Source organism: Pseudomonas sp. S3E17 (assembly GCF_024168685.1).
GTDB classification, from domain to species: domain Bacteria; phylum Pseudomonadota; class Gammaproteobacteria; order Pseudomonadales; family Pseudomonadaceae; genus Aquipseudomonas; species Aquipseudomonas marginalis.
Window position 1 is genome coordinate 4,633,491 of the sequence record NZ_JALJWE010000001.1, and the last position, 56,436, is coordinate 4,689,926.

At 62.2% G+C, this 56,436-nt stretch carries 53 protein-coding genes and 1 pseudogene (2 of these 54 running past the window's edge); 31 read left to right on the forward strand and 23 right to left on the reverse strand.

The annotated features are described in order from the left end of the window. Positions 1-2,814, forward strand: partial view of a DUF6543 domain-containing protein gene (locus J3D60_RS20945; protein WP_253492652.1) — the 3' portion only. 1,800 nt of this gene lie to the left of the window's left edge; only the last 2,814 of its 4,614 coding nucleotides appear in the window; its start codon lies beyond the left edge, outside the window; its stop codon occupies positions 2,812-2,814. Positions 2,815-2,817: 3 nt separating this feature from the next. Here J3D60_RS20945 and J3D60_RS20950 read toward each other — a convergent pair whose 3' ends face one another. Further along, a complete protein-coding gene (locus tag J3D60_RS20950; RefSeq protein WP_065938055.1) occupies positions 2,818-4,359 on the reverse strand; it encodes a PLP-dependent aminotransferase family protein in 1,542 nt (513 codons plus the stop codon). Positions 4,360-4,449: 90 nt separating this feature from the next. Here J3D60_RS20950 and J3D60_RS20955 point away from each other — a divergent pair, with 90 nt between their 5' ends. From J3D60_RS20955 to J3D60_RS20965, 3 genes are read left to right on the forward strand one after another with little or no spacing between them, the layout of a single operon-like run. Next, complete coding sequence (locus tag J3D60_RS20955; protein WP_065937949.1) at positions 4,450-5,073, forward strand: FMN-binding negative transcriptional regulator; 624 nt, start codon at positions 4,450-4,452, stop codon at positions 5,071-5,073. An 11-nt stretch (positions 5,074-5,084) separates the two neighbouring features. After that, positions 5,085-5,531 (forward strand): GNAT family N-acetyltransferase, encoded by a 447-nt coding sequence (locus J3D60_RS20960; protein ID WP_027608229.1) that lies wholly within the window; start codon positions 5,085-5,087, stop codon positions 5,529-5,531. Between the two features lie 10 nt (positions 5,532-5,541). Continuing rightward, positions 5,542-6,222 (forward strand): GNAT family N-acetyltransferase, encoded by a 681-nt coding sequence (locus J3D60_RS20965; RefSeq protein ID WP_253492653.1) that lies wholly within the window; start codon positions 5,542-5,544, stop codon positions 6,220-6,222. 3 nt (positions 6,223-6,225) lie between these two features. Here the strand turns inward: J3D60_RS20965 and J3D60_RS20970 are convergent, their stop codons facing one another. Beyond that, the gene (locus J3D60_RS20970) at positions 6,226-7,125 is read right to left on the reverse strand and encodes a homocysteine S-methyltransferase family protein (RefSeq protein WP_065937947.1); all 900 of its coding nucleotides are present in this window, start codon (positions 7,123-7,125) and stop codon (positions 6,226-6,228) included. Between the two features lie 112 nt (positions 7,126-7,237). On the opposite strand from J3D60_RS20970, the gene J3D60_RS20975 reads away from it, so the two are divergent. The 3 genes from J3D60_RS20975 to J3D60_RS20985 all read left to right on the forward strand — a co-directional run bounded on the left by J3D60_RS20975 (position 7,238) and on the right by J3D60_RS20985 (position 10,337). Then, on the forward strand, positions 7,238-8,059 hold the full coding sequence (locus J3D60_RS20975) for an ABC transporter substrate-binding protein (protein ID WP_065937946.1): 822 nt from the start codon (positions 7,238-7,240) through the stop codon (positions 8,057-8,059). 29 nt (positions 8,060-8,088) lie between these two features. After that, entirely contained in the window at positions 8,089-8,859 is a 771-nt protein-coding gene (locus J3D60_RS20980; RefSeq protein WP_141696498.1) for an amino acid ABC transporter permease, read from the forward strand. 167 nt (positions 8,860-9,026) lie between these two features. Beyond that, a complete protein-coding gene (locus J3D60_RS20985; RefSeq protein WP_253492654.1) occupies positions 9,027-10,337 on the forward strand; it encodes an autotransporter domain-containing protein in 1,311 nt (436 codons plus the stop codon). A gap of 83 nt (positions 10,338-10,420) precedes the next feature. Here the strand turns inward: J3D60_RS20985 and oadA are convergent, their stop codons facing one another. After that, positions 10,421-12,229 (reverse strand): sodium-extruding oxaloacetate decarboxylase subunit alpha, encoded by a 1,809-nt coding sequence (gene oadA, locus J3D60_RS20990; RefSeq protein ID WP_027608222.1) that lies wholly within the window; start codon positions 12,227-12,229, stop codon positions 10,421-10,423. Between the two features lie 11 nt (positions 12,230-12,240). Next, entirely contained in the window at positions 12,241-13,656 is a 1,416-nt protein-coding gene (locus J3D60_RS20995; protein WP_027608221.1) for an acetyl-CoA carboxylase biotin carboxylase subunit, read from the reverse strand. A 195-nt stretch (positions 13,657-13,851) separates the two neighbouring features. Between J3D60_RS20995 and J3D60_RS21000 the strand changes: the two genes are divergently transcribed. After that, entirely contained in the window at positions 13,852-14,826 is a 975-nt protein-coding gene (locus J3D60_RS21000; protein WP_027608220.1) for a LysR family transcriptional regulator, read from the forward strand. Here the strand turns inward: J3D60_RS21000 and J3D60_RS21005 are convergent. The 3 genes from J3D60_RS21005 to J3D60_RS21015 form a co-directional block, all read right to left on the reverse strand. Then, a complete protein-coding gene (locus J3D60_RS21005) occupies positions 14,756-14,953 on the reverse strand; it encodes a PA3496 family putative envelope integrity protein (RefSeq protein ID WP_074848013.1) in 198 nt (65 codons plus the stop codon). The genes J3D60_RS21000 and J3D60_RS21005 overlap by 71 nt on opposite strands. Before the next feature lie 224 nt (positions 14,954-15,177). Next, complete coding sequence (gene hexR / locus J3D60_RS21010; RefSeq protein WP_010168370.1) at positions 15,178-16,044, reverse strand: transcriptional regulator HexR; 867 nt, start codon at positions 16,042-16,044, stop codon at positions 15,178-15,180. 161 nt (positions 16,045-16,205) lie between these two features. Further along, positions 16,206-19,079 (reverse strand): EAL domain-containing protein, encoded by a 2,874-nt coding sequence (locus J3D60_RS21015; protein WP_253492655.1) that lies wholly within the window; start codon positions 19,077-19,079, stop codon positions 16,206-16,208. Between the two features lie 279 nt (positions 19,080-19,358). On the opposite strand from J3D60_RS21015, the gene uvrD reads away from it, so the two are divergent. The 3 genes from uvrD to J3D60_RS21030 all read left to right on the forward strand — a co-directional run bounded on the left by uvrD (position 19,359) and on the right by J3D60_RS21030 (position 23,142). Continuing rightward, positions 19,359-21,542 (forward strand): DNA helicase II, encoded by a 2,184-nt coding sequence (uvrD, locus tag J3D60_RS21020; RefSeq protein ID WP_027608218.1) that lies wholly within the window; start codon positions 19,359-19,361, stop codon positions 21,540-21,542. Positions 21,543-21,731: 189 nt separating this feature from the next. Next, positions 21,732-22,601 carry a Tim44 domain-containing protein gene (locus tag J3D60_RS21025; protein WP_065937942.1) on the forward strand — a complete coding sequence of 290 codons (870 nt, stop codon included), beginning with the start codon at positions 21,732-21,734 and terminating at the stop codon, positions 22,599-22,601. 133 nt (positions 22,602-22,734) lie between these two features. Beyond that, the gene (locus J3D60_RS21030; protein ID WP_017739032.1) at positions 22,735-23,142 is read left to right on the forward strand and encodes an SMI1/KNR4 family protein; all 408 of its coding nucleotides are present in this window, start codon (positions 22,735-22,737) and stop codon (positions 23,140-23,142) included. A 75-nt stretch (positions 23,143-23,217) separates the two neighbouring features. Here J3D60_RS21030 and J3D60_RS21035 read toward each other — a convergent pair whose 3' ends face one another. Next, positions 23,218-24,981, reverse strand: coding sequence for a cation:proton antiporter (locus tag J3D60_RS21035; protein ID WP_253492656.1), 1,764 nt, complete (start codon positions 24,979-24,981; stop codon positions 23,218-23,220). Positions 24,982-25,272: 291 nt separating this feature from the next. On the opposite strand from J3D60_RS21035, the gene J3D60_RS21040 reads away from it, so the two are divergent. Further along, complete coding sequence (locus J3D60_RS21040) at positions 25,273-25,758, forward strand: acyl-CoA thioesterase (RefSeq protein WP_003177014.1); 486 nt, start codon at positions 25,273-25,275, stop codon at positions 25,756-25,758. A 55-nt stretch (positions 25,759-25,813) separates the two neighbouring features. On the opposite strand, the gene pdxY is transcribed toward J3D60_RS21040, so the two are convergent. Continuing rightward, positions 25,814-26,686: a pyridoxal kinase PdxY gene (pdxY, locus tag J3D60_RS21045; protein WP_065926771.1), complete on the reverse strand. Its 873-nt coding sequence runs from the start codon at positions 26,684-26,686 to the stop codon at positions 25,814-25,816. A gap of 117 nt (positions 26,687-26,803) precedes the next feature. Here pdxY and J3D60_RS21050 point away from each other — a divergent pair, with 117 nt between their 5' ends. After that, positions 26,804-27,199 (forward strand): DUF3301 domain-containing protein, encoded by a 396-nt coding sequence (locus J3D60_RS21050; protein ID WP_065926772.1) that lies wholly within the window; start codon positions 26,804-26,806, stop codon positions 27,197-27,199. Here the strand turns inward: J3D60_RS21050 and J3D60_RS21055 are convergent. Genes J3D60_RS21055 through dksA form a run of 4 tightly spaced genes read right to left on the reverse strand, consistent with a single transcriptional unit; the run spans position 27,193 to position 30,481 of the window. Beyond that, positions 27,193-28,155 (reverse strand): GTP-binding protein, encoded by a 963-nt coding sequence (locus J3D60_RS21055; RefSeq protein WP_253492657.1) that lies wholly within the window; start codon positions 28,153-28,155, stop codon positions 27,193-27,195. The two genes, J3D60_RS21050 and J3D60_RS21055, sit on opposite strands and share 7 nt — an antisense overlap. Positions 28,156-28,199: 44 nt before the next feature. After that, positions 28,200-28,844: a DUF1826 domain-containing protein gene (locus J3D60_RS21060; protein ID WP_253492659.1), complete on the reverse strand. Its 645-nt coding sequence runs from the start codon at positions 28,842-28,844 to the stop codon at positions 28,200-28,202. Continuing rightward, complete coding sequence (gene zigA, locus J3D60_RS21065) at positions 28,844-30,049, reverse strand: zinc metallochaperone GTPase ZigA (RefSeq protein WP_065926775.1); 1,206 nt, start codon at positions 30,047-30,049, stop codon at positions 28,844-28,846. Before zigA ends, J3D60_RS21060 begins: the two co-directional genes overlap by 1 nt. A 27-nt stretch (positions 30,050-30,076) precedes the next feature. Further along, a complete protein-coding gene (dksA, locus tag J3D60_RS21070; protein WP_065937939.1) occupies positions 30,077-30,481 on the reverse strand; it encodes an RNA polymerase-binding protein DksA in 405 nt (134 codons plus the stop codon). A gap of 127 nt (positions 30,482-30,608) precedes the next feature. Here dksA and J3D60_RS21075 point away from each other — a divergent pair, with 127 nt between their 5' ends. Further along, the gene (locus J3D60_RS21075; RefSeq protein ID WP_253492661.1) at positions 30,609-30,977 is read left to right on the forward strand and encodes a glutamine synthetase; all 369 of its coding nucleotides are present in this window, start codon (positions 30,609-30,611) and stop codon (positions 30,975-30,977) included. On the opposite strand, the gene J3D60_RS21080 is transcribed toward J3D60_RS21075, so the two are convergent. Beyond that, a complete protein-coding gene (locus J3D60_RS21080; RefSeq protein ID WP_253492663.1) occupies positions 30,974-32,185 on the reverse strand; it encodes an N-acetylmuramoyl-L-alanine amidase in 1,212 nt (403 codons plus the stop codon). The genes J3D60_RS21075 and J3D60_RS21080 overlap by 4 nt on opposite strands. A 128-nt stretch (positions 32,186-32,313) precedes the next feature. Here J3D60_RS21080 and folE2 point away from each other — a divergent pair, with 128 nt between their 5' ends. The 8 genes and pseudogenes from folE2 to J3D60_RS21120 form a co-directional block, all read left to right on the forward strand. After that, positions 32,314-33,204 carry a GTP cyclohydrolase FolE2 gene (folE2, locus tag J3D60_RS21085; RefSeq protein ID WP_253492665.1) on the forward strand — a complete coding sequence of 297 codons (891 nt, stop codon included), beginning with the start codon at positions 32,314-32,316 and terminating at the stop codon, positions 33,202-33,204. Continuing rightward, positions 33,201-33,869 carry a metal ABC transporter ATP-binding protein gene (locus tag J3D60_RS21090; RefSeq protein ID WP_253492666.1) on the forward strand — a complete coding sequence of 223 codons (669 nt, stop codon included), beginning with the start codon at positions 33,201-33,203 and terminating at the stop codon, positions 33,867-33,869. The genes folE2 and J3D60_RS21090 overlap by 4 nt, the downstream gene beginning before the upstream one ends. After that, complete coding sequence (locus J3D60_RS21095) at positions 33,869-34,735, forward strand: metal ABC transporter permease (RefSeq protein WP_027608205.1); 867 nt, start codon at positions 33,869-33,871, stop codon at positions 34,733-34,735. Before J3D60_RS21090 ends, J3D60_RS21095 begins: the two co-directional genes overlap by 1 nt. An 11-nt stretch (positions 34,736-34,746) precedes the next feature. Then, positions 34,747-35,625 carry a metal ABC transporter substrate-binding protein gene (locus J3D60_RS21100; protein WP_108573487.1) on the forward strand — a complete coding sequence of 293 codons (879 nt, stop codon included), beginning with the start codon at positions 34,747-34,749 and terminating at the stop codon, positions 35,623-35,625. Next, a complete protein-coding gene (gene hisI, locus J3D60_RS21105; protein WP_146476911.1) occupies positions 35,622-36,035 on the forward strand; it encodes a phosphoribosyl-AMP cyclohydrolase in 414 nt (137 codons plus the stop codon). The genes J3D60_RS21100 and hisI overlap by 4 nt, the downstream gene beginning before the upstream one ends. Continuing rightward, positions 36,032-36,592: a DapH/DapD/GlmU-related protein gene (locus J3D60_RS21110; RefSeq protein WP_253492667.1), complete on the forward strand. Its 561-nt coding sequence runs from the start codon at positions 36,032-36,034 to the stop codon at positions 36,590-36,592. The genes hisI and J3D60_RS21110 overlap by 4 nt, the downstream gene beginning before the upstream one ends. A 3-nt stretch (positions 36,593-36,595) precedes the next feature. Then, positions 36,596-37,933, forward strand: a complete 1,338-nt coding sequence (locus J3D60_RS21115) for a dihydroorotase (protein WP_065937932.1) — start codon at positions 36,596-36,598, stop codon at positions 37,931-37,933. An 8-nt stretch (positions 37,934-37,941) separates the two neighbouring features. Next, positions 37,942-38,028 (forward strand): annotated as a pseudogene (locus J3D60_RS21120) (outer membrane lipoprotein carrier protein LolA); the annotation flags it as partial. Positions 38,029-38,030: 2 nt separating this feature from the next. Here J3D60_RS21120 and J3D60_RS21125 read toward each other — a convergent pair. After that, a complete protein-coding gene (locus J3D60_RS21125; RefSeq protein ID WP_092355965.1) occupies positions 38,031-38,552 on the reverse strand; it encodes a DUF3617 domain-containing protein in 522 nt (173 codons plus the stop codon). Positions 38,553-38,682: 130 nt separating this feature from the next. Between J3D60_RS21125 and cls the strand changes: the two genes are divergently transcribed. Next, the gene (gene cls / locus J3D60_RS21130; protein ID WP_253492668.1) at positions 38,683-40,122 is read left to right on the forward strand and encodes a cardiolipin synthase; all 1,440 of its coding nucleotides are present in this window, start codon (positions 38,683-38,685) and stop codon (positions 40,120-40,122) included. Between the two features lie 77 nt (positions 40,123-40,199). Here the strand turns inward: cls and cfaB are convergent, their stop codons facing one another. From cfaB to hflK (J3D60_RS21170), 8 genes are all read right to left on the reverse strand, one after another. Continuing rightward, the gene (gene cfaB, locus J3D60_RS21135; RefSeq protein WP_253492669.1) at positions 40,200-41,384 is read right to left on the reverse strand and encodes a C17 cyclopropane fatty acid synthase CfaB; all 1,185 of its coding nucleotides are present in this window, start codon (positions 41,382-41,384) and stop codon (positions 40,200-40,202) included. A gap of 87 nt (positions 41,385-41,471) precedes the next feature. After that, on the reverse strand, positions 41,472-42,260 hold the full coding sequence (locus J3D60_RS21140) for a DNA-binding domain-containing protein (RefSeq protein WP_065937928.1): 789 nt from the start codon (positions 42,258-42,260) through the stop codon (positions 41,472-41,474). After that, the gene (locus J3D60_RS21145; protein ID WP_253492670.1) at positions 42,251-43,096 is read right to left on the reverse strand and encodes a DUF692 domain-containing protein; all 846 of its coding nucleotides are present in this window, start codon (positions 43,094-43,096) and stop codon (positions 42,251-42,253) included. Before J3D60_RS21145 ends, J3D60_RS21140 begins: the two co-directional genes overlap by 10 nt. Positions 43,097-43,162: 66 nt before the next feature. Continuing rightward, a complete protein-coding gene (locus tag J3D60_RS21150) occupies positions 43,163-43,414 on the reverse strand; it encodes a membrane protein (RefSeq protein WP_027608195.1) in 252 nt (83 codons plus the stop codon). A 116-nt stretch (positions 43,415-43,530) separates the two neighbouring features. Continuing rightward, a complete protein-coding gene (locus J3D60_RS21155; RefSeq protein ID WP_027608194.1) occupies positions 43,531-45,417 on the reverse strand; it encodes a cation-translocating P-type ATPase in 1,887 nt (628 codons plus the stop codon). Continuing rightward, positions 45,414-46,448: a protease modulator HflK gene (gene hflK / locus J3D60_RS21160; protein WP_253492673.1), complete on the reverse strand. Its 1,035-nt coding sequence runs from the start codon at positions 46,446-46,448 to the stop codon at positions 45,414-45,416. The genes J3D60_RS21155 and hflK (J3D60_RS21160) overlap by 4 nt, the downstream gene beginning before the upstream one ends. Further along, a complete protein-coding gene (gene hflC, locus J3D60_RS21165) occupies positions 46,445-47,431 on the reverse strand; it encodes a protease modulator HflC (protein ID WP_027608192.1) in 987 nt (328 codons plus the stop codon). The genes hflK (J3D60_RS21160) and hflC overlap by 4 nt, the downstream gene beginning before the upstream one ends. A 12-nt stretch (positions 47,432-47,443) precedes the next feature. Next, positions 47,444-49,348 (reverse strand): protease modulator HflK, encoded by a 1,905-nt coding sequence (gene hflK / locus J3D60_RS21170; RefSeq protein WP_253492676.1) that lies wholly within the window; start codon positions 49,346-49,348, stop codon positions 47,444-47,446. 318 nt (positions 49,349-49,666) lie between these two features. Here hflK (J3D60_RS21170) and J3D60_RS21175 point away from each other — a divergent pair, with 318 nt between their 5' ends. The 8 genes from J3D60_RS21175 to J3D60_RS21210 all read left to right on the forward strand — a co-directional run. After that, positions 49,667-50,290, forward strand: coding sequence for a CDP-alcohol phosphatidyltransferase family protein (locus J3D60_RS21175; RefSeq protein ID WP_253492679.1), 624 nt, complete (start codon positions 49,667-49,669; stop codon positions 50,288-50,290). Between the two features lie 10 nt (positions 50,291-50,300). Beyond that, positions 50,301-52,055, forward strand: coding sequence for a bifunctional alpha/beta hydrolase/class I SAM-dependent methyltransferase (locus tag J3D60_RS21180; RefSeq protein ID WP_253492682.1), 1,755 nt, complete (start codon positions 50,301-50,303; stop codon positions 52,053-52,055). 2 nt (positions 52,056-52,057) lie between these two features. Continuing rightward, a complete protein-coding gene (locus J3D60_RS21185; protein ID WP_253492684.1) occupies positions 52,058-53,356 on the forward strand; it encodes a phosphatase PAP2/dual specificity phosphatase family protein in 1,299 nt (432 codons plus the stop codon). Next, entirely contained in the window at positions 53,346-53,789 is a 444-nt protein-coding gene (locus J3D60_RS21190; protein ID WP_027608187.1) for a hypothetical protein, read from the forward strand. Before J3D60_RS21185 ends, J3D60_RS21190 begins: the two co-directional genes overlap by 11 nt. 9 nt (positions 53,790-53,798) lie before the next feature. Next, positions 53,799-54,419 (forward strand): 1-acyl-sn-glycerol-3-phosphate acyltransferase, encoded by a 621-nt coding sequence (locus J3D60_RS21195; RefSeq protein ID WP_027608186.1) that lies wholly within the window; start codon positions 53,799-53,801, stop codon positions 54,417-54,419. Position 54,420: 1 nt separating this feature from the next. Then, positions 54,421-55,353 (forward strand): phosphatidate cytidylyltransferase, encoded by a 933-nt coding sequence (locus J3D60_RS21200; RefSeq protein ID WP_032885177.1) that lies wholly within the window; start codon positions 54,421-54,423, stop codon positions 55,351-55,353. 162 nt (positions 55,354-55,515) lie between these two features. Continuing rightward, entirely contained in the window at positions 55,516-55,980 is a 465-nt protein-coding gene (locus J3D60_RS21205) for a helix-turn-helix domain-containing protein (protein ID WP_027608185.1), read from the forward strand. Then, positions 55,971-56,436, forward strand: partial view of a mobile mystery protein B gene (locus tag J3D60_RS21210; RefSeq protein ID WP_253492685.1) — the 5' portion only. The gene runs 122 nt beyond the window's last position; 466 of the gene's 588 nt are visible here — the first part of the coding sequence; the start codon lies at positions 55,971-55,973; its stop codon lies beyond the right edge, outside the window. Before J3D60_RS21205 ends, J3D60_RS21210 begins: the two co-directional genes overlap by 10 nt.

The following is a 56,436-nucleotide window of genomic DNA, read 5'->3' on the forward strand; positions in this document are numbered from 1 at the left end:
CCGGTGCTGATCCAGTACCCGTCACGGCAAAACCTGTTGTATGCCATCAAGCATCACCGCACCCTGCGCGACTCGGTGCTGGCCTGGCTGGCCGAAGATGTGCGCTTCAACTACGAGCAGTATGTCTTCCCTGCCGCATTACCTTCGCCGTGGACCGTGGTGCGCGGGTTGGTGGAGCCGCAAGTGGTGGTGCAAATGAGCGGCCCCCTGGCCTTGAGCGACGAAGTGGTGGGCAACGACAGCCTGGCGACGCTGTTCAGGGACAACGCCAACGCGATGGTTGAATTGGCGACGCGGCAATCGGTGTCCAACGCTCAGAAACGCTGGGCAAGCTATCGAGAAGCCGGCTGGCTGATTTTCAGCGCGGCGTTGCCATTCATGGGCCGCACCGTGGGCATCGCGGCCTGGATCTGGCAAATCATGGACGACCTGCAGGCGACCGCCCAGGCGGAGCCGGAGCCTGACGGGCAGGTGTCCTGGACAGCCCAGGTGGATCTGCTGCTCAACCTGGGCATGGCTCTGGTGCTGCACGTCGCCCTGCGCCATCCGCCGGTGCGAAAGACGCCCAAGGCCACGTTGCCGAAACAGGAAGCCACCCCGACTCAGGCGCCGGAAACCAGACTGCCGCCGGAGCACCGGATCCCCGTGATGCGCCGCCCCGACTTGCCCGACGCCGAACCGCCCGCTCGCCATCAAGGCCCGCTGTACAACAGCGGCGCACTCCAACGTTCTCCGACAAGCCTGGGGGCCACACTGGACCGCTTCAAAGTGGCCAGGCCCGACGGGCTGGGGGAAGCCGTCAAGGAAACAGGGCCGCACCTGCATCTCTATGCGCTTGCCGATAAATGGTACGCGCCGGTGGGCGCACGCTGGTTCGAGGTGGCGGTGGATGAGCACGACAATGTCATGATCGTCGATCCGGGCCGCCCCACTCACATCGGCCCGCTGCTGGTGAGCAACCTGGCCGGGCAATGGTTTGTCGACACTCGCCTGCGCCTGCGCGGTGCCGGTTTCAGGAATCGCCGGCAATCGGCTCGCGGCAAAGTACCTTCGCGGATCACCGACCTCCGGCAGAAACTCAACCAATTCGATGCTGACGAACGGCGCGGGCAAGCTGAAGTCGCCCAGGCCCACGCCGCGATAGACCCGCTGCCCGGGCCCTCCTCCGATCGCCAGCGCCAGGCGTTCCTCGACAAGGTCGACAGCCGCCTGGCCGACTATGACGTGCCCATTCGCCAGTTGCGCTCGCTGAATGTCATCGATTCGGTACCCAACTACCAGAGTTCGATGATCGACTACCTGAACAAACAACTGCTGCTGACCCGCTCGGCCATCTCGGAACGCTTGCCGGTCTTTCGCGACAAGTTGCTGGTGTCGGTGGAAGACATGGAAGCCGTCACCGCCCTGGACATCAAGCAGCGTAACGAGATCGCACAGACGATGGCGAAGCTGAACCTGGATATGATCAACCGCATGGAGTATGCGCAATCGCGCTATCGCCAATTGGAAAGCCTTGGCATAGAGGGTGCCAAGGTCATCCAGACCAGCGTGCAGGCCCTGCCCGACTTCAAGCTGCACGACCTGAAGGCCATGCAACTCACCCTCAGCCGCTACCTGTGTATTGGCGAAGGCAGCGGGGAGGCCTTCACCGACGCACGGGTACAACTCAATGACATCGTGGATAACGCCGATCTCACGGTGCAAACGTGGATCGAGACCCTGGTGGAAACCAGCATCAGCGACCTGCACGAGCGTATTGAAGTGCTCAACAGCCTGGTCGACCAGTTCGCAATTGTCGACCAACGCCTGCTGGACCTGCACGCCGAACACCCGGAACAGGTGCAGCGAGAACCCCTGGAACACCTGCGCCAACGCATCGATGAATTCAACCAACAGGCGGTGCATGAGCTGGCGCTGTTGATCAGGCAACGAAAAGCCCTGGAGCCCAAGCCTGGCCCATCAAAAGCCCCCCCGACACCCAAGCGCAAAGTCATCAAGACACGCTTCAACGGGGTGGTGGTGGGCGAGCCCCGTGAAGCCGAAAGCGGCCTGGTGGACGTCAAGGCCCCGGTAACGGGCAAGCTCATCGCGACCTTCCACGAAAAAACCCCTGGGGTCTGGGTCGAACGCCAGAGCACACCCTCAAGCCCCCGAGAGCCCCAGGTGATCGACCTGGGCACCAGCATCGACGCCGCCCAGAGCCTGCTGAATGAAGAGCCCGCCGCCACCCTGCGCACCCTGGACCACGCGAAGAAAGCCGGACGTATTCCGGTAGAAATCGAAGAGATGTTCCACCAGTACGCCGCACGCCTGGAACACGCAGTGGCCACGATCGAAGAGGCGCTGACCCGGCTCAACCTCACGGAAAGCGACCGCCCGCCCGCCGCCGCCCTCAACCGTCGCCTCAATGACGCCGCACAACGGCTATACGAACTGGGCACAAGCACTCGCATCAGCATGACCAAACAACAACCACCCACGGCGGCACGGGTGGAGTGGCTGCACAGCCAAGGCCTGGTGAAAATCGCCAAAGTGGTCACGCGGCGGCGGCTCAAGGGCCCCGGCAAAAACTACCTGGACGAATATGAGGTGCGTGATCACCAGACCCATGCGGTGCTCTGGTATGCGCACTTTCACTATGAGTCTCCCCAGGCGGCGCTGGAGCACTACACCGCCGGCCACCTCAAGACCCGCGACCAGCAGAAACTGGGGGGCGCTGTGCACCGCACGGGCTTGAGCGACCGTGACCAGATCGCGATTTATCGCAGTGAAATCAGCCCGATCCTGGCCCGTTCGTTGTTTTTCCAGGCCTGACCGTCAATCGTGCTGCCAGGCCCTGCGCAAGGTTGCCAGGGCCTCGGCAACGGCCGTCTCAGGTACGGCGGCAAACCCCAGCACCAGGCCGGCGCGCTGGTCTGCCGGAGTGGTGGAGTGCGCCAGCCAGTAACTGCTTAAACCATTGACTTCGACACCCACGGCACGGGCCTGCTCAAGCAGCTGTTGCTCGCGGGCCAGGCTGTCCACGCGCACGGTCATGTGCAGCCCTGCGGCGATAACGGGCAACTCGCCCACCCCCGGCAGACCGCGCGGCCACCCGGCGAGCAAGGCATTGCGCCGGCTCAATGCCGCGCGCCGCATCCGGCGGATATGCCGCTGGAAGTGCCCGGCCGCCATAAACTCGGCCATCACCGCCTGGGTACTGACTTCCGAGTGGCGCATATCCACCGCACGGCGCCGTGAGAAGGCATCGACCAGGCCTGGCGGCAACACCAGATAGCCCAGGCGCAAGGCCGGGAATGCGACCTTGCCGAAGGTGCCGACGTACAGCACGCGGCCGCTGCGGTCGAGCGCGGCCAGGGGCGCCAGGGGTGCGCCGCTGTAGCGGTATTCGCCGTCATAGTCGTCCTCCACGATCCAACCGCCGGTGCGCTCGGCCCAGGCCAGCAACTCCAGGCGCCGCGCCAGGCTCATCACCACGCCCAGCGGGTATTGGTGAGAGGGCGTGACATAGGCCAGACGGCAATCACCCAAGGTATTCAGGACCTGGCAATCGATGCCGTCGCTGTCCACCGGCACGCCCTGCAGATTGGCACCGGCCAGTGCGAACGCGTGCCCGGCGGCCCGATAGCCCGGGTTTTCCACCGCCACCCCGTCACCTGGCTCCACCAGCAGCTGTGCACAAAGACTGATTGCCTGTTGTGCACCGCTGGTGATCACTATTTGCTCAGCCGTACATTGCATGCCCCGTGAGCTGCGCAGGTAAGCGGCGATCAAGCCGCGCAGGCGGCTGTCACCCGCCGGGTCGCCATAGCACAGCTGCGCCAGGTCCGGCTTGCGCCAGAACGCCCCGTTGAGCTTGGCCCAGACCTCGAAAGGGAATAGATCGAAGGCTGGCACGCCCACGCGAAATGCCTTGGGCGGCCCCGCCGGCGGCTGTGGCAAATGGTGACTGTGCACGCGCCCCAAGGCCGGCCTGTGGATAACTTCGCCGTCGAGATCGTGCGGCAAATCCAGCCATTTTGTGGATAAGGCTGGGGATAAGCTTGTTGATAAGCCTGTGGATACTTTTGTGGATAGTTTTTTTGCCGTGGGCAACTGGGCGACATAGGTGCCATCACCCACACGGCCTTCGACAAACCCCTCGGCGTACAACTGATCGTAGGCACGCACGACGCTGTTGCGGGAAATCAACAACGCAGCGGCCAGGTCACGGCTGGCGGGAAGGCGCGTACCGCTGGCCAGGCGTCCATCCAGCACGCGCTGACGCAGGGCTTCATAAAGCTGGCGCGTCAGGCCTTGGCGTCGATCCAGCTCGATACCGGCAGGGTTGAAGGACAGCGGCGGCGAAATGGGCGACATCATATTGGACCTATGAAATTGGCCGAAGATGGCTCTTACAACGAACCATTAGCCTGCCTAGGATGCAGGCATTCGCCAAGGAAAATATTCATGTACACACCACGCGCCTTTGCCCTCGACGACTTGCCCGAAATACAGCAACTGATCCAGCACACACGCCTGGCGCAGTTGGTCACCTTTGGCGAGCAAGGCCTGCAGGCCAGCCACCTGCCGCTGCTGCTCAACCCGGATGAAGGCCCCAACGGCACGCTGTACGGGCACCTGGCCAAGGCCAATCGGCAGTGGCAGGACCTGCAAGACGGCAGCGAAGCCCTGGTGATCTTCGCCGGTGCCGAGGCCTATGTCAGCCCAGGGTTTTACCCGGCCAAGGCCGAGCACGGCAAAGTGGTGCCCACCTGGAATTACATCGCGGTGCATGCCTATGGCAAGGCCCAGGTGTTTACCGATGCCGAGCGCCTGCTCGGCGTGGTCAGCGCACTCACTGACCGCCACGAGGGCAATCGCGCCCAGCCGTGGAAGGTCAGCGATGCCCCGGCTGATTACATTGACGGCATGCTCAAGGCCATTGTCGGCTTCAGCCTGCCGATCGAGCGCCTGATCGGCAAACGCAAACTCAGCCAGAACCGCAGCGCGGCGGACATCGCCGGCGTGCGCGACGGCCTGGCCGCCAGCGCCGATATACGCGACCAGACCCTGGCGCGCTTTATTCCCTAAGGAGTTCCAGAATGAGCCAGATCGAGATCCGCCAGGTCACCGCAACCGACCACGCCGCCTGGCTGCCGCTGTGGCAGGCGTACTTGACGTTCTACAACACCGAACTGCCGGACGCCGTCAGCCAAAGCACCTGGCAGCGCCTGATCGATGCCCATGAGCCGACCCACTCCGCGCTGGCCTGGCAGGATGGCAAGGCGGTGGGCATGGTCAACTTCATCTACCATCGCTCCAACTGGAGCATCGAGAACTCCTGCTACCTGCAGGACCTGCTGGTGGACCCGGCCCAGCGCGGTACCGGTGTCGGCCGAAAACTGATCGAGTTCGTCTACGCCACTGCCAAGGCCGACGGCTGCTGCAAGGTGCACTGGCTGACCCACGAGACCAACGCCACCGCAATCCAGCTCTACGAGCGCATCGCCGAACGCCCTGGCTTCATTCAATTTCGCAAAGGTCTTTAAGGAGCGCAGCATGTCCACTTCCCTCGCCGACTGGAAAGGCGCCCCGGCGCCCACCGCGCAACTGCTCGAAGGGCGCTTTATCCGCCTGGAAAAACTCGACCCGGCCCGCCACGCCGATCAATTGTGGCAAGCCCTCGAAGGCCCCGATGCCGACCCCAAGTTGTGGGATTACCTGCCTTACGGCCCGTTTGCCGAGCGCGCCGCGTTTGATGCGTGGTTGAACAACCATGCGGCGAACAGCGACCCGTATTTCTTCAGCGTGGTCGACCGTGCGTCCGGCCAGGTGCAGGGCATCCTCAGCCTGATGTCCATCGTCCCGGCCCAGGGCCGTATCGAAATCGGGCATGTCACCTTCGGCGCGCCGATGCAGCGCTCACCCAAAAGCACCGAGGCGGTGTATCTCTTGGCCAAATACGCGTTCGAACAGGGCTACCGCCGCCTGGAATGGAAGTGCAACAACGGCAACGCCCGCTCCAAATATGCGGCGGAGCGGTTGGGGTTCAGCTTTGAAGGGGTGTTCCGCCAGCATATGGTGGTGAAGGGGCAGAACCGCGATACGGCGTGGTATTCGATTCTGGATTCGGAATGGCCGACGGTGGGTGCGGGGTTTGAGGCGTGGTTGTCGGAGGCGAACCAGGCAGGTTCCGGGCAGTTGAAGGGCCTGGCGGAGTGTCGCCGCCAGGCGCTTTAAGGCTTACCCCAGCTTCTGGGCCAGCACCGCAATGTGCTCCGGCCCGATCCCGCAGCACCCGCCCAAGTGGCTGGCACCCCGCGTTTGCCAGTCCGCAGCCCACTGCAGGTAGCCCGGTGGGTCGAGATCCTCGCGCAAGGGGTCCAGGCCATCATTGGCCGTGGCTTCCTTGGGCTGGGGCGGGAAGGCATTGGCATAGGCGCCGATCCGAATCGCCACGCCCAGCCGCTCGAAGGTTTGGCGTGCGGCATCGATCGCCGCGCCGATCACTTCCGGCTGGCTGCAATTGAACAGCAACACTTGGACGCCCAATTGCGCTGCCGCTTCGGCCGCGTCCGCCACCGGTTCGCCGGAGCGCAGGCGCGGTACTTCGTCGGTGTCTTCGTCTTTCAAGGTGAAGGACAGCCAGAACGGCTTGCCATCCTTCGGCAGGCCCGCATGAATCGCCCGCGCTTCAACGATTGAGCTCTGGGTCTCCGCCAGCCACAGGTCGACATGGGGTGCCAGGCCCTGCACCAGTGGCGTCAGCAACTCAGACACGCGCTGCGGCTCGAAAAGATCAGGCCGATACGAACCAAACAGCGGCGGCAACGAGCCGGCCACACGCACGGCCTTGCCCGAAGCCTGCACCGCCCGTCTGGCCAATTCACCCGCCAGCGCCGCCAGGGCCTGGCCTTCGGCAGCAAAGCGCGCCTCGCCGATATGGAACGGCACCACCGCATAGCTGTTGCTGGTGATCACATTGGCACCACTGTCGATATAGGCCGCATGCACGGCCTCCACCGCTTGCGGTGCTTCGCTCAATGCCAGCGCCGACCACTCCGGCTGCCGGAAAGGCGCACCGCGGCGTTGCAGTTCACGGCCCATGCCGCCGTCCAGAATTACTGTGTTCCCTGCGGCCATATGCTTTTTACTCATAAGCTTATGAAAATAACTCACTATGAGAGTCGTTCTTATAACTATTTAATACGTTCAATTCGGTTCATAACAACTCTTTTTTATTCAGGTGCCCATTTTGAAACTTAAACCGCTATTGGCCCTGGGCCTGACGATACTGGCTGCCTCCACCCAAGCCTTTGGCGGCGCGACCCTTGACCGGGTTGAGAAGAAAAAGGAACTGGTGGGCGTGCTGATGGAAAGCTACCCGCCGTTCTCGTTCCTCAACGACCAAAACCAGCTCGACGGCTTCGATGTCGATGTGGCCAAGGCTGTCGCGCAAAAGCTCGGTGTGAAACTGCGCCTGGAAACGCCGTCGTGGGACGTGATCGCCGCCGGCCGCTGGAGCGGGCGCTATGACATCTGCATTTGCTCCATGACCCCGAGCAAGGCCCGCGCCGAAGTCTTCGACTTCCCGGTGGAGTATTACGCCTCCCCTGCCGTGATCGTGGTCAATGCCAAGGATGACAGCATCCACGGCGCCAAGGACCTGAGCGGCAAGAAAGTCGGCCTCACCAGCGCCTCCAGCTACGAGAGCTACCTGAACAAGAACCTGGTGATCGAAGGCGCCGAGGACACCCAGTTGCAGTACCCGTTCGAGAACGTGCAGATCGCCCCGTACGACACCGATAACGTCGCCTTCCAGGACCTTGGCCTGGGCGCCGGTGTACGCCTGGATGCAATCCTCACCAACCTGGTCACCGCCCAGCCGCGCCTGGACCAGGACAAACGCTTCAAACTCGCCGGCGCAGCGCTGTACGCCGAACCCAACTCGGTGGCCATCGAAAAAGGTGACGCCCAGTGGGACGCCAAGGTGCGTGAGGTGTTTGCCCAGTTGAAACAGGACGGCACCCTGAGCAAACTGTCGCAAAAATGGATCGGTGCCGATATCAGCCAATGAGTGTTCCCCCAAAACCTGCGCGCGCCCTGCTGGGCTTTCGCACGCGGCTTTACCTGACCTGGGCGGCGCTGTTCGCCCTGTTTGCCAGTTTCTTCCTGAGCTTTGACCTGAAGTTCTCGATCATTCTCGACAAGCTGCCCAACCTGGTTGGCCTGCACCTGGCACCCAATGGCTTCCTGCAAGGCGCAGCGCTGACGCTGTTCCTGTGCCTGTGTGCGATTGCCGCCTCGTCGGTGCTGGGCTTTATCACCGCGCTCGGGCGCCTGTCCAAAAGTGCCGTGGCCTTTGGTATCGCCAGCTTCTACGCGTCGTTTTTCCGTGGCACGCCGTTGCTGATCCAGATCCTGCTGATCTATCTGGGCCTGCCACAGCTGGGCCTGGTGCCGGGCGCCATCGTCGCGGGGATCATCGCGCTGTCGCTGAACTACGGCGCGTACCTGAGCGAAATCTTCCGCGCCGGCATCCTGGGCGTCCCTCATGGGCAACGGGAAGCGGCATTGGCCCTGGGCATGCGCGACAGTTCGATCTTCTGGCACGTCACCCTGCCCCAGGCCATGCGCACCATCGTCCCGCCGGCGACCAACCAGTTCATCTCCATGCTCAAGGACTCGTCGCTGATCTCGGTGATGGGCGTGTGGGAAGTGATGTTCCTGGCGCAATCCTACGGGCGCTCCAGTTATCGCTACATCGAGATGCTGAGCACCGCGGCAATCATCTATTGGGTCATGTCCCTCGGGCTGGAACTGATCCAGGCACGGATGGAACGCCATTTTGGCAAGGGGTATGTAAGGCGAGGATGAGGTCAGTCAAGTAACAATCGACCGCCACCTTAGTGCGCCAATCCTGTGGCATTCTTTTCCGCATCAGGCTAGAGACATCTCCCGCAAACGAGCACTGCCTGGCCTGACAGTTATCCCCCGAGTGCCCCGCTAAATTCCCCGCCTCATACATCAAGAGGTGGGTTTACATGCCGCTCATTCAGAAACAACTCGTACTCGCCATCACCCTCGCGCTGGGGGCCACCTGCGCTCAATACGCACAGGCACGGGGCGACATGGAGCCAGACAGCGAATGGTTCGATCCGCTCGCGGAGCACAGCGAGAAAAGCCCTTATGAACCGGCCCTGCCCGCGCCCGATGACTTCTACTTCGCTGACCATGGCACCAGCCGCAATGGCCTGAGCGTCGCCCGTGTGCTCGACGCCGCGATGGATGACCTGCTGGCGTCGGACGAACTGAACGAGTGGGAAAAATACCGACTTGAGCAATACGGCGAGTACCTGGGCAGCCTGGAGCCAGGGCGATTGGGTGCGGTGCTGGAGCAATTGGCGGGTAGCCAGAACGCCAACCTGGGCAGCGCCACCCAAAACAGCATGAAACAATTGAACGCCAGCCTGCTGTCGGCAATACGTCAGCTGGATAACGACACCGATGAGGGCAGCCGTGTATGGCTCCAAGCCTTGGGCGGCGCCGGCACGCTGGATGCTCAACACGCAAGCGTTGGTTTGAAGCAACGCAGCCAAGGCTTGCTGCTGGGCGCCGACTGGTCGGCCGACAACGCGTGGCGGCTCGGCGTAGTGGGCGGAAAGTCGGGCAGTGACCTGAGCGCCAAACGTTTCAAAGGCGAACTGGACAGCTGGCATCTGGGCGCTTATGCGGTGCGCCAGGACGGGCCGCTGGCACTGCGTCTGGGTGCGCTCTACAGCAGGCATAGCGGGCAGAATCAACGCAATGTCGATTTCGACTTCATCAATTACCGCGAACATCTCACGGGCAAGTACAAAGCGCGCAGCCAAAATGCTTTCGCCGAGCTGGGCTATCAGTTCCACACCGGTGGCTTACGCGCCGAGCCCTTTGCCGCGCTGGGTTTCCAGCGTTATCAGCGCGACCGCTTTGTGGAGAAAGGTGGCTATAGCGCACTGGATGTCGGTGCACAGACCCAGCAAAACCTCAGCAGTACCTTCGGCCTGCGTTTGACCCGCGACTTTGCATTGGGCAACCAAATGACGCTCAAACCGCACCTGAGCACCAGCTGGAAACATCTGTATGGCGACATCGGCAGCCGGGTGCGCCAGTCCTTCGCCTGGGAAAAACGCGAGGACTTCGACAGCTCGTTCACCATCGGCGGCACCTCACTGGACCGTAACAGCCTGGCGCTGCGTACCGGCCTGGACATGGCGCTGTCGGACACACACAGCGTGGGCCTGACCTATTCCGCCGAGTTCGGTAGCCACAGCCGCAACCAAGGGGTGATGGGCCAGTGGGCGATAGCGTTCTGAGCCATGAGGTAGCCTGATCATCAGGCAAAAAAAAGGGGAGCACCTGCCCCCCCGAGGATTAAACGGTCGTGTCGAAGGCTGGATCAGCCTTCGATTTCAATCAGGATTTCGCCAGGGTTCACCCGGTCGCCCTTGGCCACATGAACGGCGGTCACCTTGCCGGCAATCGCAGCCTGCACTTCGGTTTCCATTTTCATCGCTTCGGTGATCAGCACGGCCTGGCCGGCCTTGACCACGTCGCCTTCCTTGACCAGCACATCGACGATATTGCCCGGCATCGCCGTGCTGACATGTCCCGGCTCGCTGGCCTGCTTGCGCTTGCTGCTGCCACCGCCGACGAATTCGTTGAGCGGTTCGAACACCACTTCTTCCGGCATGCCGTCGATGGACAGGTAGAAATGGCGCTTGCCTTCGGCTTTCACACCGACACCGGTGATGTCCACGCGGTAGCTTTCGCCGTGCACGTCAATGACGAACTCGGTCGGCACGCCTTCACCACCGGCACGGGCCACACCGCCGGCTTCAGGGATAGGCAGCAGTACCTCAGGTGTCAGGGTGCCGGCGTCGCGTTCTTCGAGGAACTTGCGCCCGATGTCCGGGAACATGGCGTAGGTCAGCACGTCTTCTTCGGACTTGGCCAAGGCGCCGATTTCGCCGCGCAGCTTGGTCATCTCCGGCTTGAGCAGGTCGGCTGGGCGCACGTCGATCACTTCTTCGCTGCCGATGGCCTGGCGACGCAACTTCTCGTTCACCGTGCCCGGCGCCTTGCCGTAGCCGCCTTGCAGGTACAACTTCACTTCGTTGGTGATGGTCTTGTAGCGCTCACCGGCCAGCACGTTGAAGAACGCCTGGGTGCCGACGATCTGCGACGTCGGGGTCACCAGCGGCGGGAAGCCGAGATCTTCGCGCACCCGTGGGATTTCAGCCAGCACTTCGCTCATGCGGTTCAGAGCGCCCTGCTCTTTCAACTGGTTGGCCAGGTTGGAAATCATGCCACCCGGCACCTGGTTGACTTGCACACGGGTGTCGACGGCGGTGAATTCGCTTTCGAACTGGTGGTACTTCTTGCGCACGGCATAGAAGTACAGGCCGATCTCTTGCAGCAGTTCCAGGTCGAGGCCGGTGTCGAATTCGCTGCCCTTGAGGGCGGCGACCATCGACTCGGTGCCCGGGTGGCTGGTGCCCCAGGCGAAGCTGGAGATTGCGGTGTCGATATGGTCGGCCCCGTTTTCGATCGCCTTGAGTTGGCACATCGCGGCCAAGCCGGCGGTGTCGTGGGAGTGGATAAAGATCGGCAGGCTCTGCTCGGCTTTCAGCGCCTTGACCAGTTCACCGGTGGCGTACGGGGTCAGCAGGCCGGCCATGTCCTTGATCGCGATCGAGTCGCACCCCATGGACTCCAGCTGCTTGGCCTGGGCCACGAAGGCCTCGACGGTGTGCACCGGGCTGGTGGTGTAGGCGATGGTGCCCTGGGCATGCTTGCCGGCGGCTTTGACCGCTTCGATGGCCACGCGCAGGTTACGCACGTCGTTCATGGCGTCGAAGATGCGGAATACGTCGATACCGTTGACGGCAGCCTTGGCCACGAAGGCCTTGACCACATCGTCGCTGTAATGGCGGTAGCCCAGCAGGTTCTGGCCGCGCAGGAGCATTTGCAGGCGCGTGTTAGGCAACGCGGCGCGCAGTTTGCGCAGGCGCTCCCACGGGTCTTCCTTGAGGAAGCGTACGCAGGCGTCGAAGGTCGCGCCGCCCCAGACTTCCAGGGACCAGTAGCCGACTTTGTCGAGCTTGTCGCAGATCGGCAGCATGTCGTCGGTGCGCATGCGGGTCGCCAGCAACGATTGGTGGGCGTCGCGCAGGATGGTGTCGGTTACGAAGATTTTTTTAGTCATTGGAATGTTCCTCACAGGCCTGCGTGGGCGGCGATGGCGGCGGCGATGGCCAGGGCCAGCTCTTCGGGTTTGCGCTTGATCGAGTAGTTGGTCAGCTCAGGGTGGCTTTCCACAAAACTGGTGTTGAACTGGCCGCTGCGGAATTCCGGGTTACGCAGGATTTCCTGGTAGTAGGCGGCGGTGGTCTTCACGCCTTGCAGGCGCATGTCGTCCAGGGCACGCAGGCCGCGGTCCATGGCTTCTTCCCAGGTCAACGCCCAGACCACCAGCTTCAGGCACATGGAGTCGTAGAACGGCGGGATGGTGTAGCCGGTGTAGATCGCCGTGTCGGTACGCACGCCGGGGCCGCCGGGCGCGTAGTAACGGGTGATCTTGCCGAAGCTTGGGAGGAAGTTGTTCTTCGGGTCTTCGGCGTTGATGCGGAACTGCAACGCAAAGCCACGGTGCTGGATGTCTTCCTGTTTCACCGACAACGGCAGGCCCGAGGCGATGCGGATCTGCTCGCGGACAATGTCGATCCCGGTGATTTCTTCGGTGATGGTGTGTTCCACCTGCACCCGGGTGTTCATCTCCATGAAGTACACCTCGCCCTCGGCGAGCAGGAACTCCACGGTGCCGGCGTTCTCGTAGCCCACGGCCTTGGCCGCACGCACCGAGAGGTCGCCGATGTAGGCGCGCTGTTCCGGGGTGAGCTGCGGGCTCGGGGCGATTTCGATGAGCTTCTGGTTACGGCGCTGGATCGAACAGTCGCGCTCGAACAGATGCACCACGTTGCCGAAGCTGTCACCGAGGATCTGCGCCTCGATATGCTTGGGATTGACGATGCATTTTTCCAGGAACACTTCCGCCGAACCGAACGCCTTGGTGGCTTCGGAGATCACGCGGGGGAAGGCTTGTTCGAGTTCTTCGCGGCTGTTGCAACGGCGGATACCGCGACCGCCACCACCGGAGGTGGCTTTGAGCATCACCGGGTAACCAATGCGGTCGCCTTCGGTGAGGGCCTCGGTGATGTCGGCGACGTTGCCTTCGGTGCCGGGCGTGACCGGCACACCGGCCTTGATCATGCTGCGGCGGGCTTCGGTCTTGTCGCCCATGCGGCGAATCACTTCAGCCGAAGGGCCGATGAATTTGATTCCACGTTCGGCGCAGATGTCTGCCAGCTCGGCGTTTTCCGACAGGAAGCCGTAGCCGGGGTGCAGCGCATCGCAACCGGTTTCCACCGCCAGGTTCACCAGCTTGCGCGGGTTCAGGTAGCCGGCCAGCGGCTCGGCACCAATGCTGTGGGCTTCGTCGGCACGCTTGACGTGCAACGCGTGGCGGTCGGCGTCCGAGTAAACCGCGACCGAGCGAATGCCCATCTCGGCGCAGGCACGCACGATTCGTACGGCAATTTCACCACGGTTGGCGATCAGGATCTTTTTTATCACTTGGAAATTCCCTTGAGCCGATTGCTGCGTTCTTCGACCCGCTGGAGCCGGGTCGGCGCGTGACTAAATGTTTCAAGCCAGTCGCAGCCACACACTAAGCCCGTGGAGGGATTAACAAAAATCAATAATTATTGGGTCGCTCATAAGTAAAGACTTATAGTTGGCCGGTCGACCTGGGGCGAGAGGATTTAAATAATGCGTAAGTCACTGATGCGTATGACATTGCGTCAATTGCAGATCTTCAATGAAGTGTGCGATTTGCGCTCCTACAGCCGCGCGGCCGAGGAAATGTCTCTCACCCAACCCGCCGTGAGCCTGCAAATTCGCCAGCTCGAAGAGCTGGTCGGCCAGCCGCTGTTCGATTATGTCGGCAAGAAGCTCTACATGACCGAGGCGGCCGAAGCCCTGCAACGGGCCAGCCGGGATATTTTCGGGCGCCTGGAAAACCTCGATATGCAGCTGTCGGACATGCAAGGCTCGTTGCAGGGCCAGCTGAAGCTCGCGATTGAATCCAGCGCCAAGTACTTCGTGCCGCACCTGTTTGCCGCGTTCAAACGCCAGCATCCCGAGGTGCAACTGCACCTGACCGTGGTCAACCGCGCCCAGGTGATCCGCCGCCTCTCCGACAACCGTGACGACCTGGTGATCATGTCCATGGTGCCCCAGGACATGGGCCTGGAATTCCTGCCATTCCTCAACAACCCGATCGTGGCCGTGGCGCCCCCCGATCATCCTTTGAGCCTGCAAGGGCCGCTGCGTTTGCAGGACCTGGAACCCTACACGCTGTTGCTGCGCGAACCAGGCTCCGGCACGCGACTGGCCTGCGAGGAGTATTTCAAGGAGAAACGCGTGCACTTCACCCAGACGGTGGAAGTGGCCTCTGCCGAAGCGCAACGTGAATGCGTGTGTGCCGGGCTGGGCGTGGCCTTGCTGACGCGCCATGCGGTCAATATGGAACTGGCCACCGGCGGGCTCAAGGAGCTGCCGGTGGAAGAACTGCCGCTGTACCGCAGTTGGTGCCTGGTGCAGGCCAAGGCCAAGCGCCTGTCACCGGTGGCCCATGCGTTCCTGGGCTTTATCCGCAGCGAACGGGTGCAGATCAGCGCGTTGGCTGAACGTTTCGCTGGGCAGCCGCGGGTGCCTGCCAGTGGAGTTCCGGGTAGTCACTGATGCTCTGCTGCAGCTGGCGCTGGTCGCAGCGGTCTTCGATTGCGCGACGGAACGCCATGCGGCGCTGGTCTTCCTGTTGACGACGGGTCTTGACGGAGCTGTTGCTGTCTTCGTAGGGCCGGGCCATTTGGAGTCTCCCAATGCGAGTACGGGGAGTACAGGATGGGTTGTAGCGATGACGGTTTAACGGCGCGGGGGTTACAGGACGATGAATCTTCCGGATAGGTAGACAAACCAAATGTGGGAGGAGGCTTGCTCCCGATTACGGTACATCAGCCGATTTCTCTTTGACTGACCCACCGCTATCGGGAGCAAGCCCCCTCCCACATTTGGAACCCCTGCAACCTTGGATCAGTCGTCGAGGGCTTTGACGGACTTGGGCGACAACCGCAGGCTGCGCAAGCTGCGCTTCACGCTCTTGAGGTGGTTGACCAGGCTCGGGCCCCGCGCCATGGCCACGCCCATGGCCAGCACGTCGATCACCACCAGGTGCGCGATACGCGACGTCAGCGGGGTGTAGATCTCGGTGTCTTCGTGCACATCGATCGCCAGGTTGACCGTGGACAGCTCCGCCAACGGCGTCTGGCTCGGGCACAAGGTAATCAATGTCGCGCCGCTTTCACGCACCAGGTTGGCCGTGATCAGCAGGTCTTTGGAGCGGCCCGACTGGGAAATGCAGATCGCCACGTCGGTCGGCTTCAAGGTCACCGCCGACATCGCCTGCATGTGCGGGTCGCTGTAGGCCGCGGCGGTGAGCAGCAGGCGGAAGAACTTGTGCTGGGCATCGGCCGCCACGGCACCGGAAGCACCGAACCCGTAGAACTCGACACGCTGGGCCTGGGACATGGCAGTCACGGCCTTTTGCAGCTCCACCGGGTCAAGCTTCTCGCGCACCTCCATGAGCGTGTGCAGGGTGGTGTCGAAGATTTTCAGGCTGTAGTCGGCGACGGAATCGTCTTCGTGGATCGCAAACTGGCCGAAGCTCGCGCCGGCGGCCAGGCTCTGGGCCAGCTTGAGCTTCAAGTCCTGGAACCCGGAGCAACCGATGGCGCGGCAGAAGCGCACGATGGTCGGCTCGCTGATGCCCACGCTGTGGGCAAGGTCGGCCATGGAACTGTGCATCACGGCCGCAGGGTCAAGCAGCACGTGATCGGCAACCTTGAGTTCCGATTTGCGTAACAGGTGGCGCGACTGGGCGATATGTTGCAACAGGTTCAAAGGGCAGGACTCTTGTTATTGGCAGGGCCAGGGATGTAGCAAGCTTGTAGTTATACTACAAGAATTGCCGTTTTGCCCGCCCGATGCATCACTAAATCGCCCTGATGCCCTTTGAATCAGCGGGCAGCTGCCTTGTAGCCATATGGGCGTGCGGACTGTCTTCAGGGAAAATCTGCATTGTTGCGTAACAAATCTGCCAGCCCTTCGGCCTCCATCGGCCGACTGATCAGGTAGCCCTGCACCTCATCGCATCGTTCTGTACGCAGGAAATCCAGCTGCTGCTGATCTTCCACACCTTCGGCCACCACCTTGAGCGCCAGACCGTGAGCCATCGCAATGATCGCTCGGGTAATGGCGGCGTCTTCCCGTCCCTGGCCGAGGCCGCGGATAAAGGTCTGGTCGATCTTCACGTAGTCCACAGGGATACGCTTGAGGTAACTGAGGGATGAATAGCCGGTGCCAAAGTCGTCGATCGCCAGCTTCACGCCCAGGTCACGCAGCTGCTGGAAGGTCGCAATGATGTGTTCAACACTGTCGAGCAACTGGCTCTCGGTCAGTTCCAGTTCGAGGTATTGCGGGTCCAGGCCGGTTTCTTCCAATACCTGGCGCACCAGGCTGACCAGCTTGCCCTGGCGCAACTGGTGCACCGAGAGGTTCACCGACACGCGGATCGGTGCCAGCCCCTGGCGCTGCCACTCACAGGCCTGCCAGCACGCCTGGCGCAGCACGAATTCGCCCAGCGGTACGATCAGGCCCGTTTCTTCGGCCAGGCCGATAAAGTCGCCTGGCGGCACCATGCCCCATTGTGGGTGCTCCCAGCGGATCAGCGCTTCGGCAGCGTTAAGCTTGCCGGTGGCCAGGCACAGTTTCGGCTGGTAGAACACCGTGAGCTGACGCTCATCGATGGCTTTGCGCAGATGGTTTTCCAGCTGCAAACGCTCCAGGGTGCTGGCTTGCAGGCTGTCGGTGTAGAACTGGAAGTTATTGCCACCCAGGTGCTTGGCGTGCTGCATGGCCATGTTCGATTGACTGACCAGCGCAGAAATTTCCCGCGCGTTATCCGGCAACAGGCTGATGCCCATCGACGCACTCACCACCAACTCATGCCCTTCTACCGTCACCGGAACCCGCAGCTTGGCCAGCAGCCGCGTGGCCACCCGTGCCAGGCTCGACAGGTTGCCGTAGGCGTCGAACAGCACGGCGAACTCATCGCCGGACAAACGCGCGATGGTGTCGGCCTCGGGCAAGGCATTGATCAACCGACGGGCCATCTTTTGCAGCAACTGGTCGGCCACTTCATGGCCCAGGCTGTCATTGAGCAACTTGAAGCGGTCGAGGTTGATATGCAGCAACGCCAGGCTGCGCCCGCCTTGGCGTACACGCTGATGGGCCTCGCGCAGCCGTTCGCGGAACAGCGAGCGGTTGGACAGGCCGGTCAACTCATCGTAGTGGGTGAGGTAGCGCATGCGCTCCTCGGATTCGCGCCGCGCTGACAGATCGGCGAAGAAGCCCACGATATGGCTGACCTTTCCCCGAACATCACGCACTACATTCAGTTGCAGCCACTGCGGGTACAACTCGCCGTTCTTGCGTGTTTCCACCAGCTCGCCCTGCCAGGTGCCATGGCTGAGCAAGGCTTGGCGGATGACCGGGAAGTGGCGCCGGGCATCGCGGCTGCTGGGCAGCTCGACGACATTGCGACCGAGCATATCGTCGATTTCAAACCCGGTGACACGGCTGAAAGCCTGGTTGACCGCGATCAGCGCGTAGTCCGGGTCAAGGATCACGATGCCTTCGCTGGCTGCCTCGAATACGGTCGAGGCCAACCGCTGCTGCTCTTCCAGGGCCTTGCCGGCACTGATGTCGCGGCGGGTGCCGAGCATTCGAATCACTCGCCCGCTGGGTGCACGCTCCACGGCGCGCCCGCGGTCTTCGATCCACACCCAGTGGCCATCGCCATGGCGCACGCGGTATTCCACCTGGTAATCCTCAGTGCGCCCCTTGAGGTGCTCCACCAGTGCCCGCTTGAGCAGCGGCAGGTCGTCGGGGTGCAGGCGCGGCTTGAGGTGGCCGAGCATGGCCGTGACGTACTCGGGCTCGAGGCCGAACAGCTCTTTGAGCTGGGTGTGGTGAACCTCATCGGTTTGCAGGTTCCAGTCCCACAGGCCCAGCTCACTGGCTTGCAGGGCCATGGCCAGGCGCGCCTCGCTTTTATTCAGGGCCAGGCTGGCGGCGTCCAGTTCCTGGCTGCGTTGCGCCACACGGTCCTGCAGGCCGATTTGCGCATCCCGCAACTCCTGCTCGACCTGACGCCGCTGCTCGACTTCGCGCACCAGATCCTGATTCAGTTGCTCGCTGCGTTGCTGCGCCTGCTGCAGATGCTCGATCAATGCCTGGTTCTGGAAGCGCCGCAACAGCCCACGCTGGATCAGGCGGTTGACCTGCCACGCCACCACGCTCAGGGAGGCCAGCAGGATCAGGCCGAGCACACCCCAGCCCTGTTGCTGCGGCGCCCCATTCCAGAACAGATAGGCAATGGCCGGCACCAGGCACGGCAAGGCAAAGGACAGGAACGCCGGCAGGCTCACGGCGTAGGCGACACTGGCTGACAGCGTCGCCGCCCCGATCAGGCCGAACACCCAGGCCTGTTGGATAAAGCTGTCCACCGGCACCAGGGCAATGGCCGCGGTGGCCAGGGTCAGGCCACTGACCGCCGAGCCGAGCATGAACATGCGCCGCCAGATCGGTTGGGCCTGGCGGCTGGGCATGGCCGAATCAAAGGCCGCCACCTGGATCACGCGCATGGCCACCAGGGCCAGCAGCCACACCAGCCAGATGCTGTCGAGCAGGTATTGCTTGGGGTTCCACAGCAGCCAGGCGCAGACCAGGCCGTTGACCAGCATTAATAAGGTGGGCAGCAACGAGCCCTGATAGAGCAGGCGTGTGCGCTCGACCGCCATCTCGGTGGCGTAATGTTTACGGATAACCTGCGCGGGCGCCGCCGAGGGGCCAAGCAGGTCGGTGCTGAGAGTCATAGGCAGTGTTCTTATAATGGTGAGCCCGAAACGTCGACGGAGCATACACAAGCAAGCGCTTCGGCCAAACTGCTCCAGATCATAAAAATCATCCTGTGATCAGCCGCAAACCTTGGTGCCAGACCCCTCGGGCGAGGCACTGCGCGGGCTGTGGCCCATGACTTACCGGTCATCAGCCTTGCCGGAATGTTTGCCCCTGCAGGATCACGCGGGAGGTTTTGCATCGACCACCCGGCATTGGGATTTGCCCGAGCCCCCTTAGGCCCATAGAATGCGTCGATGCGCGATGATCTCTCTCTTTTGCTGAACTCCCTCAACGATGCCCAACGCCAGGCCGTAGCGGCCCCCGTTGGCCGTCAGTTGGTCCTGGCCGGTGCTGGCTCCGGTAAAACCCGAGTGCTGGTGCACCGTATCGCCTGGTTGATCCAGGTCGAGAACGCGTCCCCGCATTCCATCCTGTCGGTGACTTTCACCAACAAGGCCGCTGCCGAAATGCGCCACCGCATCGAGCAGTTGATGGGCATCAGCCCGGCCGGCATGTGGGTGGGCACCTTCCACGGCCTGGCGCACCGTCTGTTGCGGGCACACTGGCAGGAAGCGGGCCTGGCCCAGACCTTCCAGATCCTCGACAGCGATGACCAGCAACGCCTGGTCAAGCGCGTGATCCGCGAACTGGGTCTCGACGAACAGCGCTGGCCGGCGCGCCAGGCCCAGTGGTTTATCAACGGCCAGAAAGACGAAGGCCTGCGCCCGCAGCATATCCAGGCCAGCGGCGATTTGTTCCTGGCCACCATGCGCAGCATTTATGAAGCCTACGAGGCCGCCTGCGCACGCGCCGGCGTCATCGACTTCTCCGAGCTGCTGCTGCGCGCCCTCGACCTGTGGCGCGACAATCCGGGTTTGCTGGCCCATTACCAGAAACGCTTCCGTCACATTCTGGTGGACGAGTTCCAGGACACCAACGCCGTGCAGTACGCCTGGTTGCGTCTGCTGGCCAAGGGCGGCGACAGCCTGATGGTGGTGGGCGACGACGACCAGTCGATCTACGGCTGGCGTGGCGCGAAAATCGAGAACATCTACCAGTATTCCGAGGATTTCCCGGACGCGGTCACCATCCGCCTGGAGCAGAACTACCGCTCCACCGCCGGCATCCTAAAGGCCGCCAACGCCTTGATCGCCAACAACACCGGGCGCCTGGGCAAAGAGCTGTGGACCGACGGCGGCGAAGGCGAGGCGATCAACCTGTATGCCGCGTTCAACGAGCACGATGAAGCGCGCTACGTGGTGGAAACCATCGAAAGCGCACTGAAAACCGGCCTTGCCCGTAGCGATATCGCGATTCTGTACCGTTCCAACGCCCAATCGCGGGTGCTGGAAGAAGCCTTGCTGCGCGAGCGCATCCCGTACCGCATTTATGGTGGCCAGCGCTTCTTCGAGCGTGCGGAAATCAAGAACGCCATGGCTTACCTGCGTTTGCTCGAAGGCCGTGGCAACGACGCGGCACTGGAGCGGGTGATCAATATCCCGGCCCGTGGCATCGGCGAGAAAACCGTCGAGGCGATTCGCGACCACGCGCGCCATGCCGATGTGTCGATGTGGGAGTCCATGCGCCTGCTGATCGCCAATAAAGGCCTGACCGGCCGTGCCGCCGGGGCGTTGGGGGTGTTTGTCGAGTTGATCGAGAACCTCGCGGCCAAGTGTTCGGAAATGCCCCTGCACCTGATGACCCAGACGGTGATCGAGCAATCCGGGCTGATTGCCTATCACGAAGCGGAAAAAGGCGAGAAAGGCCAGGCCCGGGTAGAAAACCTCGAGGAACTGGTCAGCGCCGCCCGCGCGTTCGAAAACACCGAGGAAGACGAAGAGCTGACCCCGCTCGCCGCCTTCCTCGGCCATGCATCCCTGGAAGCCGGCGACACCCAGGCCGATGAGCATGAAGACAGCATCCAGTTGATGACCTTGCACAGCGCCAAGGGCCTGGAGTTTCCGTATGTGTTCCTGGTGGGCATGGAAGAAGGCCTGTTCCCCCACAAGATGAGCCTGGAAGAGCCCGGCCGTCTTGAAGAGGAACGCCGCCTGGCCTATGTGGGCATCACCCGCGCAATGCAGAACCTGGTGATGACCTACGCCGAGACCCGACGCCTGTACGGTAGCGAGACCTACAACAAGGTGTCGCGCTTCGTACGTGAAGTGCCGAAGGGACTGATCCAGGAAGTGCGTCTGTCCAACAGCGTCAGCCGCCCGTTCGGCGGGGGCCAGCAGCAGAACTCCAGCAGCATGTTCGCCGGTTCCGAGATTCCGGAAACCCCATTCAGCCTGGGCCAGCAGGTCAGGCATGCGATCTTCGGCGAAGGCGTGATCCTCAACTTCGAAGGCGCCGGTGCCCAGGCACGGGTACAGGTGAACTTCGCCGAAGGCAGCAAATGGCTGATGATGGGCTACGCGAAGCTCGAAGCTGTCTGAAACATTTGCCTACATGAAGGTTATTGGCCCGCCCTTGTTTTTAACGAGCGCGGGCCAATATCTGTAATACGTCCTACAGACCATTCTGTTTCGGTCTTACGCAAAAGCCCGAAACATTATGTCGCTAGCCACTGTCACTACACCTGTGCAACATGGCGCGCGTGCAATCCACAAATGGGAATTCCCTTTATGAAACGTTTTCTTAGCATCGCCATGGCGTTGTGCATCGGCCTGACGATGAGCCTCGACGCCAACGCCAAACGCTTCGGTGGCGGCAAAAGCTCGGGCGCGGCGCCGACTCACCAGACCAGCCAAATGGCTCCATCCGCCGGTGCCGGCGGTGCTGCCGCTACCGCAGGCGCAGCCGGTGCTGCCGGCGCCGCAGCCAAGGCCGGCGGTGCTTCGCGCTGGTTGGGCCCTCTGGCCGGTATCGCGGCCGGTGGCCTGCTCGCTTCCATGTTCATGGGCGGCGGCTTCCAGGGCATGCAGATCTTCGACATCCTGATCATGGCGGTCATCGCCTTCCTGGTCTTCCGTTTCATCGCCGCCCGTCGCCGCAAGCAGCAGGAGCAGATGGCTCCGGCCGGCGCGCCGATGCAGCGTGAAGTGTTCGAGCAGAAGCCAGCCATGGGTTCGATCTTCGGTGGTTCGGCAGCGCCTGCCGCAGCCCGACCGGTGATAAACGCACCGGCGTGGTTCAACGAGGAACGTTTCGTCGAAGCGGCCCGCAGCCACTTCCAGTCCCTGCAGCAGCACTGGGACGCCAACGAAATGGACAAGATCTCCGAGTTCGTGACCCCGCAACTGCTGGAGTTCCTCAAGCGCGAACGCGCCGACCTGGGCGACGGCTTCCAGTCGACCTATATCGACGACCTGCACGTGCAACTGGAAGGTGTGGATGATCGCGCCGACAAGACCATCGCAACGTTGACCTTCAGTGGCGTGTCGAAGACTTCGCGTTTCGACCAGGGTGAAGCGTTCAGCGAAAGCTGGAACATGGAACGTGCCCAAGGCGACAACCAGCCATGGCTGGTCGCCGGTATCCGCCAGAACGGCTGATACCCACGCGCTTGAGCAAGTCGTAACAAAACCCCGGACCTGTCCGGGGTTTTCTATTTCACGGTTGCACTTATGGCGAGCTACTGTATAAAACGCCCCTATAAACCGCGCCATCAGCAAGAGGATCCCGGCCGTGGAAGAAATCATCGAACAATTGCGTGAAGCCAATGAACCGGTTCCGGTTCCTCTGGAGTTGCCTGACGAAGATCAACTGGTGGAAATCGAGGAACAGCTGTTCATCGACATCCCGTTTGTCTTTCGTGAATTCCTGCTGACCGTCAGCGATGTGGTGTACGGCAGCCTGGAGCCGGTGACCGTCACCGACCCGCAATCCCACACCTACCTGCCGGACGTGGCTGCCAACGCCTGGGATGCCGGTGTTGACCGCAGCATGATCCCGATCTGCCAGGACGGTGACGATTACTACTGCGTCGAAGAAGACGGCACCGTGGTGCTGTGGTCCGGCGAAGAAGAACTCGTCACCGAAGAGACCTGGGAATCGGTGTGGCACTGGGCGCGGGACGTCTGGCTGGAAAGCTGACACCTGACCCCCGTGGCGAACGGGCTTGCGGTGGTGAGCGGGCTTGTCCCGCGCCGGGCCGCGTAGCGGCCCCCACTAGTGCTCCGGCGTATCCTTATGGTTATCCAGCGTCTCCAGCAAGGCGACCTGCATCCGCGTATGCACACGGATGAACCATCGCCAGAGCACGGCCGCCACCGCCGCCGTGACCACGGCAATCAGCACCAGCAACTTGTTGGTCGGCAGAATACTGGCCGACAAGGCTGCCAATAGCACAAAGATCACCAGCAGCGACAAAATCGGGATCAGCTCCGCAATCACCCGTCGCACACGCTGGGTATGTCGCCCGGCCATTTCCGGCTTCACGCTCATCTCCGCCAGCAACATCGACAGCGCCTTGAGCTTGCGGTACGCCGCGATCAGGAACGGCAGCGACAACAGCAATGCCCCACCCCAGATCAACGCCTTCTGCCAGCTTGGATCACTGATCCAACCTTCCAGATACCCACCAATGCGCACCGCGAAAAAGCTTCCAGCGAAGAAAATCGCGATCACCAGCGCCAGGTTCACGCCCACCTGCAGGATGATCTTGCGGATCATCGACGCCAGCATGGCGCCCTCGCCTTGCGGCTGAATACTGCGTAACCATTCGCCGTACATGCCAAACACCCGGCTCATACGCTTGGGCATCACGGCGGCGATCTTCAATGACAAAGGGTCGGCGCCGCGAATCAGGTACGGCGTGAGCAGCGTAGTAATCGCCGAAACGGCCACCGCTACCGGATACAGGAAGTCGCTGGTCACCTGCAAGGTCATGCCCAGCGCGGCGATAATGAAGGAAAATTCGCCAATTTGTGACAGCCCCATGCCTACGCGCAGTGAGGTACGGCCGTCATTGCCGGCGATAAAGGCACCCAGGCCGCAGGACAGCATCTTGCCCAGCACCACGGCCACGGTGATCACCGCGATCGGCCAGGCGTATTGCAGGAGGATCTGCGGGTCGATCATCAAGCCGATCGCCACGAAGAAGATCGCGCTGAACATGTCGCGAACCGGCTCGATCAGGCGCTCGATCTTAACCAGTTGCCGGGATTCGGCCATGATCGCGCCGATCAGAAACGCCCCCAGCACCATGCTGTACTCCAGCTTGACCACCAGCAGGCAAAAACCGAAACACAGGCCCAGTACGGTGATCAGCAGCATTTCGTTGCTTTCGAATTTGGCCACGTAGGCCAACAGGCGCGGCACCAGCAAAATACCGATGACCAACGCGACAATCATGAACAGCGAGAGCTTGCCGACCGTGGAGAACACCTCGCCGGAACTCACCGTACCGCTGACGGCGATGCTCGAGAGCAAAGCGATGATGCCGATGCCGAGGATGTCTTCCACAATCAGCACGCCAAAAATAAGTTGGGCGAAGCGCTGGTTTTTCATCTTCAGGTCATTGAGTGCCTTCACGATGATGGTAGTGGAGGAAATCGCCAGGATCGCGCCGAGGAACAGCGAGTCCATGATGTTCCAGTCGAACCAGCGGCCAATCTCGTAGCCGATCCAGATCATCAGGATGATTTCCAGAAAGGCCGCGATAAACGCCGTGGCCCCCACCTTGAACAGCTTGCGCAGGCTGAACTCCAGGCCCAGACAGAACATCAGGAAGATCACCCCCAGCTCGGCGAGGGTCTTGATGGTGTCTTCGTCGTGGATCAGGCCGAACGGCGGGGTGTGCGGGCCAATGATGAAGCCGGCGACGATGTACCCCAGCACTACGGGTTGCTTGAGGCGGTGAAACAGGACGGTGACCACCCCTGCCACCAGCATGATCACGGCCAAGTCCTGGATAAAGCTGATGGCGTGCATGGCGAGGGGCTCCTTGAGGGTACTGGCGCTTTTCCCACTTCCGCACGCGCCTTTGAAAAATCGCAAAGTGCGGAAGGAAAAGTCTGCCTTGATCGTAAGAAATGCCCTGAGATGGGCTTTTGAAGGTTAACACCGCGACTTCCGCCGGAAAGCCGGTGCAATATATGGAAACAGATCGGTGAACGCGTGACGGCAAGCCGCCCACCGGCGTCCCGTAAGGGATGGCGCTGCAAAGATCCCAGCACCCGCAGAGGTGCCCCCCAATCAATGCCTACAACCCGTGAGTGTGCTATGGAACCCGGAAACGCCCAGCTGTCGATGACGGTATTGATGACCCCTGACATGGCCAACTTCTCAGGCAATGTCCACGGCGGCACCTTGCTCAAGTACCTCGACGAAGTGGCCTACGCCTGCGCGAGCCGTTATGCCGGTCGCTATGTGGTGACGCTGTCGGTGGATCAGGTGATTTTTCGCGAGCCGATCCATGTCGGCGAGCTGGTGACATTCCTTGCATCGGTCAACTACACCGGCAATACGTCGATGGAAGTGGGCATCAAGGTGGTGACCGAGAACATCCGCGAGCGCTCGGTACGTCATACCAACAGCTGCTTCTTCACCATGGTGGCCGTGGACGACCAGCGTAAACCCGCTGCCGTGCCACCGCTGCAACCCCATAACAGTGAAGACAAGCGCCGGTTCGTGCAGGCCCAGCAGCGCCGGCAGATCCGCCAGGAGCTTGAGAAGCGCTACCAGGAAATCAAGGCTGACGCGCTGTAAGTCCAACCAAAAAATGGGGGAGGTTTGCCCCCCTCTCACATTGGGTTCTGTGTACTTACAGGCTGATCGGCGTCGCCTCGAAACGTACGCGAGGATGGGCGATGCGGTCCTGGGCGCGGACCAGTTCCAGCTCGTAGCTGGCGCAGGCCTGGGTTTCCAGCAGCACTTCGTGCACCGCCGCGGCCGTGAACTCAAAAGCCGCCAACAGGCTGTCGCCCAACAACACCCGCGCCAGGAACAACCCCGACGTCAGGTCGCCCACGCCCACCGGCTGGCGCGGGAACGCCAGCAGCGGCCGACGCAGGTGCCAGCTGCCTTCGGCAGTTACCAGCAGCATCTCGAAACCATCCGGCAACTTGCCCGGGTAATCCAGGTGCTTGACCAGCACCGCCTTCGGGCCACGGGCCAGCAATGCCTTGGCCATGCCCAGGCAGTCGAACAGCGATTGCGGCTTGCGCCCGGCAAAGCTGTCCAGTTCCAGTTGGTTGGGGCACAGGAAGTCGGCCATGGCCGCCGCTTCATCCAGCAGGAAATCGCTGACGTCCTGCGGCACGATGCAGCCTTTTTCCGGGTGACCCATCACCGGGTCGCACAGGTACAGGGCCTTGGGGTTGATGGCCTTGATGCGCGCTACACCGGTAAGAATCGCGCGGCCCTGATCCGCACTGCCCAGGTAGCCAGACAGGATCGCATCGCAGTTGCCCAGCTCGCCGATGGCGGCAATGCCTTCCACCAGAGCAGGAATCTGCTGCGGCGCCAACACTTCGCCCGCCCACTGACCATACTGGGTATGGTTGGAGAACTGCACCGTGTTCAGCGGCCAGACGTTCACCCCGACCCGCTGCATGGGGAACACGGCGGCGCTGTTTCCGGCGTGGCCAAAGACCACATGAGACTGGATCGCAAGCAGATGAGGTGTGCGTTTCATGCAGGAGATTTCCGTAAAGCCATTGAAATTCTGGCCGCGCAGTATGCGACTAAACGCAGCCTGTACGACAGACCGACGACACAGTTAAGCTGCTCTCACTTTGTTGGAGTTTTTCGCATGCTGACCCTGGGAAACATCTTCGTGTTGATGCTGCTGGCGACCGGCGCCGCCTGGGTATGGCACAACCACGGCCTGCGAGAGCGGGCGTTGGCGCGGGTCAAGCAGCATTGCGCCAAGCTCGATATCGAATTGCTCGACGGCGCCGTGGCGTTGAAGCGCATCGGTTTTGTGAAGGATGCCAACGGTCGGCGGCGTCTGGCGCGTATCTACAATTTCGAGTTCACCGTCACGGGCGAGACCCGTCACAGCGGGACCATCACGCAATTCGGCGCCCACAGTGCGCAGATCGAACTGGCGCCCTACCCGTTCGAGGTCAAGGAAGCACTGCCCAGCGCCAATGTGATCGAGCTGAGCCAATGGCGCCAGGACCACGCCACCAAGAACCGTCAGTAACGGCAGGCGGCCAGTGCGATCTGCAACGCGGCCACGTCCTGTGGTGCGCTGAAGATCAGTTCGATACGTGAGTCGCGACGCCACTCGCTGGGTTGCCAGGCCAGCGGGCTGTTATCCACAGCATTGGCCGATATCCACCCATCACGGCTGTGGATAACCAGTTTGGCGCGGCGCCACTCAAGGGATGTCAGCCACAGGTGCAGACGCTCGGAATCGAATTGCTGGCTCGGGTGCCAACGCCAACCGATACTCCAACCGCCCTCCTGGACCTGGCTCAGGCAGATCGGCACTGCTGGATCGCTCCAGACAGCCGGCAATTGAGCCAGCCCCTTGGGCACCACGAAGTTATCCACAGCCGCTTCAGCCTGCGCATTCAAGCCTGGCAGGCTGCCGAGTGGCACGTATGCCTGCTGCGTCCAATAAATGTTGCGATCGGGTAGCTGTCCTTCGACGGCTTCCCGTTGCGCAGCATCCAGCCTCTCATCCTTGTTCAGCACCAACAGCCCGGCACTGGCCAACGCTTCCTGCTGCGCCGGCGGCAAGGGTTTGCCCGCCGCCAGCGCCTGGGCGTCCAGCACCAATACACAGGGCTGAACCGCCAGCACCTGCTGCCACGGCGCTTCGCGCAACTGCTTGAGCAACTGTGCAGGATGGCCCAGGCCCGAGGGTTCGATAAACAACCGATCCGGCTTGGCCTTACGCAGCAGCCGGCCCAGGCCTACCTGAAACGGTGCGCCATTCACACAACAGAGGCAGCCACCGGCAACTTCACCCAGGGCAATGCCATCGTCATCCAGGGTCAGCAGTGCAGCGTCCAGGCCGATCTGGCCGAACTCGTTGATCAACACCGCCCAGCGCTCGTTGGCCGGGCGTTGGGCAAGCAGGTGCTTGATCAGGCTGGTCTTGCCGGCGCCCAAAGGCCCGGCAATCACGTGGGTGGGAATGTTCTGCAGCATGGGTGCCATCGTTCGGACCGTGTAGAGGGTTTGATCCTACGCGGTTACGCGAGCCAATCCAGCGTCAGAATCAATCGGCGCTCATCCGCTTTCAGCGCCGGGGAGCGATGGATGAGGCCGTGGTTTTCGTTGCCGTGCCATTTGGTGCCTTTGAGCAGGGCCACTTCACCGCACTGGATCTGTTCGATGCGCTCGCTCGGTTCGGCGTCCGGTTGGCTGAGCTTGCGGCGGTCCATCACCCCTTCGCGCAACCACTGGCTACCGATGCCGGCATAGGTGGTGATCAGCCGCACCGGCACATGGTCAACGTGAAAACGCGGGCACATGGCTTTATCCAGCAGCCGCAGGCGCACACCAATACGCTTGGCGCCGAGCAGGCACGCAAAGGCACTGACCAGCCACGACACATCGGCGATAAAACTTTCGTAGCCTTCAAGATCGCGGCAACTGGATGCCAGACCGCACAGGTTCGGCTCGGCGTCTTCGCTGTTGAGTTCGATCACCAAGGACTCGGCCAACGGCTCATTGAGCGCCACCAGCAAGGCGCCGAACTCGGCGATATGCAACGGCAATTGGCGCTGCCACAGCGCCAGGTTCACGCCGTCTTCGAGAATATCGGACAGCGCCAGCGGGGTTTCACCACGGGTCTGGCGCACCACCGGGCGCAAGGGGATAAGCGATGCCAGCATCAGGCGGCCTCTTCATACCAGGGACCAAATGGATCAGCCAGCAGGCGCCAACCCTCGACACCCAGGGCCAGTTCTTCATCGGTGAGCAAGCACGCGTCCAACTCGGCACGCATCCGCGCGAAGTCGATGTTCTGTCCGATAAACACCAGTTCCTGACGGCAGTCGCCAGTACTGAGCTGCCAGTTGCCCATGATGGCGGCGACGCTTTCTTCGTCCTGGGGCCATTGGCTTTTCGGCACAAAGCGCCACCAGCGTCCGGCAAACCCGTGGCGCATCAAGCCACCGGCCTGGGACCAACTGCCCGCATCCTGGTGCTTGCTGGCCAGCCAGAAAAAGCCCTTGGAACGCAGCAATTTGCCGTTGACCCACGGCCGGTCGATAAAGTCGAAGAAGCGTTGCGGGTGGAAGGGCCGACGTGCGCGGTAGGCCGTGGAGGCGATACCGTACTCTTCGGTTTCCGGTACATGTTCACCCCGCAACTCCTGCAACCAGCCCGGCGCCTGCGCGGCACGTTCGAAGTCGAAGCGGCCCGTGTTGAGGATCTTGTGCAGCGGCACCTCGCCCATGACCATCGGGATGATTTCCGCCTGGGCGTTGAGGCGTTCAAGGATCGCCATCAGTTCCTCGCGCTCATGGCTGCTGATCAGGTCGATCTTGCTGATCAGGATCACGTCGGCGAATTCGATCTGCTCGATCAACAGGTCGGTGATCGAGCGTTCGTCTTCCTCACCGAGGGTTTCGCCCCGTGAGGCGAGGCTTTCGGCGGCCTGGTAGTCGAGCAGGAAGTTCATGCCGTCGACCACGGTGACCATGGTGTCCAGGCGCGCGATATCGGCCAGGCTTTGTTCGTTTTCATCACGGAAGGTGAAGGTTTCAGCCACCGGCAACGGCTCGGAGATACCGGTGGATTCGATCAACAGGTAATCGAAGCGACCTTCCTTGGCGAGTTTTCCGACTTCTTCGAGCAAGTCTTCACGCAAGGTGCAGCAGATACAGCCGTTGCTCATCTCCACCAGTTTTTCTTCGGAACGGTTGAGGGTGACGTCACGCTGCACCTCGCTGCCGTCGATGTTGATTTCGCTCATGTCATTGACGATCACCGCCACACGCAGGTTTTCGCGGTTGCGCAGGACGTAGTTGAGCAGCGTGCTTTTACCGGCGCCGAGAAAGCCGGACAACACGGTAACGGGGAGACGATTGGGCATCAGGTAATCCTCATCAGGGTTGGCCGGTCAAATCGCCCGTTTATGGCGTTCGCGCAGCTCTTGACGTTCTTTGGCTTCGATACACAGGGTGGCGGTGGGACGCAGCAGCAGGCGTTGCAGGCCGATGGGCTCACCGGTTTCGCGGCACCAGCCGTATTCGCCGCGGGCCAGCAGTTCGAGGGCGTCGTCGATTTTGTCGAGCAGCTTCTTTTCCCGCTCCAGCAAGCGCAGTTGCCACTGGCGCTGTTCTTCGGCGCTGCCCACATCGGCCGGGTCGCTGTTGGGCTCCTGCTCGCGCAGCACCAGGAATTCGCCCTCGATGCGCGCTTGCAGTTCATGGCGCTGAGTCAGCAGCAGTTCGCGGAAAAAGCCCTGCTGGGCTTCATTCATGTAGTCGGCGGGCGGTTGGGCCAGCAGGTCTTGTTCGGTCATGGGGAGCGGTTCACGGGTCAGGCTGTACCTTTATGTTATAGTATAACAATACAAATAAGCCAATCCCCCTTGCTCGTTACGACGAAGGGCGCAATGCTTGAACACTTACCAGCCCCCGAGACCCCTTATGAAATACCTGGTGTGCGTCCTGTTACTGGCAGTCGCGGGGCCTGCCTGCGCCCAAGCGCCAAGCTTGCTGGCCAAGTGCACGCGCAGCGCCAACCTGTTGGCCTGTGTGGACCCCCTGGGCAATGCCTACAGCGTAGCGACGGTGGGCACCACCACGTATCTGCGCGGTTTCGAAGTGATCGGGAAACGTTATTGGGCACAAACCAACAGCCGCTACGGACAACTGACGTTCTTTACCGGTTTGGCGTCGGATGGAGAGGCATGGGTGGGCTACACGCGGCGCGTGGGCTGGACCACAATCAACCGGTTTTCCAGCTCCGGTGGCGCCACTGCCAAATTCACGTGCAGCCGAATTACCGGCTGTTAGGCCTGAGCATTCTTCTGTTCCTGGACCCAGGCCATGTAGCTGTTCATCGGCGGGTTCTTCTGGAAGTAATTTTTCAGGCCTTCGAACAAGCCATCCGCAACCGCCTGTTGATGGCGCGCCGTCACCAGGCGCTGGGCGTCCTGGGCATTGGAGATAAAACCAGTCTCCACCAGGATCGACGGCACGTCCGGTGACTTGAGCACTGCGAACCCTGCCTGTTCCACACGTTTCTGATGCAGGCTGGTGATGCTTTGCAGGCTCCCCAGTACCGAGCTGCCCAGTTGCAGGCTGGAGGCGATGGTGGCGTTCATCGACATATCAAGAATCACCCCGGCCAGCATCGGGTCCTTATCCTTGAGATTGAGCAACGTGGTGGCGCCCAGCAAATCCGCGCCGTTTTCACGCTGTGCCATAAAGCGCGCCGTGGCCGAGGTTGCGCCGCCCTCCGACAGCGCATACACCGAGGCGCCCGAGGCCGTGAGCCGTGGCGCGGCATCGGCATGCACCGAGATGAACATATCGGCCTTGTGCTGACGGGCGATGTCCACGCGCTTGCGCAGCGGCACAAAGAAGTCGTCGTTACGCACCAGTTTCACGTCAAAACCCTTTTCGCGTTTCAAGCGCTTGGCCAGCAGTTGGGCGATAGACAGCACCACGTCTTTTTCGCGCTGCCCCTTGGAGCCGACAGCACCGGGGTCTTTGCCGCCGTGGCCGGGGTCGACCACCACAATGATGTCGCGCCTGGGGTGCGCCTTGTTCACCGGGGCCACCAAGGGCACCGCCTCAGCCGCGATTTGACGCGGTGCACGGGTGGCGCTGGTCAGGTCCAGCACCAGGCGATGGCCCTGCCCGTCCTGAGGCGGCAATACAAAGCTGTTGAGCTGCATCGGCGCGGCCAGGTCGAGCACGATGCGCGTATCCGCCTTGCCGAAATGCCCCGAGCGAATCGAGGTGATCCCGCTGTTCTTCAGCTCAAGTTGAGAAAAGTCACCACTGAGGCCTGCGCCGCTCAGGTCGATGATCAGGCGTTCCGGAGCAGTCAGGGAGAAGGTCTTGTATTGCACTGGGCCGCTAAGGTCGAACACCAGGCGCAGCTTGTCGTCCGAGCGCCACAGGCGTGCATTGCGGATCTGGGTCGCGTGGGCGGCGAACGGCAAAGCAAACAAAGGGCTGGCCAGGAGCAGGTTGAGGAGCTGACGTCTGTGCATGACAAATACCGCAAATGGAGGAGCGTCCGTACTCCGCATGAGTGAAAAAAGGCCGGGGCAGAAAATTCATCGTCGACTCTATTGTTATACTATAACATGTCGAATTATTTCCAACGATGGACCTGCTTATGAATGCGCTGACTCTGCCGGATATTGCCGCGCAGGCTTCACGCCAAGCCTTGCCACTCGACTGGGTGGGCATGTGCGGCATCGCCCTGCCGATCCTCATTGACGGCCAACGCCTTAGCGCCAGCGCCGATGCTGGCGTCAGCCTGGACGATGGCACCGCCCGTGGCATTCATATGTCACGCCTGTACCTGGCACTGGAGATGCTCGAACAGCAGCCCGTTACGCCTGCACTTCTGCGCAATGTACTGCAGCAGTTTCTCGACAGTCATGAAGATTTATCTAAGAACGCCTACCTGCGTCTCCACACGAATTTGCTGCTGAAACGCCCAGCACTGGTCAGCCCACTGGCCGGCTGGAAGGCCTACCCGGTGAGCATCGAAGCGCGCCTGGAAAACCAGATGTTCCACGTGGAACTAAAAATTGACGTTACCTATTCTTCAACCTGCCCCTGTTCTGCCGCCCTCGCCAGGCAGTTGATTCAGCAGCAATTTCTCCAAGACTTCGGTAACACGCCGTTGCAGCATGAAGACGTGCTGTCCTGGCTCGGCAGCGCCAACGGTATCGTCGCCACGCCCCACAGCCAGCGCAGCAGCGCCCAGCTGCACGTGCACCTGCAAGGCGAACATCTGGCGCTGACCGAGCTGATCAACGCTGCCGAAGCTGCCCTCGGCACCGCCGTACAAACCGCCGTAAAACGCGCGGACGAACAAGCCTTTGCCCTGGCCAACGGGCAGAACCTGATGTTCTGCGAAGACGCCGCCCGCCGCCTTAACCTCGCCTTGAAACGCTCGGATGCGGTCAAAGCCTTCCACCTCAAAGTGATCCACGCCGAAAGCCTGCACGCGCACGATGCCGTGGCCGAAAGCCGCTGGACGAGAAACCCTGCATGATCACCTGCACCGCTTTACGCTGGGGCGCCCCTGGCCAACCGCTCACTCCCGCCGTGGATTTCACCCTGGAAAAAGGCAGCCTCACCGGCGTGATCGGCCCCAACGGCTGCGGCAAAAGCAGCCTGCTCAAAGTCATCGCCGGCCTGCAAAAACCGTTGGCGGGCAAAGTGACCGTGGATGTTCCACGCCGAGGTGGCCTGTCGTTCCTGCCCCAGCAACAGCACCTTGACCGTCAGTTCCCCATCAGCCTGCAAGAACTGGTCGCCGCCGGCTTCTGGGGCACGCGCCTCACCCCGCAGCAAAGAAGCGAGCACCTGCAAAAAGTGCTGGAAGACTGGTGCCTCAGTGGTCTGGAACAGCGCCCGCTGATGGCGTTGTCAGGCGGCCAACTACAACGCGCATTGCTCGCTCGCATGAGCCTTGCCGAGTCGCCAGTGTTACTGCTTGACGAGCCCCATGCCGCTCTGGACGAAGAAGGCCAGGCGCTGTGCTGGAGCCATATCCACGCCTGGCACGCAGAAGGCCGAACGTTGGTGGTGGTGTGCCATGACCTGGCCTCCGTACGCCAACACACCCAACAAGTGGTGCAAATCAAAAGCAGCGGCTGCGTGTTCGGTTCCAGCAAAGAGTTGATCCGCCCGCAGCCGCACATGCAGGTGGCCTGATGCACTTCGCCGCCCACCTGTGGATGCCCTTCCTCGACTTCGTCTTCATGCGTCGCGCCCTGATCGGCGGGCTGGTGCTCGCCTGCAGCACCGCTCCGCTCGGCGTATTTCTGATCCTGCGCCGCATGAGCCTGATCGGTGACGCCGTCGCCCACGGCATATTGCCCGGCGCCGCACTGGGCTTCTGGTTCGCGGGCTTGAGCTTGCCCGCGCTGACCATCGGCGGCCTGGGCGCTGGCCTGGGCATGGCCGGCCTGTCGGCGTGGATCACCCGCCGCACCGGCCTGCGCGAAGATGCCAGCCTGGCGGCCATCTACCCCATCTCCCTCGCCGCCGGCGTGTTGATCCTGGGCCTGGCCGGCAAGCGCCTGGACCTGCTGCACCTGCTGTTCGGCTCGGCCCTGGCCGTCGACGAAACCACCCTGACCGGCATGCTCTGGGTTTCCGGGTTCAGCCTGATCGCCATGGCGCTGATCTACAAACCGCTGCTACTGGACACCCTCGACCCGCTGTTCCTGCAAACCGTCAGCCGCCTTGGCCCCCTGGCCCACGGCTTGTTCCTGACCCTGGTGGTCCTGAACCTTGTGATTGGCTTCCAGGCCATCGGCGCCTTGATGGTGGTGGGTTTGATGATGCTGCCGGCCATCGCTTCACGCTTCTGGAGCCGTCGCCTGCCGGTGTTGATCGCGGTATCGGCGGTGCTGGGATGCCTGTCGGTGTGGTTGGGTTTGTTGCTGTCGTTCTACTTCTCGCTGCCCAGCGGCCCGGCGATTGTGCTGGTGGCTGGCGGTGGGTACCTGCTGTCCGTGGTCTTCGGTCCGGTGCACGGCTTGCTGCGCCGCCCGCCTTTGCTTACATCCCAATGAGGTGTTTCCCGATGCGCGCTCTACTCGTGCTGTTCAGTCTGCTGTTGCCGTTGTCGATGGCCCAGGCCGCCGACAAACTCCAGGTGGTTACCAGCTTCAGTATTCTCGATGACATCACCCACCAGATCGGTGGCGATCACATCCAGATCAGCAACATGGTCGGCCCCGACGCCGACGCTCATACCTACGAACCGACCCCGGACGACGCCAAGGCGCTGCTCAAGGCCAAGCTGATCATCAAGAACGGCCTGGGCTTCGAGCCGTGGCTGGACCGTCTGGTGACCAGCACCGAAACCAAGGCCACGGTGGTCACCGCCAGCAAAGGTGTGATTTCCCACACCATGGAGGAAGACGGCGAAACCATCCCCGACCCGCACGCCTGGCACAACCTGGCCAACGCCGAAATCTATGTGAACAACATCACCAAGGCGCTGGTGGCTGCCGACCCGGCCAACAAGGCCGACTACCTGCGCAACAGCCAGGCCTACCTGAAAGAAATCTACCGCCTGCTGGCCGAAGCCAAGACCAAGTTCGGCGCGCTGCCGCCGGGTAACCGTCGCATCGTTACCTCCCATGACGCCTTCGGCTACCTGGGCCAGGCCTATGGCATCCAGTTCCTCGCGCCCCAAGGCCTGTCCACCGAACGTGAACCGTCGGCCGCCGAAGTCGCCGCGCTCATCACCCAGATTCGCAAGGACAAGGTCAAGGCCGTATTCATGGAAAACATCAAGGACTCGCGCCTGCTCAAACAGATCGCCGATGAAAGCGGCGCGCAGATTGGCGGCACGCTGTACTCCGACGCCCTGGCCGCAGAAGGGCCGGCGAGCACCTTCACCGGGCTGTTCGAGTACAACCTCAACACCCTGTGCGCAGCGTTGAGCAAGCCGTGACCCTGAGCATGCTCGAACTGGAAGGGGCTGCCGTCGGCAGCCGCTTTCCACTCGCCGCCGTGCTCGACGCCCTGCCGTGGAACAGCGACGGCCTGATCGCCGCCATCGCCCAGCAACACGGCAGCGGCGAAGTGCTGATGCTGGCCTGGATGAATCGCCAGGCCCTCAACGAAACACTGGCTACCGGGCAGGTCTGCTATTGGTCGCGCTCGCGCCGACAGCTGTGGCGCAAAGGCGAAAGCTCCGGTCACTGGCAACAGTTGGTGGAAGCACGCCTGGATTGTGACGGCGACGCGGTACTGCTGATCGTCGACCAACAAGGCCCGGCCTGCCACACCGGCCGCCCCACCTGTTTCTACAACGCCATCGACGGCGCCTACGTTCACATCATGACGGAGCCAGTTGCATGATCCGCAAGAACCCTTCCGGCGATCTGCCGGTGATTGCCGAATCGGCCTACGTCGACAAGACCGCAATCATCTGCGGCAAAGTCATCATCGGCGAGAACGTGTTTGTCGGCCCCTACGCCGTGATCCGCGCCGACGAAGTCGACGCCGGCGGCACCATGGACCCCATCACCATCGGCGCCAATTCCAACATCCAGGACGGCGTGGTCATCCACTCCAAGTCCGGCGCCGCCGTGACCATCGGCGAATTCACGTCCATCGCCCACCGCTCCATCGTCCACGGCCCCTGCACCGTCGGCGACCGGGTGTTTATCGGTTTCAACAGCGTGCTGTTCAACTGCGCCGTCGGCGATGGCTGCGTGGTGCGCCACAACTCGGTGGTCGACGGCCGTGATTTGCCCGCCGCCTTCTACGTGCCCTCCACCACCCGCATCGGGCCGAATACCGACCTGTCGCAATTCCCGCCGGTGAGTGTCAGCGCCTCAGAGTTTTCCGAAGACGTGGCACGTACCAACGTCGACCTGGTGCGCGGTTACAAAGCCCTGCAAAACGAGTTCTAAGCCATGAGCCGCCTGCTGATCCGCAACGCCCGCCTGGTGAACGAAGGCGAGGAATTCGACGCCGACGTGCTGGTCGCCAATGGCCGTATCGAAAAGATCGCCAGCAGCATCGGCGGGAACGCCGCGCCCGTGTCCATCGACGCCCAAGGCCAGTGGTTGCTGCCGGGCATGATTGACGACCAGGTGCACTTTCGCGACCCCGGCGCGCCGGACAAGGGCAGCTTCTACAGCGAGTCCCGCGCAGCGGTAGCCGGCGGCATCACCAGCGTCATGGACATGCCCAATACCAACCCGGCCACGCTGAACCTGGAAGCCCTGGCCGATAAAAAGCGCCGCGCGGCCCTGCACTCGGTGGCCAACTACGGCTTTCACTTCGGGGTCAGCAACGACAACCTCGACACCGTCGCCGCCCTCGACCCGCGCGAAGTGGCCGGGGTCAAAGTATTCATGGGTGCCTCCACCGGCAATATGCTGGTGGACGACCCACGGGTCCTGGAACGGCTGTTTGCCGAAGTGCCGACCATTCTGCTGGCCCACTGCGAACACACGCCGAGCATCCAAGCCAACGAGCAGCGCATGCGTGAGCGCTTTGGTGACAGGATCCCCGCCGTCGCCCACCCGCTGATCCGCGATGCCGAAGCCTGCTATCGCTCATCCTCCTTCGCGGTGGAACTGGCCAAGCGTCACGGCACGCGCCTGCATGTACTGCACCTGACCAGCGCCCGCGAGTTGGCATTGTTCGAAGACAAACCCCTGGCGCAAAAACGCATTACCGCTGAAGTCTGCGTGCACCACCTGCTGTTCGATGACCGTGACTATCACCGCCTCGGCCACCAGATCAAATGCAACCCGGCGATCAAGACCCGCGCCGACCGCGACGCCCTGCGCCTGGCCTTGCTGAGTGATCGTCTGGATGTGATTGGCACTGACCATGCGCCGCATACCTGGGCGCAAAAACAGTTGGGGTATCGTGAAGCGCCTGCGGGTTTGCCCCTGGTGCAACACGCGCTGCCGGCGTTGTTGGAGTTGGTCGCCGATGGGCTGCTGCCCCTGACCACCCTGGTGGCCAAGACCAGCCACCGTGTCGCCGACCTGTTTGCCATCCCGGACCGGGGTTACCTGCGCGAAGGGTATTGGGCCGACCTGGTGCTGATCAAACCGGAGCCCGAAGGAAAACCGGTCAGGGACGAGCCGATTCTTGCCCGCTGCGGCTGGACGCCGTTCGCCGAACGCAGCTTTCGCCACAGCGTGAGCACCACCCTGGTCTCCGGCCACCTGGCCTGGCACAACGGCCAGGTGGTCGACAGCTGCCAGGGTTTACCGCTGCATTTTCTAAGGTAGGCGCGAGCTTGCTCGCGAAGAGCGTTAACGATAACGCGGGGGACCTGACACCCGATGGCGCTCTCCGGTTTTTCGCGAGCAAGCTCGCTCCTACAGGTTAAGCGCGAGGCTTGACCGTGCCGCAATCGGTGCCCAGCCATTGGGCGTGGGTATCCAGGCTGCCCTTCTGTTGAACGCCGGTGGCATTGAAGGTGCCGTTGACGGTGGTGGTGAATTCTTTCTGGCTCTGGAAGGTAGCGACGCCGGTGCCCTGGGCTTTCGGGCAACTGAAACGGAATTTCCACTGGTTGCCGGTCTTGTCGGTCACTTCCTGTTTGCAGCCCGATTGCGGGTCGGTCAGGGGGATCGAATCAGAGGCGACTTGTGCCGGGGTGAGGCACACCTGCACGCCTTTGCCGGCCATGGTGATGCCTTGTTTTTCCAGCATGGCGCGCTGTTCGGGGGTCATCTGCTGCTTGAGCTGACCGAGGATCAGCGACAGGTCCGGGAGGTCCTGGTTATCGACTTTCATGTTGCTGGTGGTCAATTCCCACAAGCCCGGCGCCAGCATCTGCGCCTGCGCTGCCACCGGCAACGACAAACCAACAACCATGGCCAAACCAAGCAGACGAGCATTCATCGGGTAACTCCTGGGCAATTGTGGACGTTAGACGCCGCAAAAGTGCCAGTGTTGCACGGCAAATAAAATAGCGACATTCGCAGCCGTTCATGGTCTGTTAGGCATTGGATTGTCTGGAGTACCGTCGTCCATGGATTTCTTTGGCCCGCACCTGCTCGCCTACTTCATCGCCACGCTGCACTTGCTCGGGACTCTCGCCGCGATCCACGCGGTGCTGACCGTCAGGACCGCCCAAGGCTCGATCGCCTGGGCCTTGTCACTGATGTTCATGCCCTATCTCACCCTGATCCCCTACCTGATCTTTGGCCGCAGCACCTTCGACGCGTATATCCAGGCGCGTCGCCAGGCCAACCAGGAAATGCACACCGCGATCACCGAGCTGAACTGGCGCCCGTGGGTCGAGGAGGCTCTCGCCGCGCGCAACTCCAGTGCCTACGCGTCGTTGCGCGCCATGCCCAAGCTGGGCCGCATGCCGTGCCTAGCCAACAATGAAGTGCGCTTATTGATCAACGGCGAGGCCACTTTCAGTGCAATCTTCGACGCCATTCGCAGTGCCAAAACCGCCGTGCTGTTTCAGTTCTTCATCATTCATGACGATGAACTCGGTCGTCAGTTACAGACGCTGTTGAAGGAAAAGGCCGCCCAAGGCGTGGGCATCTACGTCATGTACGACCGCATCGGCAGCCATGCCCTGCCCCATCAGTACGTGCAATCGCTGCGCGACGCCGGGGTGCAGGTCAAGGCGTTCGCCACCCGCAGCGGTTGGCTCAACCGTTTCCAGGTCAACTTCCGCAACCACCGCAAGATCGTGGTGGTGGACGGTGTCACCGGGTTTGTCGGTGGGCACAATGTGGGCGATGAATACCTGGGCAAAAAACCGCCATTGGCACCATGGCGCGATACCCATGTGCAAGTCACCGGCCCGGTGGTGGCGTGCCTGCAGGAGTCGTTTGCTGAGGACTGGTTCTGGGCCGCGCGCGAGCTGCCGCCGCTGATCCTGCCGGATGCCTACCCCGAAGACGGCGTGCTCTGCCAATTGCTCGCCAGCGGCCCGGCCGATCCCTATGAAACCTGCTCGCTGTTTTTCGTCGAGGCCATCCATGCGGCCACCGAGCGCGTGTGGATCACCAGCCCGTATTTCATCCCCGACGAAGCGGTGTTCGCCGCCCTGCGCCTGGCGGTCCTGCGGGGCGTGGACGTGCGCCTGCTGTTGCCATCGCGGCCCGACCACCGCATCGTGTACGCCGCGTCCAGCCTGTATGCGATCGAGGCGGTGCGCGCTGGTGTCCGGGTATTCCGCTACACACCGGGCTTTCTGCATCAGAAGGTGGTGCTGGTGGACAACGAGATCAGCGCCATCGGCAGTGCGAACATGGACAACCGTTCATTCCGGCTGAATTTCGAAGTGATGTTGCTGACGGTAGACGAAGCCTTCGCCAAGCAGGTGGAACAGATGCTGCTGGACGACTTCGCCCAGGCCCATGAAGTGAGCCAGGAAGAAAGCCGCGAGACCCGCCGCCTGCAGCAACTGGGCATGCGGGTGGCGCGCTTGATCTCACCGATTCTCTAATGGCCAATGCGGTAAAAAATGTGGGAGAGAGCAAGCCCCCTCCCACATTAGGATCTCCACCTTTCTGGAACATCAGCTCAGCGATAAATGTCTTCCCGCGTCCACGGCAGTTCATGGCTGCCATCCGCGTGAGGCTTCACCGCGAGGATCTGGTGCAGGTTGATCCAGCCCCGCGCAAACGCATAGGCACACCCGGCCAGGTACAGCCGCCAGATGCGCAACGCCTGCTCCGGCACCAGCTTCGCCGCCGCTTCCAGGTTGTCTTCCAGGCGCTCGCTCCAATGGTCCAGGGTCCGCGCGTAATGCAGGCGCAGGCTTTCGACGTCGACCACTTCCAGCCCGACTTCACTGATCTCGGCGGTCATCATCGCCAAATGGGGCAGTTCGCCGTTGGGGAACACATAACGCTCGATAAACTCCCCGGCGCCACGGCCCACGGGCCGGCCGTCGGTATGCTTGGCGGTAATGCCATGGTTCATCACCAGGCCGCCTTCGCGCACGGCACCAAACAGGGTCTTGCAGTATTGCGCCAGGTTGGCGTGGCCGACGTGCTCGAACATGCCCACGCTCACCACTTTGTCGAAACGACCATCCTGAGGCAGATCGCGGTAGTCGAGCAGTTGCAGGTCGATCTGGTCTTCCAGGCCCTCGGCTTTCACCCGCTCCTTGGCCAATGCCAGCTGTTCCTTGCTCAGGGTGATACCAAACACTTTCACCCCGAACTCCCGCGCCGCAAAACGCGCCAGCCCGCCCCAGCCACAGCCTACGTCGAGCAGGTACTCGCCGGGCTGCAAGCGCAGTTTGCGGCACAGGTGGCGGAATTTGTCTTGCTGGGCCTGGTCAATGGATTCGCTGCCGGTTTCGAAATACCCGCAGGAGTACGCCATGTCCTGGTCCAGCCAGAGCTGGTAGAACGCGTTGGACAGGTCGTAATGGTAGGAAATAGCCGCGGCGTCGGTGGCCTTGTCGTGGATCGAGCGCACCGGACGACTCCCCTCGTCGTCGTCGATCAGGGCATGACTCAGTTCGTCACACACCCGGATCACTTCAGTGATGGAGCCTTCCAGCTCCAGTTTGCCCTCGACGAAGGCTTCGCCCAACGAGTCGAGTGTGGGATGGGTCAGTTGGGGCACGACCGTGGGGTCCTTCACCACGATGGTCACACTGGGCTCGGGGCCCAAGTTGAATTCATGGCCATCCCAGAGTCGAAGACGCAGCGGCAGCTGAAGATTCTGTAAGGCCGGTGGAAGTTGCGCGAGCATGAGTAGTCCCCCCTTGTTTCAGACGTCTGGAATGAGGGTAGACCATCCCGAGAAAAAGTAGGAGGCTATCGATTTGATAGCGTTCTTCTATGGGGCCCGGCGCTGGAGCAAACCGTCCTGGATCCACTGTTTCAGCCATGTCACCGCTTGCAGTGGTGCACCCTCTCCATAAGTGACTGCCAACTCTGCACACAGTTCTGAAAAATCCCAGCCGGTGGTCACGATCCCCGCCAAGGCGCAGGCCTCGAAGGGTTCCAGGCTGCGGTAACGGCATACATTCTGGTGGCGCCACACCACGCAGATGTGTGCCGGATCAAGCACCTCGCTGCCTGGGAAACTGGATTTATCCTTGCTGGATCGCCAGATCGCCAACGTGTTGAAGCGGCAAAGTAACTGCTGCACTGAAGGCGCCAGGTTGACCTGTAGACCCGGCCACTCTTCGGCAGGCAACAACGCCATGTCATCCAGCGTCAGCAACCGCCCTTCCGGCGCGTCAAACGCCAGGGTGAACGCCCACTCCAACCGCGCCAGCTCGGCCAGCGGCGCGCTTTGTTCGGCCACCAGATGCTCAAGGATAAACGCCGCAAACCGCTCCCCCAGCCAGCGCAAACTGTAATGCGCAGAGGGATGGCGGCGCACATAGGCTTCACTCAGCAACGCAAACTCATCATCCCCGAGCCAATACCGGATGGCGCCGAAGTCATGTCGCAGCACGTCCTGCAAGCGCGAGAGGTAGGCATTGTGATAAATCGCCAGGCCCGTTTCCACCTCCAGTGTCGGCCCACCAAGCAACGTGGCGGCGAAATCACTGTTGGCAACCGGCGTCTCGGATAACAGATGCTGTTCAAAAGCCAACTGCCAATCGGTCAGGCGCATAACGCTCTCCTGGCCAGGGCGGTGGCCCCCAGTTCGCGGGCCTTGCTCAACTCGGTGAGCAGTTCTTCGAGCGGCGGGAAATGGTCATCGCGCTCCAACAATGTCGAGACCGGCCCCACGTGCTCCAGGGTCTGTTGATACAGCGCCCACACCGGATCGCACACCGGATGGTCGTGGGTATCGACCACGTAGTCGCCGTAATCCATATGCCCTGCAAGGTGCAGCTGGCGGATGCTGTCGGGCGGCAGGTTGCGGATAAAGGTCCAGGCATCGAAGCCATGGTTGCGCGCACTGACATACACGTTGTTTACGTCCAGCAGCAACTGGCAGCCCGACAGGTGGGCCAGGGCATTGAGGAATTCCCATTCGGTGAATTCATCCGCCTTGGCACGCACATAGCTGGAGACGTTTTCCAGCACCAGCGGGCGCTGCAACACATCCTGCACTTGGCGAACGCGAGCAGCCACGTGGTAGAGGCTTTCTTCGGTATAAGGCAGGGGCAGCAGGTCGTGCAACTGGTGCGCGCTGCCACGGCTCCAGCACAGGTGATCGGAAATCCACGCGGGCTGGATGCGCTCCGCGAGCTGCTTGAGGTGTTTCAGGTAGTCCATGTCGACGGGGTGGGGGCCGCCGATGGACAGGGACACACCGTGCATCACCAACGGGTAACGCTCGGCTATCGCATCCAGGTAGTACAAGGCTTTACCGCCCTGCACCAGATAGTTCTCGGAGATCACTTCGAACCAATCCACGGCCGGCGCTTGTTCAAGGATCTGCTGGTAGTACTCACTGCGTAAACCCAGGCCGTAACCCAGACTTGGAAGGGACGCGGACATGACTCGCTCCAGGGCAAAATGTCCGCAGCGGTGGGGGCTGCCGCTGCGGTTGCACTTGTTTGCCGGTTATTCGCCGACTTTGCCGCCCGCTGCGTCACAGGCGGCTTTGGTCATGGCCTTGAAGCCGTGGCCTTTGCACACCGCCTGGCCTTTGCAGGCGTTTTCAGCGGTTTTGCAGTCGTTCATGCCTTTGCAGGACGTCACGCCGTAGCAATGCACTTGCGCATCGGCGGCTTGTACCTGGGTAGCAACACCAGCAAACATGGTGGCGGCGGCCATCGCCAGGGCAGCACCAGCAGCAGCGGATTTAATCTTCATTCTCGTATTCCTCATGATCGGTAGTGGCGTCGGTCTGAACGGATTGCCCAGTCTCGACACAGCACTAGAGTGAGGCCCCTTATCGGCGTTACAGCCGTGTGCAAATATTTCTGAAATTAATCCTCAAGCTTCGACAGCGGCTCCTGAAACCGCAGCAAACGCCCGGCATTGCCCAGTACCAGCAAGGTGCTGAGGTTATGCAACACCGCCGCAATCATCGCCCCCGCAGCACCCAACCAGCCAAAGGCGGCAAACACCACGATGGCCAAGGTCCAGCCCAGGCCAATGACTACGTTGACCTGCAACGTACGCCGGCACTGGCGACTCAAGCGCACACAGGTGCCCAGGCGCCGCAGGTCGCTGCCGATCAACACCACATCCGCCGAGGCCAGCGCAATGTCCGCCCCGCCCGCGCCCATGGCCACCCCAACCACGCCAGCCTTGAGCGCCAGGGAATCGTTGATCCCATCACCGACCACCATGGGCCGGAAGCCGCTGCCGATTTCCCCAAGCACGCGGTTGAGCTTGTCTTCCGGCAACGCCTGGGCTTCGACATCGCTGATGCCCACGTCCAGCGCCAGGCTGTCGGCCACGCTTTGACGGTCGCCAGTGAGCAGCAGTTGACGACCCAGGCCCAAATCCCGCAACTCTTGCAGGGCCTGGCGCGCCTCCGGCTTGACACTGTCGGCCAGCAGCAGCCAGGCCAGAAACTGCCCGTTCAGGGCCAGCCCGGCAATCGGGCCGTCATGGTTCGGCACCGTCGTCGTGACAATACCCAATTGCTCGAACAACTCGGGACGGCCCAACGCCGCTTCGCCCTGCTCGGTCTGTGCCACAACGCCCAGGCCCTGGCGCTCGCGAATATCCGTGAGCGCCAGCAGTTGCGCCTGAGTCGCCAACCCCGCCAACGCACGGCTGACCGGGTGGCTACTGGCCGAACCGAGGCTGGCCGCAAGGTTGAGCAGCGCCTGGCGGTCGGTCGACGAGGTCTCGATGGACTGCAAACGCAGGGTGCCAAAAGTCAGGGTGCCGGTCTTGTCCACCACCAGCGAGGTCAGGTCCGCCAACTCTTCGAGGAACGCCGAGCTGCGAATCAGGATCCCATGCCGGGCCGCCACGGCGATCCCGGCAATCGCCGTTGCCGGTGCCGACAGCACCAGGGCGCAGGGGCACGCCGCCACCAGCACCGCGAGCATCGCCTGAGCGTCATTGGTCACAAACCAGGTCACTGCCGCCAGCAGCAACACCAACACCATATAGCTGCCCGCGTAACGCTCCAGCAGCCGCGTGATCGGCGGCTTGGAACGTTCGGCGTTCTGCATCAGCGCGATGACTTTGCCCAGGGTCGACTCGTTGCCGGTGCGCGTCACTTGCAGGCGCAACAGCCCATCAAGGTTGATCGCCCCGCCAAACACCTGCACACCCACACTGGCTTCCAACGGCACCGACTCACCGGTGATCGGCGCCGTGTCCAGGCTCGCCTGGCCCGACAGCACCACGCCATCGGCGGGCACCCGATCACCGGCGCGCACCTCGACGATATCGCCGGTGCTCAGGGTGCCGTTATCCACTTCGATGATGCTGCCGTCGGCTTGCACCCGCCGCGCATGGCTGCGGGTCAGTTTGCCCAGGGCATGAATCGCCTCCTGGGAGCCGATCACGCTGCGCTCTTCCAATACGTGGCCGAAGATCATGATGATCGGCAGCAGCGCGGCGGTCAGCAGATCGCCGGTGGCCCAGGCGCCGAGCATCGCCAGGGCGATCAGTTGATCGGTAATGCCATGCAGGCTGGGAAAACGCAGGCTGTACCAGGCCGAGCGCATCACCGGCACCGCCACCAGCAACGAGGCCACACCGAGCAGCAACTGGCTGACGCCCGTCTGGTCCGGCGCCAACCAGCGCCATACCAGCCCCAGCATCAGCAAGCCCAGGGCGAGCATGGCCAGGGTCAATTGCCGGGCAGCGCTGCGCTGCTCGGCGGAGGTCAGCATGGGTGCGCTCATTGTTCGGCTCCCTGGATGATCAAGCGGGAGTCGTCTTCAGGATCGACCGTGGTCACCGAACCGGCCTGGCCGAGAATCTTCGGCATACGCTCCCGGTACAGGCGCAACAGCAAGCCCGGGTCTTTGACCTGGGCCAGGCTGGCGACGGTGGCCGTTTGCGCCTGGGCATTGGCCAGGCGCTCGCTGGCCTGTGCGTGGGCAACCTGCACCAGGCGGTCGGCCTGCTGGTTGGCGGTCTGGGTGAGTTTTTCCGCTTCGGTCCGGGCGTTTGCCACGGCTTTGTCGGCTTGTTGACTGGCGGTGAGTACGGCGTTGAATGCGTTCACCGCCGTGCCCGGCAGGCTCGATTGCACATCGACCCGCGTCACCTCGATGCCCAGCCCCAGGCCGGTGGCGGCCAACTCGGCCAGGCGCTTGTTGATGCCTTGCACCAAGTCACCCCGCAGCCGCTCGCGACGCTCGGCGGCGCCGTTGTCGGTGCCGATCAATTCGGGGCGCGCCACCAGGATCGTGTCCAGATCGCGCGCCGCCGTCAGCGCCACGGCGCTGCGGGTCACCAGGCGATCCAGGGCCGGCAGCACATGCGTGCCCTGCAACACAAAGGCGTAGGGTTCGGTGACCTTGTAGAACACCCGCACATCCAGCTGCACCACTCCGGCATCGCCGGTCAGCAGGTAGCCGGAGCCGGCCAGGGCATCGCTCAAGGGCGTGGCGAAACTGGCCACGCGATCAGCCTGCACCGCCGCATCGGAACGCAACAGGTTCTCCACCCGACGCTCGATCACCCGGTCGGCCGCCGGCAATAACACCACCTGCTCGAACGGCTGCGGCCAGGCCAGCAGCAGCCCGGCATTCTGGATGCGGTCGAGGGCGCCGAAGTGCAGCACCACCGCACGGTTCTGCGGGTCGATCTGCCGCACGTTGGAAAACGCCCACGCCAACGCCGCCAACACCGTCACCGCGTACAACGCCAGGAACGTCAGGCGCCCGGCCTGGATCCAGGGGCTGTCCGGGCTGTCACGCTCGGTCATGGCTGAACGTCCTTGGGCCCGTCCACCAACGCGCGAAAGGGCGCGGCGTCGGTGCGCAGGATGATTTTGGTGCCGGGGGTCACGACCGTGCCCAGGGTATCCAGGGAGCGCAGCAGGTTATACAGCTGCGGATTGCCGGCGTAGGCACGCCCATAAATCTGCGCGGCTTCGACCCGTGACTGGGCTTCGATGTCGGCGGCTTTCACCGTGGCATCGGCCTGCACGATGCGCGCGTCACGCTCAGCCGCGGAACGAATCTGCGCGGCCTCACGCTTGCCCACGGCCGTGCGTTCGGTGGCGATGGTTTCGCGCTCGGCACGCATGCGGTCGACGGTGGCGGTGAGCGTGACCGACGGCAACGTCAGGCGCTCGATCCCCACCTGCGCCACGCGCACGCCATAGGTGGTGAGCAATTGTTGATCAATCTGCTGACGCAGCTGCGCCTCGAAATCAGCGATGCGCACCTGGCTGGCGTCGGTGTTGATCAAGCTGGACAAATCAAAACTGGCCGCCGTGGTTTCCAGCGCCGAGCCGACGAAGGTGCGGATCTGCCGCGCCGCCTCATCCGGCTGGTTCTGCACCGCGCGCATAAAGCGCTGCACATTGTCGGCATCGCCCTGCACCTGCCACGCCACATAGGCCTGCACGATAATCCGCAAGCCATCGCGCGTGCCCACATCCTGCAAGCCGCTGGAGGTGGTGCGCAGGCGCAAGTCCACCGGGATCGCCGCTTCGAACGGCGCCGGCCAGCGCCAGCCCAGGCCCGGTTCCAACAACACCCGCGACGGGTTGCCGAAGCGGGTAATCACCGTGGCCTCGCCGGAGCGCACCTGCACCAGGCTCGCCGCCGCCACCGCGAACAGCACCAGCAACACCGCCCAGGCCATACGCCGCCAAGGAAAAGGACCCGCCGCCTGTTCATCACCGTGATGAGGGTGATGGTGGCCGTGGTGGTGACCATGATCGTGAGAATGAGCGCTCAACAGACAGACTCCTTATTGAACGGCTTTACGCGGCAGCGAAGGGTCGGCCGGCAAAGTAAAAGAACGCAGATCAATCGTCGGCGCGCCATCGGCGCCCAGGCGGTGATCCAGAATAAGCAGCTTGGCGTGGGCCAGGCCCAGGCTGAGTTGGCCCAGATACTGTTCCAGCACAAAGGCCCGACCGGCCGCGGCGTAGGCCTTTTGTTCGGCGGTAAAGCGCAGGTCGGCCGCTTGGGCACCGGCATTCACTTCGCGGGCGGTGGCCAAGGCCTGGTCGCGGGCGGTGCTGGCTTGCAGCAAGGCCTGGTTGGTGTGTTCGCTGGCGGCGCCGCGCTCGCGGGAGATCAGGGCCTGGGCGCCGATCTGCGCGGCTTGCACGCCGTGGTAGGCATTGGCGGCGCCGGCCGGTGGGTGGATGGCTTCCACGACAGTGGCGAGGATTTCCACACCGCTGTCGAGTGCCTGCAAGTCTGCCTGCACGGCGCGGCCGATTTCGTCGGCCAGGCGCGTGCGTTGTTCGCCGAGCAATTCGTCGAGGGTACGCGAGGCAAAATCGTGCACCAGGATGCGGCTGGCGGTGCTGCGGATCAGGGTCGGCACATCCGCGCTGTTATAGGTGGCGGCGAGCGCGGCCTGGTCGGTGAGGCCAATGCGGTAAACGAAGCGCACATCCATGTTGACGATCTGGAAGCTCTGTTTATCGCCGCTGCTGCTGGCGATCACCTGGGATTTGTCATTCACATGGCTGGCGTCCCACAACCGATTGGCAATCAGCGGTGCCGGGCCTTCGGCAGGCGCCAACTCCGGTGCGGCGGCCTCGCTGACGCTGGTGGCCAACTCATGCACCACGCCGTTCTCCACGTTGATCACGCGGCCCAAGGGCCACGGCAAGCCGGCATGCAGGCCAGGGCCGAACACCTCGACGGGCTTGCCAAAACGCTCATAAATCCCACGGCCTTGCAAAGGCACTTCATGCACGCCGGTCAGCGCCCAGCCGACCGCCAGCACCACCAGCAACACCGGCAAAAACGCCCGGCGCATGTAGGTAAACGCCCAGATCTGGCGCAGGTCGATGCCGAAACGGTTGTGTAATTCGTGCTGCAACGCCAGCAACGGTTGTGGCGGCCAGCGCAGCAACCCGGCGATGAAACTCTGCGCCATCAGGCGTGGTTCGAGGCGCGGCTGGCGCGGGCTGAACAGCGACAGCAGGCCTCTTAATAGAAACTCCAGCGCTACCAGCGCCGGCAACAGCCCGACCAGCACCGCCAGGCGCAACGGCCAGACCGACTCGGCCCCGGCAAACAGCAGGCAAATGGCACTGACCACCAGGCAGGTAATCGCCACCCGGCTCAACTGCGCCAGTTGCGCGGCTTCCGGCCACTGGGCCGTGGTTTCCTGAGCCAGGCGCCGTTCGAACACCAGCAAGCCAAACGCCAGCGCCAACGCCAATGCCGCCCCCACGCTGGCCGCTTGGCCGACAGGCGCCGAGGGCAGGCCCAGGTTCCAGAATTCGATGATGCTGACCAGCGCCAGCAGCGACCAGCCGCCCAGCCACAACACTGGCGCACCGATCTGCCTGCCAAAGTGCCCCAGAAGGCGGGCGTAACGGCCCGTTTCTTCAACCGGTAACTCAACCGCGGGCTCTTCCAGCGCCTGGGCACGCCAATCGGCCACCCACCACGCCGACTGCAGCCCCGCCACCAGCACCAGCAGGGCCGATGCACAGTTGATCAACACCACCGGCCAGATCGACACAGGTGCAAACAGCGCGACAAACAACGCCAGCACCCAACCGACAACGGCCAGCACCGTCAGGCTGATACCGGCTTGCCGCAATCGGCGGGCATGGAACAGCCCTTGCTGAAAACGCGGCAGGCCTTCAACCGAAGCGCCGTCCGCCTCTAGATCCACTTGCATCCACTCACGCCCGCTTGTACACAATTCGTTACGATATAACACGCGGCGTGAAATTTTTGTTCGTTAAACAGCGTTTTTAAGCTGCACACAGATCTCCTGTGGGAGGGGGCTTGCTCCCGATGGCGGTTGATCAGCCAGCACCTGCATCGACTGACAGACCGCTATCGGGGCAAGCCCCCTCCCACATTTGTCCTTCAGTGCCTTCCAGATCGTGACTAAACCCCCATAAACACGCGCCATCACTGGTATAGGCCATGAATAATCGGCACACTCCAAACAGTTTTTCGCGGGCTCTCGGACAAGGAAGCGTCACCCCCCATGATTTCGATCTATCAGCTCAAACCGCGTTTTCAGAACCTGCTGCGCCCCCTCGTGCAGCGCCTCTATGACAATGGCACCACGGCCAACCAGATCACCGTGCTGGCCGGGGTCATTTCCCTGCTGGTCGGCCTGTTGATCGCCAGCTTCGCCCAGCACCTGTGGCTGTTTGCGCTGATCCCGCTGTGGATGATCCTGCGTATGGCCCTCAACGCCATCGACGGCATGCTCGCCCGGGAGTTCGGCCAGCAGTCGCGCCTGGGTGCCTACCTCAATGAATTGTGCGACGTGATTGCCGACAGTGCGTTGATCCTGCCCTTCGCGCTGATCCCCGGCGTGAGCCTGGTGCCGGTGCTGATGGTGGCGCTGCTGGCGGTGTTCAGCGAATACGCCGGGGTGCTGGGGCCGATGGTGGGTGCGTCACGGCGCTATGACGGACCGATGGGCAAGAGTGACCGCGCGTTTGTCCTCGGCGTGCTGGCCACCGGTGTGGCGCTCGGCTGGCTCGGCGCCGGCTGGGTCGACACGGTGATGTGGCTGGTCGCCGCCCTGCTCGCCTACACCCTGGTCAACCGGGTGCGCCAGGGTTTGAAAGAAGAACAACCTATCTCCCCTTCTGCATAAGGATTTTGCAATGCGCGAACAGCAAGAGCACACCTTCAGTACCCATGACGGCGTCGAGCTTTTCTACCGTCATTGGCCGGCCAGCGCGCCGGCGGGCGGCGAGCCGCGCAAGGCGATCCTGCTGTTCCATCGCGGCCATGAGCACTCGGGGCGTATCGCGCACCTGGTGGATGAACTGGACTTGCCGCAGTTCGACTTCTTCGCCTGGGACTCCCGCGGTCACGGCCAATCGCCCGGCGAACGCGGCGACAGCCCGAGCTTCGCCACCAGCGCCCGTGATGTGCAGACCTTCCGCGACCATATCGGCGCCACCTATGGCATCGAGGAAGAAGACTGTGCCGTGATTGCCCAAAGTGTCGGCGCGGTGATCGCAGCCACCTGGGTGCATGACTACGCGCCGAAAATCCGCGCCCTGGTGCTCGCGTCCCCAGCGTTCAAGGTCAAGCTGTACGTGCCCTTCGCCCGGCCGGGCCTGGCGCTCATGCGCAAATTTCGCGGCAACTTTTTCGTCAACAGCTACGTCAAGGCCAAGTTCCTCAGCCATGACCCGGAGCGCGTGGCGTCCTACGACAGCGACCCGCTGATCACCAAGGCCATCTCGGTGAACGTGCTGCTGGGCCTGTACGAAGCCGCCGACCGGGTTGTCGCCGATGCCCAGGCGATCCAGGTGCCGACCCAACTGCTGGTCTCGGGCGCCGACTTTGTGGTGCACCGCAAACCCCAGCAGCAATTTTTCGACCGCCTTGGCAGCCTGAAAAAAGAACTGCATATCCTCCCCGGTTTTTTCCACGACACCCTCGGCGAGCGTGACCGCGCGGTGGCCGTGAGCAGCGCCAGGCGCTTTATCCTGCAGAACTTCGCACACCCCCTGGACCGTGCGTCCCTGCTGGACGCCGACAAACTGGGCGCCACCTGCGCCGAATCCGAATCCCTCGCAGCGCCCTTGCCGCGCAATTCCCTGCGCGACCTGTACTGGCGCCTGACCCGCGCCAGCATGGGCCTGGGCAAGAACCTGTCGGACGGCGTCAAGCTGGGCTTCGACACCGGCTTCGACTCCGGCAGCACCCTGGACTACGTGTACCGCAACACGCCCACCGGCAAAGGCGGGCTGGGCCGCATGATCGACACCAACTACCTCAACTCCATCGGCTGGCGTGGTATTCGCCAGCGCAAGCTGAACGTCGAGGAGCTGCTGCGCCTGGCCATGGCCAAGCTGAGGGATGAACAGCGCGAAGTACGCATCGTCGACATCGCCGCCGGCCACGGGCGCTACATTCTTGAAGCCTTGCAGGGCGTGTCGCCGCTGCCGGAATCGATCCTGCTGCGCGACTACAGCGATATCAACGTGCGCGACGGTGGCGCGCTGATTCGTGAGAAAGGCCTGGGAGACATCGCGCAGTTCGTCAAAGGCGATGCGTTTGACCGCTTGGATTTGGCGGCCCTGCAACCCAAGCCGACGCTGGCGGTGGTGTCCGGGCTGTATGAATTGTTTGCCGATAACGCCATGGTCGGCGGTTCGTTGGCCGGCCTGGCCGAAGCCGTGGAGCCCGGCGGTTACCTCGTATACACCGGCCAGCCATGGCACCCGCAACTGGAACTGATCGCCCGCGCACTGACCAGCCATCGCCAGGGCCAGGCCTGGGTGATGCGCCGTCGCAGCCAGGCGGAAATGGACCAGTTGGTAGAAGCCGCGGGCTTTCGCAAGATCACCCAGCGTGTGGATGAGTGGGGCATCTTTACCGTGTCCCTGGCCCAGAAGATCTGACCATGCGTGAACCCGGTCTATTGAAACCAGCGGTCCTGTGGCTGCTGCTGTTGGCGCCGCTGTTTTTCAGCACCTACGGCTTCGCCACGTGGGTTACCAGCCAGCGCAGCGATGTCGGCACCCTGGTGTTCGGCTGGGAAACCCATATGCCGTTCTGGGCCTGGACCATCGTGCCCTATTGGTCCATCGACCTGCTTTACGGGTTCTCCCTGCTGCTGCCCAACAGCCGCCATGAGCTGAAGCAACACGCGCTACGCCTGCTCAGCGCGCAGGTCATCGCCGTAAGTTGCTTCCTGATCTGGCCGCTGCGCTTCACCTTCGAGCGGCCGGAACTGGATGGCGTGTTCGGCTGGCTGTTTGCCGTGCTGGCGGGGTTCGACAAACCGTTCAACCAGGCGCCCTCGCTGCATATCGCGCTGCTGGTGATCCTGTGGGTCATGTATCAGCGCCACACCCAAGGGTTATGGCGCTGGCTGGTGCATGGCTGGTTCGCCTTGATCGGTATTTCGGTGCTGACCACTTATCAACATCACTTTATCGACTTACCCACAGGCGCCCTCGCCGGCTGGCTATGCGTGTGGCTGTGGCCGGTGGAACACCCAAGCCCCTTGCTGAATGCACGGCTGACCCGGGATTCGAAGCGCTGGCGCGTGGGCCTGCGCTACGGCCTGGGAGCCTTGGCACTGGCGATTCTGGCGTTTTCCCTGGGCGGCGGCTGGTTATGGCTGCTCTGGCCGGCGGTGTCCCTGGGCCTGATCAAGGCGAATTACCTGGTGCTCGGCGCGTCGGGATTTCAGAAACGCAGCGATGGCCGGCTTACACCTGCTGCGCGTTGGCTGTACGCCCCCTACCTGGCCGCGGCGTGGATAAATTCGCGCCTGTGGACACGCAAACATCCACAGCCGGACCCGATTGTGGATAACGTGTGGCTGGGGCGGATTCCCAGTGCGAAAGAGCAGGGTCCATTCAGCGCCATCGTCGACCTCTGCGCCGAATTGCCGATTAATCCACAGGGCCGTGCGTATCAAAGCATCCCGGTACTTGACCTGATCGCCCCGACACCCGCCGACTGCCAGCAAGCCGCCGAGGCCATCGAGCGCCTGCGTGCAAGCGGCCCGGTGCTGGTGTGCTGCGCCCTCGGCTACTCGCGCAGTGCCACCGCCGTCGCCGCCTGGCTGCTGCACAGTGGGCGCGCTGCCACGGTGGACCAGGCGCTGGCTATTATTCGTACAGCGCGGGCCCATGTGGTCCTGCATCCTGCTCATCGTCAAGCGTTGGAGGGTTTGCCCCATGCCCGCTGATATGGAACTCCAGGTGGTCGCCAGCCTGCTGCGCCGGGGCCGTTCGCTGGATCAGTTATCCACAGGCCTGACCGTGGCCGGGGTGTTATTCGGCCTGGCCCAGTTGCTGATGGCGAGTGTTTCAACCATCTGCCTGCTGCTCAGCCTGTGGATGATTATCCTCGGGCTGCTGCAAAAGTACTGGGCGCTGCGGGTGGCCTTTGACGCCGACCTGTTCGCCCTGCTGGCCCGCGACATCGAGCGCACGGCGGACCTCGATCAAGCCCTGCAAACCCTTGGCCTGCAATCGCCCAAGCGGGCCGGCCGGCCCTGGACCGAGCGCCGTCGCGGCGCCCTCAAATTGCTGCGCAAACAAGCCTGGCTGCTGGGCGCGCAAGCGCTGCTGACCCTCGCCGTGATCCTCGCCAGCCCCTGGCTGCCTTTCGCCGCATAAGGAACCCCCATGTTCGAACCCGTGGTCGCCACGCTGATTACCTCCATGGCCCGCACCGTCACCGGCGCCCGCAGCCTGTGGCTGGGTTGCGCGCCAGTGCCGGTGCAGCGTATCTATTTCGCCAACCACAGCAGCCACGGCGACTTCGTGCTGCTGTGGGCCTCACTGCCACAGAACCTGCGCAAATTCACGCGCCCGGTGGCCGGCAGCGATTACTGGAACAAAAGCGCCCTGCGCCGCTACATCATCAACCGCGTGTTCAATGGCGTGCTGATCGACCGCGAGCGCAAAGACCCTGTGGATAACCCCTTGCAGCCCATGCTCGCCGCGCTGGAAGGCGGCGACTCGCTGATCATCTTTCCCGAGGGCACGCGCAACCTGGAGGACGGCTTGCTGCCGTTCAAAAGCGGCATCTACCATCTGGCCAAAAGTTACCCACAGGCCGAATTGATCCCGGTGTGGATCGCCAACCTCAACCGGGTCATGCCCAAGGGCCGCGTGCTGCCGCTGCCTTTGCTGTGCACCACCAGCTTCGGCGCCCCCTTGCAATTGGAAGAAGGCGAAGACAAAGCCGCGTTCCTTGCCCGAACCCGCGACGCCCTGCTCGCCCTCGCCCCGGAGCATTCCTGAGATGGATAGCCAAACCCTGATGTTATTCGGCGGCATCGGCGCGATCCTGGTGCTCGCCTCGCTGATAGGCCTGATCCTCAAACTGCGCACCCGTGGCACGCCCAATGCCGTGATCGACAACCTCAACGCCCGCATCAACGCCTGGTGGGTGATGGTGGTGGTCATCGGTATCGCCTTCTGGCTCGGTACCGGTGCGGTGATCCTGCTGTTCTACGCGGTGTCGTTCTATGCCCTGCGCGAATTCCTCACCCTCACGCCGACCCGGCGCAGCGACTACCCGGCCCTGGTGGCCGCGTTCTACCTGGCATTGCCGTTGCAATACCTGCTGATCTACTCGGACTGGTACGGGCTGTTCTCGATCTTTATCCCGGTGTACGTGTTCCTGCTGCTGCCGATCCTCGCCTCCCTGGGCGGCGACACCACGCACTTCCTCGAACGCGCCTCCAAGGTGCAATGGGGCCTGATGATCGCGGTATTCTGCGTGTCGTTCGTGCCCGCCCTGCTGACCCTCGACATCCCCGGCTACGAAGGCCGCAACCTGCTGCTGATCGCCTACCTGGTGATCGTGGTGCAACTCTCTGACGTGCTGCAATACGTGTGCGGCAAGCTGTTCGGCAAACACAAGATCGCGCCCAACCTGTCGCCGTCGAAAACCGTGGAAGGCTTTGTCGGCGGGATTCTGTTGTCCTCTTTGATCGGTGCGGCGCTGTGGTGGACCACGCCGTTCAACCCGTGGCAGTCGTTCCTGATCGCCTTGCTGATCAACCTGCTCGGCTTCGCCGGCGGCATCGTCATGTCGGCAATCAAGCGCGACCGGGGGGTGAAGGATTGGGGGCATATGATCGAAGGGCACGGCGGGATGCTGGATCGTTTGGATTCGGTGTGTTTTGCGGCGCCGATTTTCTTCCACCTCGTGCGCTACTGGTGGACCTGAACTTCTTGAAAGCTAACAAATTGAGTTGCTTTGTAAGCCTATAGGCAAACAGAATCCTGTATTTTGTTAGCTTATAGGCTTATTTTTTGTGCTTACTGTATGCCTATAGGCTAATATTTATTTCAATATTGATAGCCTATAGGCTTACAAAGGTCTTTCACCATGGGTACTTCCAACCTCTACAAGCTGCGCCTTTCTCAAGTAGAACGCGCTATTGAACCCTTTAACACGGTTAAAGGCGCACCCGTTCCGCCAGGCGGATGGTTGCGTTCTATCAGAGAATCGTTGGGTCGCTCATTAAGAGCCCAGGCCGAAATGGCGGGCGTGTCTTCAGTGACCTTGACCAAGTCTGAGCGCTCCGAAGCTGAGGATCGCATTTCGCTTGCACAGCTAAGAAAGCTCGCGGCAGCACTGGACTGTGAACTCGTGTACGGCCTGGTCCCCAAAAAGCCCCTGCATGAAGTCATCCAAGACCGCGCCGAACTCATGGCCAAGCAAGAAATCCTAGGCGTAGCTCATTCCATGAGCCTCGAAGATCAACGTCCTTCTGATGCCTTCATCGAACGTCAGATTGATGAACGTCGCAAAGAATTGCTCGACGGTCCATGGACACGCCTATGGCAATAGAACTGGAACTTAAACCCGGTCAAACCCCGCTCGATCCGGACGAAGTCGCTGGGCTGAAACCGAGACACATCGCCACCCAAGGCGAATTGGATGAATGGGAGGCGCAAAACATCCTCAAAGCCTCGCGTTGGGTAGCTCGGCAAAAAAAGCTGGATGTGCTGAATGATCATTTCTGCCGCGAACTCCACGTGAAAATGTTCGACGACACTTGGAAGTGGGCCGGTACTTTCCGAAAATCAGATAAAAACATTGGCTGTGACTGGACACAGATTGCCGTCAACTTGCGTCAATTGCTCGACAACGTGGCTTACTGGCTGGAGCACAACGTATTCCCGCCAGAAGAGATTGCCGTGCGCTTTCATCATCGACTTGTGTGGCTACACGCTTTCCCCAATGGCAACGGTAGACATGCTCGCCTCATGACCGATTGCCTGCTGAGGCAATGTGGTCTTGCTC

Excerpts from the sequence above, each read along its gene's own strand:
- J3D60_RS20950 (WP_065938055.1), bottom strand. The coding sequence starts at position 4,359 with ATGTCGCCCATTTCGCCGCCGCTGTCCTTCAACCCTGCCGGTATCGAG.
- J3D60_RS20955 (WP_065937949.1), top strand. The coding sequence starts at position 4,450 with ATGTACACACCACGCGCCTTTGCCCTCGACGACTTGCCCGAAATACAG.
- J3D60_RS20960 (WP_027608229.1), top strand. The coding sequence starts at position 5,085 with ATGAGCCAGATCGAGATCCGCCAGGTCACCGCAACCGACCACGCCGCC.
- J3D60_RS20965 (WP_253492653.1), top strand. The coding sequence starts at position 5,542 with ATGTCCACTTCCCTCGCCGACTGGAAAGGCGCCCCGGCGCCCACCGCG.
- J3D60_RS20970 (WP_065937947.1), bottom strand. The coding sequence starts at position 7,125 with ATGGCCGCAGGGAACACAGTAATTCTGGACGGCGGCATGGGCCGTGAA.
- J3D60_RS20985 (WP_253492654.1), top strand. The coding sequence starts at position 9,027 with ATGCCGCTCATTCAGAAACAACTCGTACTCGCCATCACCCTCGCGCTG.
- oadA (WP_027608222.1), bottom strand. The coding sequence starts at position 12,229 with ATGACTAAAAAAATCTTCGTAACCGACACCATCCTGCGCGACGCCCAC.
- J3D60_RS21000 (WP_027608220.1), top strand. The coding sequence starts at position 13,852 with ATGCGTAAGTCACTGATGCGTATGACATTGCGTCAATTGCAGATCTTC.
- J3D60_RS21005 (WP_074848013.1), bottom strand. The coding sequence starts at position 14,953 with ATGGCCCGGCCCTACGAAGACAGCAACAGCTCCGTCAAGACCCGTCGT.
- J3D60_RS21015 (WP_253492655.1), bottom strand. The coding sequence starts at position 19,079 with ATGACTCTCAGCACCGACCTGCTTGGCCCCTCGGCGGCGCCCGCGCAG.
- uvrD (WP_027608218.1), top strand. The coding sequence starts at position 19,359 with ATGCGCGATGATCTCTCTCTTTTGCTGAACTCCCTCAACGATGCCCAA.
- J3D60_RS21025 (WP_065937942.1), top strand. The coding sequence starts at position 21,732 with ATGAAACGTTTTCTTAGCATCGCCATGGCGTTGTGCATCGGCCTGACG.
- J3D60_RS21035 (WP_253492656.1), bottom strand. The coding sequence starts at position 24,981 with ATGCACGCCATCAGCTTTATCCAGGACTTGGCCGTGATCATGCTGGTG.
- J3D60_RS21040 (WP_003177014.1), top strand. The coding sequence starts at position 25,273 with ATGGAACCCGGAAACGCCCAGCTGTCGATGACGGTATTGATGACCCCT.
- pdxY (WP_065926771.1), bottom strand. The coding sequence starts at position 26,686 with ATGAAACGCACACCTCATCTGCTTGCGATCCAGTCTCATGTGGTCTTT.
- J3D60_RS21050 (WP_065926772.1), top strand. The coding sequence starts at position 26,804 with ATGCTGACCCTGGGAAACATCTTCGTGTTGATGCTGCTGGCGACCGGC.
- J3D60_RS21055 (WP_253492657.1), bottom strand. The coding sequence starts at position 28,155 with ATGCTGCAGAACATTCCCACCCACGTGATTGCCGGGCCTTTGGGCGCC.
- J3D60_RS21060 (WP_253492659.1), bottom strand. The coding sequence starts at position 28,844 with ATGCTGGCATCGCTTATCCCCTTGCGCCCGGTGGTGCGCCAGACCCGT.
- zigA (WP_065926775.1), bottom strand. The coding sequence starts at position 30,049 with ATGCCCAATCGTCTCCCCGTTACCGTGTTGTCCGGCTTTCTCGGCGCC.
- dksA (WP_065937939.1), bottom strand. The coding sequence starts at position 30,481 with ATGACCGAACAAGACCTGCTGGCCCAACCGCCCGCCGACTACATGAAT.
- J3D60_RS21075 (WP_253492661.1), top strand. The coding sequence starts at position 30,609 with ATGAAATACCTGGTGTGCGTCCTGTTACTGGCAGTCGCGGGGCCTGCC.
- J3D60_RS21080 (WP_253492663.1), bottom strand. The coding sequence starts at position 32,185 with ATGCACAGACGTCAGCTCCTCAACCTGCTCCTGGCCAGCCCTTTGTTT.
- folE2 (WP_253492665.1), top strand. The coding sequence starts at position 32,314 with ATGAATGCGCTGACTCTGCCGGATATTGCCGCGCAGGCTTCACGCCAA.
- J3D60_RS21090 (WP_253492666.1), top strand. The coding sequence starts at position 33,201 with ATGATCACCTGCACCGCTTTACGCTGGGGCGCCCCTGGCCAACCGCTC.
- J3D60_RS21095 (WP_027608205.1), top strand. The coding sequence starts at position 33,869 with ATGCACTTCGCCGCCCACCTGTGGATGCCCTTCCTCGACTTCGTCTTC.
- J3D60_RS21100 (WP_108573487.1), top strand. The coding sequence starts at position 34,747 with ATGCGCGCTCTACTCGTGCTGTTCAGTCTGCTGTTGCCGTTGTCGATG.
- J3D60_RS21110 (WP_253492667.1), top strand. The coding sequence starts at position 36,032 with ATGATCCGCAAGAACCCTTCCGGCGATCTGCCGGTGATTGCCGAATCG.
- J3D60_RS21115 (WP_065937932.1), top strand. The coding sequence starts at position 36,596 with ATGAGCCGCCTGCTGATCCGCAACGCCCGCCTGGTGAACGAAGGCGAG.
- J3D60_RS21125 (WP_092355965.1), bottom strand. The coding sequence starts at position 38,552 with ATGAATGCTCGTCTGCTTGGTTTGGCCATGGTTGTTGGTTTGTCGTTG.
- cls (WP_253492668.1), top strand. The coding sequence starts at position 38,683 with ATGGATTTCTTTGGCCCGCACCTGCTCGCCTACTTCATCGCCACGCTG.
- cfaB (WP_253492669.1), bottom strand. The coding sequence starts at position 41,384 with ATGCTCGCGCAACTTCCACCGGCCTTACAGAATCTTCAGCTGCCGCTG.
- J3D60_RS21140 (WP_065937928.1), bottom strand. The coding sequence starts at position 42,260 with ATGCGCCTGACCGATTGGCAGTTGGCTTTTGAACAGCATCTGTTATCC.
- J3D60_RS21145 (WP_253492670.1), bottom strand. The coding sequence starts at position 43,096 with ATGTCCGCGTCCCTTCCAAGTCTGGGTTACGGCCTGGGTTTACGCAGT.
- J3D60_RS21150 (WP_027608195.1), bottom strand. The coding sequence starts at position 43,414 with ATGAAGATTAAATCCGCTGCTGCTGGTGCTGCCCTGGCGATGGCCGCC.
- J3D60_RS21155 (WP_027608194.1), bottom strand. The coding sequence starts at position 45,417 with ATGAGCGCACCCATGCTGACCTCCGCCGAGCAGCGCAGCGCTGCCCGG.
- hflK (WP_253492673.1), bottom strand. The coding sequence starts at position 46,448 with ATGACCGAGCGTGACAGCCCGGACAGCCCCTGGATCCAGGCCGGGCGC.
- hflK (WP_253492676.1), bottom strand. The coding sequence starts at position 49,348 with ATGCAAGTGGATCTAGAGGCGGACGGCGCTTCGGTTGAAGGCCTGCCG.
- J3D60_RS21175 (WP_253492679.1), top strand. The coding sequence starts at position 49,667 with ATGATTTCGATCTATCAGCTCAAACCGCGTTTTCAGAACCTGCTGCGC.
- J3D60_RS21180 (WP_253492682.1), top strand. The coding sequence starts at position 50,301 with ATGCGCGAACAGCAAGAGCACACCTTCAGTACCCATGACGGCGTCGAG.
- J3D60_RS21185 (WP_253492684.1), top strand. The coding sequence starts at position 52,058 with ATGCGTGAACCCGGTCTATTGAAACCAGCGGTCCTGTGGCTGCTGCTG.
- J3D60_RS21190 (WP_027608187.1), top strand. The coding sequence starts at position 53,346 with ATGCCCGCTGATATGGAACTCCAGGTGGTCGCCAGCCTGCTGCGCCGG.
- J3D60_RS21195 (WP_027608186.1), top strand. The coding sequence starts at position 53,799 with ATGTTCGAACCCGTGGTCGCCACGCTGATTACCTCCATGGCCCGCACC.
- J3D60_RS21200 (WP_032885177.1), top strand. The coding sequence starts at position 54,421 with ATGGATAGCCAAACCCTGATGTTATTCGGCGGCATCGGCGCGATCCTG.
- J3D60_RS21205 (WP_027608185.1), top strand. The coding sequence starts at position 55,516 with ATGGGTACTTCCAACCTCTACAAGCTGCGCCTTTCTCAAGTAGAACGC.